The sequence below is a fragment of the Pantoea sp. PvP021 genome (assembly GCF_054056055.1).
This window is the reverse complement of record NZ_JBSRXX010000001.1, coordinates 57672-115342: the sequence shown is the minus strand read 5'-3', so window position 1 is coordinate 115342 and position 57671 is coordinate 57672. Positions and strand designations below refer to the sequence as shown.

Below are 57671 nucleotides of genomic sequence, written 5' to 3'. Positions count from 1 at the left end.
CTGCTGTGCGCCCTCTCCGGCACCCTCGATCAACTGGTGCTGTCGCGGGTGGTTCAGGGGATTGGCGGGGCAATGATGGTGCCGGTGGGTCGTCTGACGGTGATGAAAATCGTGCCGCGCGAGCAGTATATGTCCGCCATGACGTTTGTCACTCTGCCCGGCCAGATCGGTCCGCTGCTGGGTCCGGCGCTGGGCGGTGTGCTGGTGGAGTACGCCAGCTGGCACTGGATCTTTCTGATCAATATCCCGGTCGGCATTGCAGGCGCTATTGCCACCCTGATGCTGATGCCCAACTACAGCATGCAGACGCGGCGCTTTGATTTCGGCGGTTTTATCCTGCTGGCCGCCGGAATGGCAACCCTGACGCTGGCACTGGATGGTCAGCGCAGCAGTGGCGGCTCTCCGCTGCTGCTGGGTGCCATGATCCTCATTGGTATGTTCTCTCTGCTGTTCTACCTGATGCATGTGCGCAGCAATGATAATGCGCTGTTCAGCCTGAAGCTGTTTGATAATCGCATCTACTCCATTGGCCTGCTCGGCAGTTTTACCGGCCGCATCGGCAGCGGCATGCTGCCCTTTATGACGCCTATCTTTCTGCAGCTCGGCATGGGTTACAGCCCGTTTCATGCTGGTCTGATGATGATTCCGATGGTGCTGGGGAATATGGGGATGAAACGCATTGTGGTGCGCATCGTCAATCTTTTTGGCTACCGCAACGTGCTGGTGATGTCGACCGTGGCGCTGGCGCTGGTGGTCCTGCTGTTCCCGCTGGTGGCAATTCTGGGCTGGGTCTGGCTGCTGCCACTGGTGCTGTTTCTGCAGGGCATGGTCAACGCCATCCGCTTCTCTTCAATGAATACCCTGACGCTGAAGGAGCTGCCCGATGAGCTGGCGTCCAGCGGCAACAGCCTGCTGTCGATGATTATGCAGCTGTCGATGAGTATCGGCGTTACCGTGGCCGGGCTGCTGCTGGGGGCATTTGCTCAGGAAAGCGCAGCGAACAGCACGGCGGAACATCAGATGTTTATTTATACCTACCTTTGCATGTCGCTGATTATCATCCTGCCCGCGCTGGTGTTCTGGCGCGTGCCGCCACAGGTGAGTACCAACGTTGATTTGCGACGCCGGAGAAAAAAATGAGAGATAACCTGCGCCTGGGCATCGGTGCCAAACTGTTTATGGCGATTTTCGCCACCTGCATGCTGGTTCTGATTACCATGCACTGGGGGGTTCGCCTCAGTTTCGAGCATGGCTTTGTCGACTACATTAAGCGCGGCAACGAGCAGCGGTTAAATCTGCTCAGCGATGCCCTGGCCGATCAGTATGAGCAGCACGGCAACTGGGATTTTTTGCGCCACAACGATCGGCTGGTGTTCACCATGCTGCGCTCGCTGGAGCAGAATCCCGACAGTAACAGTCAGCTGCCGCCGCACGGCTGGCGCACCCAGTTCTGGATCCTCGATCAGCAATATAAAGTGCTGGCCGGGCCAAAATCGCCGGTGCCGCCCGAAGGCACGCGACGCAATATCACCACCAGCAATAATAAAGTGGTCGGCTGGGTCATCGGCTCGCCGCCGGAGCGGCTGACGCGCAGCACCGACATTAACTTTGATCAGCAGCAGCGGCGCACCAGCTGGATTATCGTCGGGCTGTCCACGCTGCTGGCGGCGCTGGCAACCTGGCTGATGGGGCGCGGTCTGCTGGCTCCGGTCAAACGACTGGTTGACGGCACCCATCATCTGGCGGCCGGTAATTTTGCCACCCGCGTTGAGGTCAGCAGCCGGGATGAGCTGGGCCAGCTGGCCAGGGACTTTAACCTCCTTGCCAGCTCGCTGGAGAAAAATGAGAGCATGCGCCGCGCCTTTATGGCCGATATCTCCCATGAATTACGCACACCACTGGCGATCCTGCGCGGTGAACTGGAAGCGATGCAGGATGGCGTGCGCAAACTGACGCCGGAAGCGATCGCCTCGCTACAAAGCGAAGTGGTGGTGCTGACCAAGCTGGTCGACGATCTGCATCAGCTGTCGCTGTCCGATGAGGGCGCCCTTGCCTACCGCAAACAGGCAACCGATCTGGTGCAGCTGCTGGAAGTGACGGCAGGCAGCTTTGCCGAACGCTATCGTGCACACGGGCTGACGCTGAAACTCAATCTGCCCGATAACGCCCCCTTCTTTGGCGATCCCGACCGCCTGATGCAGTTGTTCACTAATCTGCTGGAGAACAGCCTGCGCTACACCGACAGCGGGGGCCGGGTTGAAGTGACGCTGAACTATGAGGCACCCAACTGGCGCATCGAGTTTGATGACAGCGCGCCGGGCGTGGATGGGGAACATCAGGCGCAGATTTTTGAGCGCTTCTTCCGCACCGAAGGCTCGCGCAATCGCGCCAGCGGTGGCTCGGGCCTGGGCCTGGCCATCTGTAAAAATATCGCTGACGCGCATGGCGGCGATATTCATGCGGCGCACTCTGATTTAGGTGGACTGAAAATCGCGCTACACTTGCGCTATGTTCCCCTTGTGTAGACGCTTATGAGCCTGGAAAACCACGACCCGCTGATTCTGGTGGTCGAAGATGAGCCGAAACTGGCGCAGCTGATGATCGATTATCTGCATGCCTCGAACTACCGTACCCATCACATCGCCGACGGTAACGCGGTGCTGGAGTATGTGCGCCAGACGCCACCCGACCTGATGCTGCTGGATTTGATGCTGCCAGGCACCGACGGTTTAACGCTGTGCCGTGAAATCCGTCGTCATTCCGAACTGCCGATTATTATGGTCACCGCCCGTACCGAGGAGATCGATCGGCTGCTGGGGCTGGAGCTGGGCGCGGATGACTACATCTGTAAACCCTTCAGCCCGCGTGAAGTGGTGGCGCGAGTTAAAACGATTCTGCGCCGGGTAAAACGGTCGGCGGAAGAGCCGCAAAGCGCCTCATTACTCCGGGTCGATGAGAGCCGCTTCTTCGCCAGCTGGCGCGACAAGCCGCTGGATCTCACCCCGGCGGAGTTCCGTCTGCTGAAAACGCTGTCGCTGGAGCCGGGCAAGGTCTTTTCACGCGAACAGCTGCTCAACCATCTCTATGATGACTACCGCGTGGTCACGGACCGCACCATCGACAGCCATATCAAGAACCTGCGGCGCAAGCTGGAGACTCTCGACAGCGAGCAACCTTTTATCCGCGCCGTCTACGGCATGGGCTATCGCTGGGAAGCCGATGCCTGTCATTTGATCTAGTTTGATCCCGATCAATTTACTTCCCTTTTCTCACTGCCTACAATTCCGCACCTTTTGCAGGGCTTAACTGCCCTGCACCTGCCGCCTGAGGCGACATGCTGACCTGACATCAGTGAGAAAATCATGAAACCCGAACTGCTTTCCCCCGCTGGCACCCTGAAGAACATGCGTTACGCGTTTGCTTATGGTGCCGATGCCGTCTATGCCGGCCAGCCGCGCTACAGCCTGCGGGTGCGCAACAACGAATTCACCCACGAAAACCTCGCACTGGGCATCAGTGAAGCGCACGCGCTGGGTAAAAAATTCTACGTGGTGGTGAACATTGCGCCGCACAACGCCAAGCTGAAAACCTTTATTCGTGACTTAGCGCCGGTAGTGGCGATGCAGCCCGACGCGCTAATCATGTCCGATCCCGGCCTGATCATGCTGGTGCGCGACGCTTTCCCGACGATGCCGGTTCATCTGTCGGTGCAGGCCAATGCGGTCAACTGGGCCACGGTAAAGTTCTGGCAGCAGATGGGGCTGAGCCGGGTGATTCTGTCACGCGAGCTATCGCTGGAGGAGATCGCCGAGATCCGCCAGCAGGTCCCGGAGATGGAGCTGGAAGTCTTTGTCCATGGCGCACTCTGCATGGCCTACTCCGGTCGCTGCCTGCTCTCAGGCTATATGAACAAACGCGACCCGAATCAGGGAACCTGCACCAACGCCTGCCGCTGGGAGTATAAAGTGGCGGAGGGTCAGCAGGATGAGGTGGGGAATATCGTCGGTATCCACCAGCCTGTCGCCGTACAGGATGTGACGCCAACGCTGGGCGTTGGTCAGCCCACCGACAAGGTGTTTCTGCTGGAAGAGAAGATGAAGCCCGGCGAGGTGATGAGCGCGTTCGAAGATGAGCACGGCACCTACATCATGAACTCGCGGGATCTGCGCGCGGTTGCGCACGTGGAGCGGCTCAGCGAGATGGGCGTTCATTCGCTGAAGATTGAGGGACGCACCAAGTCCTACTACTACTGCGCCCGCACCGCTCAGGTTTATCGCCGGGCGATTGATGATGCCGCTGCCGGTAAGCCGTTTGATCCCTCACTGCTGTTAACCCTGGAAGGCCTGGCACATCGTGGCTATACCGAAGGCTTCCTGCGCCGCCACACTCACGACAGCTACCAGAATTATCAGCAGGGCTTTTCGGTGTCCGACCGCCAGCAGTTTGTCGGCGAATTCACCGGTGAACGCCGGGGCGAATGGGCTGAAGTGGCGGTGAAGAATAAGTTTATGCTGCACGACAGCGTGGAGATCATGACGCCTCAGGGGAACCTGAATTGCCAGCTGGACGCGCTGCAGAATGCGCGCGGCGAACCCACTGAAGTTGCGCCGGGCGATGGCCATCGCGTCTGGCTGCGGGTGCCAGAGGAGGTGGATCTGCGTTTTGCACTGCTGCTGCGCAACTTTGATCACGGTGAAGATACCCGGGACCCTCATAATCGTTTACCAACGGAAACATTTTGAGGAAATCAGAACAGGATCACAGACCCTTGCGCGGTGCTGCTTTATAGTCCCGCCTGCTGCTAACGAGTAACAACAAACGGCAGATTTACCAGGAACCACCTCATTTACCCGCCCGGCTCCCCCGTGCGGGTTTTCTTTTTTCTCTCTTTCGCCAATAATTTACTGCTGGCAGCTGTGTTATAAATCCCTTCTTACTCTGTAGATCTTCAAGGAACGCAAAATGGATAATAAACCGCTTACGCTGCTCATCCTGAATGGGAAAGGCGCGGGTAATGATGATCTGCGCGAAGCTATTACGACCCTGCGTGAAGAAGGCTTCGACATTGCGGTGCGTGTCACGTTTGAAAAAGGTGACGGCGATCGGTACGTCAAAGAGGCCATTGCACTGCAGGCCGCGACCGTGGTGGCGGGTGGCGGCGATGGCACCATCAATGAAATTGCGACAGCGCTGGCTTCTTCTGAAGCGGATCATCGCCCGGTGCTGGGCATCCTGCCGCTGGGTACCGCCAACGATTTTGCCACCAGCGTCGGCATCCCGGAAGAGATGGAACCGGCACTGCGACTGGCGATTCAGGGCAAAGCCAGTGCCATCGATCTGGCCAGGGTAAACCAGAGCCACTACTTCATCAATATGGCGACCGGCGGGTTTGGCACCCGTATCACGACTGAAACGCCGGAAAAGCTGAAGTCGGCGCTGGGCGGCGTCTCCTACTTTATTCACGGCCTGATGCGCATGGATACGCTGAAACCGGATACCTGCGAGATCAGCGGCCCCGATTTTGCCTGGCAGGGTGATGCGCTGGTGATCGGTATCGGTAATGGTCGTCAGGCGGGCGGCGGTCAGCGGTTATGCCCTTCTGCCCTGATCAACGATGGCCGACTTGACGTCAGTGTTGTCACCGCGCAGGAGTTGCTGCCTACCCTGCTGCACTCGCTGACCGGCGACGATGACAATCCCGGCATCGTCACCACGCAACTGGAGTCACTGACGATCCGTTCTCCGCATGAGATGACCTTTAACCTCGATGGCGAGCCGCTTTCCGGGCGCGAATTCGTGATTGAGGTGATGGCGGGCGCGCTGAGCTGCCGCCTGCCGCCGCAGTGCGCGCTGCTTGCCTGAACCGACATCAGGGGCGAAAGCCCCTTTTTTATTGCTGCTAATCCCATCTTTTTATGGGGTTCTACGCCGGAACTGCCGAAATTACCGTTACCCCAGTATTAGCCCGGCAACAAGCTTATTCAGATTAGTAATTTCATTGCTGTTCTGGTAGGTATAATGCCCGTTCAACATAAATCAGGGAGGCCATATAGCGCTTCCTGTTCGGCATCGTATAAAACCTTCAGTCGTTCACCTGGGCCTGGCGCTTTACCACGCGTTGTCATCGTGGCCCTGAAAAATCATGCAGGTAAGAGAATGGTTGAACGAACCATAAAATAACTGTCTGTACCTGCCATAAATCACTGCTGAAGTTGTCTCATAAAGAATCAATATTAATGATCAAACGAACCCGATGGGGAAAATGTTTTTCAATATTCTGCCCACCCTGCCCACCTTCGCAGAAATTGTATAGAATGTATGGAACCGGGCAGCACTCGAACAGCGATCTGGCTGAGTTATTTTCAGTTTCACCGCCAACAGTCTATCGAACGCTTTCCCGGGTGAAAAAAGATTAACAATCCGAATAATCAACAGATAAACATCTGCTATAAAGGCCAGGAATAGCTCGCTAAAGGAGTCCTTTCTGGGCAAAAGTAACACGGGTCGCTTCATTTAAATCCAGGCTTTTCATAGCTTCAGATGACACCCAGATAATCTCCTGAAATTCCTCGTTAAATTTAATTTTCCGGTTTGTACTAACACAGTCAAATATAAGATAAATCATGTAAATTTCTTCGGTAGTGCCATCCGGATACGTTTTAGTCCGGATATCGTCCCGAAATGCCCACGGCTTAACTTCAGTGATACGCAGTTCCTCCCCTAATTCTTCCATGATTTCTCGCCTTAGAGCGGTTTCCATCGTCTCCCCAGGTTCCATTCCACCGCCTGGGAGGGCCCATTGTCCCGGGAAAACCCCACGATCGGAGGCCATTTTACAAAGCAAAAACTCACCGTCATTTTGTATCACAGGACACACTATTACTCTCTGGCGCATTTTATCTCCTTAACATCATTGCTTTCTGAATTACACTGTTTGAAAAAGTGTCAATTTCATCTGGATGGTTACAGATCATCACCCGCTGACGAAGATGTTCCGGAAGATTATCTGTGAATTTTTGGTATTCTGCGTGCCATCCTTTAATCCATTTAACCTTCATCTCCTTATCGGTAAATTCTTCCGGTCGGATACCATGAGTTTCATCATCACGGATATGAGAGAGTGAATGTTCAACCGAATAATCAATAAAAGCGATAATATCCGGTTCAGTGAGCAATTCATTAATACTTTCCCATAGGCTAATATAAGAATCATAATGTACCTTATTGATATAATTAGCTTTAAACATAAACCTGATAAATATATAATCCTCAAGATGGGAGCGTTCCATTACAAGATTAAATCCTTTATCCAGCCAGGATTTAATAATCAATGCACGCTGCACCATAAAATTGAGTTGGATAAGATAACCATAGTTTCTTGTATCATCAAACAGGTAAGGAAGGAGTGGATGGTGGACACTTTTTTCGTCTATAGCGATAGTATACGGATCATACTGAAATAAAGACATAGACAGTCGTCTCAGAAGGGTACTTTTCCCTACCCCGGAATTGCCTGACAGGCATATATAGAGGGGTTTCCTGTCCTGATTTTTTTCTTTTTTATCAGCTGACCAGGGATCCATATGAAGATAGTTATACCTCATGCAATGAACTCCCTTTCATCCAGCCAGAAACGATTGTTTTCACATTTCCTCATGATTTCATTATTCCCAAAAATAGCATTGATAATTTTATCTGGTGAATCTGTTAGCATATTACCCAGCAGGGTATAGTTTTCACCGTCGGGAATAATAATGTCAAAATTTGGTTCCATAACAACATTGGCTTTATCCCTCTCATCGAAGGTGGCCCAGCTAATGGGTATACCTGGATGTTGTTTTTTTAGTATTTCCATTTTATCTGTAAATACATCTGTATTGATTTCCAGTTTATCTCTTTTTTCTTTCCCGACGCCTAAGGGGCAGAACTGGTAAAATCGCCAGGCCTGGATCTTATAGGGAAGTGCCTCCACCCAGCTGACAATATCACTTAGCAGATTGACATTTGACTGAGAAACCACAGTAGTAAGTTTTATATTAATCCGGTTATTATTCGGAAGCCATGTTAATATATTTTTTATAACTCTATGCTGGTTACTCATTTTATCACTGCGAATATCGGAATTGACACGCTTATCAATCCCGTCAATTGGCATACCCACCCAGTACAGAACCGGATTTAACCGCTCATGATCCATCAGGAAACGATGTCCGACTGTGGAGAGATAGGTCATAAAACCCATCTGTTTTGCGTATTCAATCAGATTAATGAAGTCCGCTCTGGATGTCGGTTCACCACCAGTAAAACCGATACGACGGAAACCCATTTTATACATGCGTTCAATAACATTAAGAGCACTGGATAGAGATGAGTCCTGAATGCCGGGGTTGCGGAAACATAGATCACATCCGAGATCGCAGTGTGAGGTTATTCTAAAATCCAAAAGCAGGCTGCTAATATCCATTACGCGTCCTCTGACCTTTGATAAGAAACCCAATAACCTTACAAATACCAAGGTTATTGGTACAACATACTCTCGGATTGAACGAATTTAAAGCATAGGCATACATAAAGTAGGGTTTTAATTCAGACCTCTGGTCGGTTTAGCTTGCTCAACGAAAAATTTCGACAGGCTCCGGCTTACTACTCTAAGAGAGTTCATGCTTCTGCCTGCAAATCTCCTTCTACAAAGGATGGCGTTACTGGCTGATGGAATCATTTAGGTTCCAATAAATCACAGGTCGGAAATTTTGGCGGTTCCAGCTTAGCCCCCTTTATTGCCACTACTCAGATTTATAAACACCCAATGCTTCTGCTCACTACGCCTTTTTGTCCCTGAAAACTCTCTGTGATTCTGTTCACAACTCTGCAACTCCATCTTGTATGGTAGTATTAAAGAGCGTACTTTTTCATCATTGAACGCTGACTTAAGGCAACCAGGATGAAAATTGTTAAGGCAGAAGTATTTGTAACCTGCGCAGGCAGAAACTTTGTCACCGTAAAGATCACCACCGATCAGGGTCTGACCGGCATTGGCGACGCAACGCTGAATGGCCGTGAATTACCGGTCGCCTCCTACCTGAAAGATCACGTCTGCCCGCAGCTGATTGGCCGCGATGCGCATCAGATCGAAGACATCTGGCAATATTTCTACAAGGGCGCTTACTGGCGTCGTGGCCCGGTCACCATGTCCGCTATCTCGGCCGTCGATATGGCACTGTGGGATATCAAAGGCAAAGCCGCCAATATGCCGGTGTATCAGCTGCTGGGTGGCGCATCACGCACCGGCGTGATGGTCTATTGCCACACCACCGGCCACTCCATTGATGAAGTGATGGATGACTACGCGAAGCACAAAGAGCTGGGCTTCAAAGCGATTCGCGCGCAGTGCGGCGTTCCGGGCATGAAAACCACTTACGGCATGGCGAAAGGCAAAGGTCTGGCCTATGAGCCTGCAACCAAAGGCAACTGGCCGGAAGAGCAGCTCTGGTCAACCGAGAAATACCTCGATTTCACCCCGAAACTGTTCGCCGCCATCCGTGACAAGTTTGGTTTCGACGAGCACTTGCTGCATGACATGCACCATCGCCTGACGCCAATTGAAGCGGCGCGTTTTGGCAAGAGCGTGGAAGATTATCGCCTGTTCTGGATGGAAGATCCGACGCCTGCTGAGAATCAGGAGTGCTTCCGCCTGATCCGCCAGCATACCGTTACGCCGATTGCCGTGGGTGAGGTATTCAACAGCATCTGGGATTGTAAGCAGCTGATTGAAGAACAGCTGATCGACTACATCCGCACCACCATTACGCATGCGGGCGGCATTACCGGTATGCGGCGTATCGCTGATTTTGCCTCGCTCTATCAGGTGCGCACCGGCTCGCACGGTCCTTCTGATCTCTCCCCTGTCTGCATGGCGGCTGCACTGCACTTTGACCTCTGGGTGCCGAACTTCGGTGTGCAGGAGTACATGGGCTTCTCCGAACAGATGATGGAGCTGTTTGATGCTAACTGGACCTTTGACCAGGGCTACATGCATCCAGGCGACAAACCCGGTCTCGGCATTGAATTCAACGAGAAACTGGCGTCGAAATATCCCTATGAACCTGCCTATCTCCCGGTCGCCCGTCTTGAAGACGGCACCCTGTGGAACTGGTAAGGAGAAGCTGATGAAAAGCGTTGTTATTGAACAGCCGGGTGAACTGGTGGTGGCTGAACGTCTGCTGCCACAACCTGCGGCGGGCGAAGTCCGGGTCAAAGTGGCTTATGCCAGTATCTGCGGCTCTGATGTGCATATCTGGCACGGTCATAACCCGTTCGCGAAATATCCACGGGTAATTGGTCACGAATTTTTCGGCGTCATTGACGCGGTGGGTGACGGTGTTGATCCGGCCCGGCTGGGCGACCGCGTGGCGGTGGATCCGGTGGTGAGCTGCGGCAGCTGCTATCCCTGCTCGGTAGGCCGTCCCAATGTCTGCACCACACTGCAGGTGATTGGCGTGCATCGTGATGGCGGCTTCAGCGACTATGCGCTGGCCCCGGCAAAAAATGCCTTTTGTCTGCCGGACAGCATCCCAGATCGGCTCGCCAGTCTGGTTGAGCCTTTCACTATCGCCGCCAATATCACCGCTTTTCTCAAGCCGCAGCCAGACGATGTGGCGCTGATTTACGGTGCCGGTCCGATGGGGCTCACTGCGATTCAGGTGCTGAAGGGCGTCTATAAGGTTAAAAAGGTGATGGTGGTGGATCGCCTGCCGGAAAGGCTGGCACTTGCAGAGCAGAGCGGTGCGGATCAACTGTTTGATAACAATGAAATCCCGCTGGCGGCACAGCTTGAGGGCGTGCAGCCTACGCTCATTATCGACGCGGCCTGCCATCCCACCATTCTGGCTGAAGCAGCTGCCCTCGCCTCACCGGCCGCGCGCATTGGCCTGCTGGGTTTCTCCGGCGAGCCGTGCAGCATTACTCAGCAGAGCCTGACCAGCAAGGAGCTGTCGCTGTTTACCTCACGTCTTAACAGCAATCGTTTCCCCCAGGTGATCGAATGGATGGAAAAAGGGTTAATCCAGCCAGAGAAACTGGTCACGCACTACTTCCCGCTGCAGGAGATTGAGCGTGCGATGACCCTGTTTGAAAAAGATCCGCGCACCTGCTGCAAAGTCATACTTCAGATGGGTTAATTATCCGCTGAACACCAGGTCTCCTCAGCCGGTGCGTACCCGCTGGCATGACTATAAAGATAAAACAGATCACGGAGTTTGTATGTTCAAGAATCTGCGCTGGACCCTCGTTTTGCTGCTGTTCCTGGTTTACATGATTAACTACCTCGATCGTGTCGCCCTGTCGCTGACGGTGCCGCTGGTGGAAAAAGATCTGGCGATCAATGCTGAGCAGTTTGGCATGATCTTCGGCAGCTTTTTCTTTGGCTATGCCCTGTTTAACTTCCTTGGCGGCCTTGCCACTGACCGCTATGGCCCTAAAATCGTGCTGACCGTGGCGGTAGGTGCCTGGTCCATTTTCTGCGGCATGACCGCACTGGCCACCGGCTTCTGGTCACTGCTGATCCTGCGTGTGCTGTTCGGCATGGCTGAAGGCCCGATCTGCTCCTCGGCCAACAAAGCGATTAACGGCTGGTTCCCGAAAAAACAGGCCGCGACGGCCATGGGCTTACTGAGTGCCGGATCACCTTTAGGTGGTGCGGTCGCTGGCCCGATCATTGGTTATCTGGCGCTCGCCTATGGCTGGCGTCCGGCGTTCGTGATTGTCTGCTGCATCGGTCTGGTGTGGATGGCGTTCTGGCTCTTCTTCGCCGCTGACAATCCGGCGAAGAGCAAGCGCGTCAGCGAAGAGGAACGTCTGCTGATTGATCGCCTGAAAGCAACGAACCCGAATGATGAAGTTGATTTGTCGGAAACGTCACATCCGTTTGGCTACTACCTGCGCCAGCCGATTATCCTGGTCACCGCTTTTGCCTTCTTCTGCTACAACTACATTCTGTTCTTCTTCCTGAGCTGGTTCCCGGCCTACCTGGTGCAGGCGCACGGCCTGGATATCAAATCGATGAGCATCACCACCATGATCCCGTGGATCGTCGGTTTCGTTGGCCTGGCGCTGGGTGGCTGGATCTCCGATAAGATCTTTAACATCACCGGCAAGCTGTTGTTGTCCCGCAAAATTGTGCTGGTGGTCTCACTGCTGGCCGCCGCAATTTGTGTGGCGCTGGCGGGTACGATAAAAGATGTGGTGCCTGCGGTAATTATGATGTCGGTGTCGATTTTCTTTCTCTATATCACCGGCGCAATCTACTGGGCGATTATTCAGGATGTGGTGCACAAGAGCCGTATCGGCAGCATCAGCGGCTTTATCCATCTGGTGGGTAGCCTCTCCGGCATCATCGGGCCCATCGTCACCGGGTTTATTGTTCATCACACCGGTAAATTCGATAGCGCCTTTATCCTGGCGGGCTGTGTCGCCGCGCTGGGTGCCTTCCTGGTGTTATTTGTGATTCGCAGTCCGAAAACCCAGGATAAACCGGTTTCGGTCTGAGTGTTGTTTCGTTAACAGATGTATGATTTCGGGGCGCTTTGCGCCCCGTGTGCCATAAGGATGGACTATGTTACAGATTGATCGCCTGCCCGCGGAGGTCAAGCGCCCCGCTTACGACCGCAGCCAGTTAAAAACCCGCATGGTACATATCGGTTTTGGTGCATTTCACCGCGCCCATCAGGCGCTCTGCAGCGATAAGCTGGCTGAACAGGGCAGCGACTGGGGTTATTGTGAAGTGAACCTCAACAGCGGCGCGTTGATTGAGGCCCTGCGAGAGCAGCAGCTGCTTTATACTCTCACCGAGATGGCCGATGATTCATTGCATACCCGGGTGATTGGCGTCATTACTCAGGCACTGCACGGCAAAAGTGACGGTATTGAGGCGGTGATCAATGCCATGAGCCAGCCTGAGGTAGCCATTGTCTCCATGACCGTCACCGAGAAAGGCTATTGCCACCAGCCTGCCAGTGGCAATTTAAATCCCGATCACCCTGACATCGTGCATGACCTGCAGAATCCGCATTCGCCGCGTTCGCTGCCCGGTCTGATTCTGGCCGCGATTCGCCGCCGACGGGATCAGGGCTTACCCGCCTTTAGCGTGATGTCCTGTGACAACATGCCGGAAAATGGTCACGTGACCCGCAACGTTGTTGTGCAACTGGCACAGCATCAGGATCCGGCCCTGGCAGACTATATTCAGCAACACATTACCTTCCCCTCCACCATGGTGGATCGTATCGTTCCGGCCATGACCGATGCAGCGTTTGCGGCACTAGGCGCGCGTCTGGGTTCCGATGACCCGGTTGCGGTTGAAGCGGAGCCCTTCTTTCAGTGGGTGATTGAAGATAACTTCGTCAATGGCCGTCCGGCGTGGGAAAAAGCGGGCGCAGAACTGGTCAGTGACGTTCTGCCCTATGAAGAGATGAAACTGCGCATGCTGAATGGCAGCCACTCTTTCCTGGCCTATCTCGGCTTTCTGGCCGGTTATGAGTACATCAGTGACTGCGTGGCCGATCCCCATTTCCGCGCCGCCGCCCGTTCACTGATGATTGATGAGCAGGCGCCGACGCTGCGTACCCAGGGCGTGGATCTCAACGCCTATGCCGATTCGCTGATCGCCCGTTACGAAAACCGTGCCATTAAACATCGCACATATCAAATCGCCACTGACGGATCGCAAAAATTGCCACAACGCATGCTCGACAGTCTGCGCTGGCATCTGCAGCGCGGTAGCCGCTGCGACCTGCTGCTGCTGGGCGTGGCGGGCTGGATGCGCTATGTCGGCGGCGTCGATGAACAGGGTCAACCGATTGAGATCCGCGATCCGCTGAAAGCCACGCTGGCAGAGACGGTTGCCGGTAGCGAAGAAGGCGAAGCGCGTGTCCGTGCGCTATTGGGTCTGCGCGACATCTTTGGCGAAGATTTAGCGCAGAACGCCGATCTGGTGGCCCGACTGACGACGTATTACCAGCAACTGACGACTCAGGGCGCGCGGGCGACGGTGCAGCAGTGTATCAGCCAGGCATAACAGCCGGTGACAAAGCGCTGGCGCAGACGCAGCGCGCTGATTAGACTGACACTTTCCCATCGCGCTGGCCCCTGCCAGCCGTAATATGGATATTGCTGCATGTCGATCGCCTATACCATTACTACCAGCGAACCGGTAAATCAGCAGATTTACCGGTATCTGCGCAAAGATATCGTCACCTGCGCAATTCAGCCGGGCTCGCTGCTCTCGGAAAAAGAGGTATCCGCGCGCTTCAACGTCTCACGCCAGCCGGTGCGCGAAGCGTTCATCAAGCTGGCCGAAGCCGGACTGGTACAGGTATTGCCGCAGCGTGGCACTTTCGTGCGCAAAATCTCCGCTAAGCGGGTGGCGGATGGCCGCTTTATCCGGGAGGCCGTTGAGGTGTCGGTGGTTCGCCGTGCGGCACTGGAGATTGATGATCCGGCTCTGATGGCGCTGGAGCATAACCTGCAGCTGCAGCGCATGGCCGCTGAGCGGCATGACAGCCAGGCTTTTCTCACTCTGGACGATGAGTTTCATCGCCTGATTGCTGAAAGCATTGACTGTAAGCTGGCCTGGGAAACGGTGGAGAACATCAAAGCGGCCATGGACCGGGTGCGGTTTCTGACGCTGAGTGAAGTCTCTCCACCGGACAAGCTGATTGAGCAGCATGAAGAGATTTTTGCGGCGCTGAAGCGTCATGACGCCGATGCAGCCGAAGCGGCAATGCGTCGTCATCTGCAGGAGATGATCTTCTCTATCACCCCGATTGCCGAGCGTAACAGCGCCTGGTTTGAAGCACCCTGAACCTGAAACCGCCCGCACCACCTGATTACCAGGTCGATGCGGGCCTTCGTCATTACCACCATTGATGAAAATGGTGAACCGGCCCGATACCCTTCCCGACCTCCAGCGAATCCGCCTGCAGCAGCGCCTGCTGTAACCAGTTTTTGGCTTCCCCAATCGTCTCTGCCCAGTCAGCATGACGTGGTCGCAACGCGGCTAAGGCTGCCGACAGCGTACAGCCTGTGCCGTGCGTATGACGGGTATTCACGCGCGGCGTACTGAATCGCTGCTCTGCTGAGTGCGTGATCAGCCAGTCCGGGCTCTCCGCCGCCGCAAGGTGACCGCCCTTCATCAGCACGGCCTGACAGCCCAGTGCCAGCAATGCCCGTCCCTGCTCGCGCATCTCCTCTTCATCTGCCGCAATGGCGCAGTCCAGCAACGCCGCCGCTTCCGGCAGATTAGGCGTGATCAGCGAGACCTGCGGCAATAACAGCTCTCGTACACTGGCTACGGCGTCTGGCGAGAGCAGCGCATCACCACTTTTCGCAACCATGACCGTGTCCAGCACGATAAACGGGATTGCCGCATTGCTCAGCCGGGCCGCAACCTGCTCCACGATAGCCGTTTCTGACAGCATGCCAATTTTTGCGCTGTCGATGCGCACATCACTGAGCACCGAATCGAGCTGGGCGGCCACAAAGTCAGGCGTAATGCGATAAACCGACTGCACGCCGCAGGTGTTCTGTGCCACCAGCGCGGTGATGACGCTGGTGCCATAGGCTCCCAGAGCGGAGAAGGTCTTGAGATCGGCCTGAATCCCTGCGCCGCCGCTGGGATCGGTACCCGCAATCGTCAGAGCGTTAATACGCTTCATGATTACCCTCCAGCGTCCAGAGTGCATCAATAAACGCCGTGGCAAAGCTGCCGGGGCCGGCAGCCTGCGCCGCTGCCTTTTCACCCGCCAGCGCCATCACCTGACAGGCGGCCGCGACATTCATCAGCCGATCGCCAGGCAGAGAGCTGAAACCCGCCACCACTGCCGAGAGGGCGCAGCCGGTCCCGACTACCCGTGTCATTAAGGGGTTTCCACCGTGTACAGCAAGGAGTCGCTGACCATCGGTGGCGTAGTCCACTTCACCGGTGACGACCACCAGCGTGCTCCAGGTTTCCGCGAGCTGTTGGGCCGCATCGAGTGCTGCATCCGCCTGATGCAGCGTGTCGACACCGCGCCCGCCGCTGGCCTGTTGTGCCAGCGCCAGAATCTCTGACGCATTCCCCCGAATCACCGCCGGTTGCTGGTTTAACAACTGCTGGCAGAAGTCACTGCGCAGCGTCAGCGCGCCGACGGCAACCGGATCGAGTGTCCAGGGCGTGCCCGCCTGATTAGCCGCGGTGACGGCAGCCTGCATCGCCTGCTGGCGCTCACGGGTTAAGGTGCCCACGTTAATCAGCAGTGCATCGGCCATGCTACTGAACTGGGCGGCCTCAGCGGCATCGATCACCATCGCCGGTGAGGCATGGAGAGCCAGCAACACGTTGGCGGTGAAGTTCTGGACCACGTCATTGGTCATACAGTGCACCAGCGGTGACTGGCGGCGGAAAGCGTGCAGAATGGGCGCGAAGTGCGCGGCAGAAAGGTGTTGAGATTGATGTGTCATCGTAGCTCCCAACCGGCGAACAAGAAGGCGAATGCGGTCAGGCATCAGACTTCCCTACGCTGGCATTATCCAGTTCAGGTCAGCGGGTTTTTCTCAGCCCTTTCCGTGTGGAAAGCGGCACCCCGAGTCGTATTACGGCTTGCAGCATAGGCAAGCCGCGCAGCGAAAGCAAGCGACTCCCGCCTGGGAAATAATCAGAGCTGAAACAATTCACATGATCCCGATCAACGCCTGAGGGTGCAAAAAAAGGCTTAATGCTGCGGGTTAACGAGATACCTCTTTATAGGTAGCCCCGCTTATTACCCGGATAGGTAATATTTCCCGCAGTGACTCTGGTTATCCCATAATAATTAACCTGCTTGCAGCATCATCGTAAAAAACACTTTATTTCATGGAGTCAGAAAACTCCTGAAGCGGAACTTCATACTATTCAGGATGTATGATGCGATTTTTAGCGCTTATTCCACACCGCCATCGATGGCAGGATATTAATATTGAACGCAGGGGTGCCGTGGCACCCAATGGCAGACAGTACCTCTCCACCTATATCTCCGCCCGTTGCACAGGCTGTGGCGAAATTATTCACCGGATCTATTATCGCGACATCAGCGATCGGCAGGCGCGCCGCTGGTTAGGTTAGCGTCCCGGCAACGGTCATTCCGGACACAGTTCAGGTTAACAGTTAGTTAGCAATTTGTTAGTCTGGTAACTAATCATCGTCTGACCAGACTCTCTCTATGCCACTGCTGTTTGAAAGCTTAAGCCATCAAATTTACCTGTCAGCCCCGCTGTTTATCCTGATCCTGCTGGGGTACTGCCTGACGCGCCTCGGGAAATGGCCCGCCAGCATCAGTGAAGGGATGAACCGCTTTGTGTTTAACGTTGCTCTGCCCTGCATGCTGTTTCGGGTGATGAGCACCTTCTCGCAAAGTCCGCCGGTGGATGCGCGCCTGTTGCTGGCCTTTTTCGGCAGTTGCCTGCTGGTGTTTATCGTGGGACGACTGCTGGCAACAAGGCTGTTTAATCTGGATGGCGTAGCGGCGTCGGTTTTTGCGCTGGGCGGCATCTTTTCCAATAACGTGATGCTGGGGATCCCGGTGGCCACGGTGCTGCTGGGGCCAGAAGCCCTGCCCCCGGTGGCGCTGGTGCTGGTGTTTAACAGCCTGATCCTCTGGACCTTACTGACCGTTTCGGTCGAGTGGGCAAAACAGGGCAGCTTCTCGCTGGAAGGACTCTGGCGCACCCTGCTCGGCGTGCTGAAGAATCCGCTGATCATCGGTATTCTCAGCGGTACAGCCTGGAGCTTTCTGCAACGTCCCTTGCCGCTGCTGGCCGCTGAACCGCTAAAGATGCTGGCCTCACTGGCTGCACCCTTGTCGCTGGTGACGCTGGGCATGAGCCTGGCACACTATCGGGTGCGGGATGGCTTAAAAGAGAGCTATACCATCTGCCTGCTGAAGCTGGTGCTGCAACCGATGACGGTATGGGCTATCGCGTGGCTGACCGATCTGCCGCCGCTGGAGAGTAAAGTGGTGGTGCTGCTGGGATCGATGGCAGTCGGGGTTAACGTCTATCTGATGTCGCAGAAGTTCAATGTCATTACCGGCCCGGCGGCGGCGAGCATGCTCTTTTCTACCGTGTTTGCGGCGGTGACGACGCCAATCTGGATGATGCTGATGACGCTGGCGGGCTATTAACAGGCTAAAAAAAAGCCCCTCAGCAGGCGTGCTGAAGGGCTATTGTCTGGCTAACTAAATGTTACTCAGCCGATTTGGTACGAATCAGATAGTCAAAAGCACTCAGTGAGGCTTTAGCACCTTCGCCGCTGGCGATAATGATCTGCTTGTACGGTACGGTGGTGCAGTCGCCCGCGGCGAACACGCCTTTCAGGCTGGTTTCGCATTTACCATCGATGATGATCTCACCCATTTTGTTGCGCTCAACCGCACCTTCCAGCCATGGGGTATTCGGCAGCAGACCGATCTGAACGAAGATACCGGAGAGCGGCAGCTCATGAGTGGTCTGCGTCGTACGGTCGATATAGTGCAGGCCGGTAACTTTGGTGCCGTCGCCTTTCACTTCGGTGGTCTGGGCGTTCAGAATCACATCCACGTTCTTCAGGCTGCGCAGCTTATCCTGCAGCACCTGATCAGCGCGCATCTCACCGGCAAACTCCAGCAGCGTAACGTGTTCAACGATACCGGCCAGGTCAATAGCGGCTTCCACGCCGGAGTTACCGCCGCCGATCACCGCCGTGCGTTTGCCTTTAAACAGCGGGCCATCGCAGTGTGGGCAGTAGGTCACGCCTTTGGTGCGATACTCTTCTTCACCCGGCACACCCATGTTACGCCAGCGTGCGCCGGTCGCCAGGATGATGCTGCGTGATTTCAATACTGCGCCGGAGGCGGTTTCGATGGCGTGCATTCCGCCCTCTTTCGCTGCCGGGATCAGTTTGATGGCGCTCTGGCTTTCAATGACGTCCACGTTGTAATCATCCACGTGTGCGCGCAGTGAACCGGCCAGTTTTGCCCCTTCGGTTTTCGGTACGGAGATATAGTTTTCGATATCGACCGTGTCCAGCACCTGGCCGCCAAAACGCTCACCCAGCAGGCCGGTACGGATACCTTTACGTGCTGAGTAGATGGCTGCCGCTGCGCCCGCCGGGCCGCTGCCGATAATCAGGACTTCATACGCGTCACGCTTGTTCAGCTCTTCCGCTGCACGTTTGTCGGCATTGGTATCCACTTTGCTGACGATTTCCGCCAGGCTCATGCGACCCTGACCAAACTCTTTACCATTGAGGTAAACCGCTGGCACGCCCATCACGTTACGTTCCTGAATCTCGTTCTGGAACAGGCCACCGTCGATAGCGGTGTGGCTGATGCGCGGGTTAATCACCGCCATCAGGTTCAGCGCCTGTACGACGTCAGGGCAGTTATGGCATGAGAGTGAATAGTAGGTTTCGAAATGGAAGTCGCTGTCCAGCGCGGCAATCTGATCCAGCAGGCTTTGTGCTTCTTTCGACGGATGCCCACCGGTCTGTAACAGTGCCAGCACCAGTGAGGTAAATTCGTGACCCAGAGGTGAACCGGCAAAACGCGGGCCGCTGTTCGAACCTGGGTTGGTGATCAGAAATGAGGGCTTACGCACCTGACGATCGTTCTCTTCGCGGAAGCTGACTTTGTCAGACAAACCGGCGATATCAACCAACAGTTCACGGATCTCGGTTGATTTTGCACCTTCGTCCAGCGTGGCAATCAACTCAACAGGTTTGGTTAATTTCTCAAGGTAAGCCTTGAGCTGGGTTTTCAGATTTGTGTCGAGCATAGTGATATCCTGGTCAAAAAATCGGGTGCCGCAGCACCCGATTGGAGAATGGTCGAAAGGCCGAAGCGGAATTAGATTTTGCCAACCAGGTCCAGAGACGGAGCCAGTGTTGCATCACCTTCTTTCCATTTAGCCGGGCACACTTCACCTGGGTGAGAAGCCACGTACTGAGCCGCTTTCACTTTGCGCAGCAGGTCAGAGGCGTCACGGCCAATGCCTTCAGCAGTGATTTCGATTGCCTGGATAACGCCTTCCGGGTCAACGATAAAGGTACCACGGTCAGCCAGACCTTCGTCTTCGCGCATGATTTCGAAGTTACGGGTCAGCGCGCCAGTCGGGTCACCGATCATCGTGTACTGGATTTTCGCGATGGTGTCAGAAGAACCGTGCCAGGCTTTGTGGGTAAAGTGGGTATCGGTAGAAACGGAGTAGATATCTACGCCCAGTTTCTGGAACTCTTCGTAGTGATCAGCCACGTCGCCCAGCTCGGTCGGGCAGACGAAGGTGAAGTCAGCTGGATAGAAGAAGAACACACTCCATTTACCTTCAACGTCTTTCTCGGTTACGTCGATGAATTCGCCGTTTTTGAATGCTGCGTTTTTGAACGGCTTGATTTTGGTATTGATAATAGACATCTGGTGGCCTCCGTTAAAATATGTGATGCAGGTTACATAATTTCCGGGCCAACATCTAATATGCAGTCGTTATCAATTTGATTAACGAAAGCTATCAAACGCTAAGAGCCTGATGCTCTCTGGCCCGGCAGGCAGTGTACAGCGATTTACGTGACATTTAACCCGCTTTATCTTTTCCGGCCCTCTCCGCGAATCGCTGCTAGTTTTGTAAGACCGGATTAAAAGGGAGCTGACTTGTGGAGATTCGTCCGTTTACTGAAGCCGATCGTCCTTTTCTGCGTACGCTGTTTCTGGCGGCGCGTCGGCATAACTGGCGCTGGCTGGACGGCAGCGAGTGGCAGCTGGAAGATTTTGATGGGGTAATCCTGGGTGAAACCGTGCTGGTCGCGGAAGCTGATGGACAGCGGGTCGGATTTGCCGGCCTGCTGGAGAACGATAACTTCCTGCACAGCCTCTATGTCGATCCTGACTGGCAGGGGCGCGGCGTGGGCAGCGCTTTGCTTAAGGCGGCAGAGGCGCGCTTTACCTCAACCGGTGCGCTAAAGTGCCTGCAGAAGAATAAAGCGGCGCAGGCCTTTTACCTGAAACATGGCTGGAAGATGATTTCACAAGGCGAAGGCGAACATGGCGGCTACGTGCTAATGCACTACCCGCTGGCTTCGCAATATGCCAGCGGGTCGGGTCGTGCTTAGAGCGCGCGGAAGGCGATGTCGCCGGGGATGACTTCGCCCTGCCAGTAAAGCTGGGCAGCAACGCGTCCGGCCAGCTGGCGATAAAGCGCGGTAAACTCGCTATCGGGCCGGCGAATCACCGTCGGCTGTCCTTCATCGAGATCTTCGCGCAGGTCAATGTGCAGCGGCAGCTGAGCCAGCAGCTGCGTCTGGTAATCCTCTACCAGTTTCTGTGCGCCGCCGGTGCCGAAAATCGGCTCATGGAAGCCACACTGACTGCAGATATGCAGGCTCATGTTTTCCACCACACCAAGTACCGGCACATTAACCTTTTCAAACATCACCAGCCCTTTGCGGGCATCAATCAGGGCGATATCCTGCGGCGTAGTCACCACCAGCGCGCCGGTGACCGGTACGTTCTGCGCCAGCGTCAGCTGAATATCGCCGGTACCGGGTGGCATATCCAGCACCAGATAATCCAGCTCAGGCCACAGCGTCTCGTTCAGCAGCTGCATCAGCGCTTTGCTGGCCATCGGCCCGCGCCACACCATCGCATTGTCGTCCGTTACCAGATAACCAATAGAGTTGGTTGCCAGCCCGTGCGCCATGATCGGTGCCATGTGGGTGCCATCCGGCGAGGTAGGCCGCTGATCCTGGGTGCCAAGCATGTTCGGCACTGACGGGCCATAAATGTCGGCGTCAAGAATGCCGACCCGCGCCCCCTCTGCTGCCAGCGCCAGCGCCATGTTCACGGCGGTGCTGGATTTACCCACGCCGCCTTTGCCAGAGCTGACTGCAATAATATTTTTCACGCCGTTGACGCCCGGCTGGTTTTTCACCCGTTTCAGGGTGGCAATGTCATGGCTGAGTCGCCAGTCGATGGCACCCGCGCCGGTCTGACGCAGCAGTTCGGCGCTGACCTGCTCTTTCAGGACGTCGAACCCGCTGGCCCAGGCAAACGGCATCAGCAGCTCCACATGCAGCGTACCGTCAAGCTGTGCCACGTGATGTAACGCCTTCAGGGCGGTGAGATTCTGCTTAAGGGTCGGATGCTCAAAGCTTCTCAATACGCCAGCCACGATGGCGCGCAGGCCTTCTGGCGTCTGCGGTTCCCGGGATTGTGCTGTCATCCCCTACTCCTTATTTCTGCTGTGCTTACGCTGTGTTTCAGCGATGTATTGTCAATGATATCAGATGCCCGTGGATCTGCGGTGACCGCAGGGGGTGAATCCCTTGTGTTTACGCAGGAGAAGCCTTCAGTTACCATCTAAGCCCGTTTTTTCAATCAACAGAAAGCTACGCAAACTATGACTCAAGTCGCTAAAAAAATTCTGGTAACGTGCGCACTGCCTTACGCGAACGGATCAATCCATCTCGGCCACATGCTCGAGCATATCCAGGCCGACATTTGGGTGCGTTATCAGCGAATGCGTGGCAATCAGGTTTATTTCATCTGCGCCGATGATGCGCACGGCACGCCTATCATGCTGAAAGCTCAGCAGTTAGGGATTGCACCGGAGCAGATGATTGCAGAAATGAAAAGCGAGCATGAAGCCGACTTTGCCGGTTTCAACGTCAGCTATGACAACTATCACTCGACCCACGGCGACGAAAACCGTGAGCTTTCTGCGCTGATTTATGGCCGTCTGAAAGAGAACGGTTTTATTAAAAACCGCACCATCTCCCAGCTTTACGATCCGGAAAAAGGGATGTTCCTGCCGGACCGTTTTGTGAAAGGCACCTGCCCGAAATGTAAATCTGCCGATCAGTATGGCGATAACTGCGAAGTGTGTGGCGCGACCTACAGCCCGACCGAGCTGATCGAGCCAAAATCGGTGGTCTCTGGCGCGACACCGGTTCTGCGCGACTCTGAACACTTCTTCTTTGATCTGCCCTCGTTCAGCGCCATGCTGCAGGCCTGGACCCGCTCGGGTGCGCTGCAGGATCAGGTGGCGAACAAAATGCAGGAGTGGTTCGAATCGGGCCTGCAGCAGTGGGATATCTCCCGCGACGCGCCTTACTTCGGCTTTGAAATTCCGGACGCGCCAGGCAAATATTTTTATGTCTGGCTGGATGCGCCTATCGGCTACATGGGCTCGTTCAAGAACCTGTGCGACAAGCGCGGCGACATCGACTTCGATGAATTCTGGCGTAAAGACTCTACTACCGAGCTCTATCACTTCATCGGTAAAGATATCGTCTACTTCCACAGCCTGTTCTGGCCAGCGATGCTGGAAGGCAGCAACTTCCGCAAGCCGAACAACCTGTTTGTGCACGGCTATGTCACCGTCAACGGTGCCAAGATGTCGAAGTCGCGCGGCACCTTTATTAAAGCCAGCACCTGGCTGCAGCATCTTGATGCGGACAGCCTGCGTTACTACTACGCGGCGAAACTCTCTTCACGTATCGACGATATCGACCTGAATCTGGAAGATTTCGTCCAGCGCGTAAACGCCGACATCGTCAACAAAGTGGTTAACCTGGCGTCACGTAACGCGGGCTTTATCACTAAACGCTTTGACGGCAAACTGGCGGCTGAGCTGGCCGATCCGGCGCTCTATCAGACCTTTGTGGACGCGTCAGAGAAGATTGGTGAAGCCTGGGCCGGTCGTGAATACAGCCGGGCTATTCGTGAGATCATGGCGCTGGCCGACCTGGCGAACCGCTATGTCGATGAGCAGGCTCCGTGGGTGGTAGCGAAGCAGGAAGGCCGTGATGCCGATCTGCAGGCGATCTGCTCAATGGGCATCAACCTGTTCCGCATTCTGATGACCTGGCTGAAGCCGGTGCTGCCGTCACTGAGCGCCCGTGCAGAAGGCTTCCTGAACTGCGAACTGAGCTGGGATGCTATCGCGCAACCGCTGCTGGACCACCAGGTTGCGCCATTCAAAGCGCTTTACAGCCGCATTGAGATGGCAAAGGTTGAAGGACTGATTGAGGCCTCGAAAGAGGATGCCGCGGCCGCCAGTGCACCGGCCGCAAGCGGCCCGCTGGCAGATTCGCCGGTAGGTGACACCATCACCATCGACGATTTCGCCAAAGTTGATATGCGCGTGGCGCTGATTGAGCAGGCGGAACTGGTTGAGGGTTCGGACAAGCTGCTGCGCCTGCAGCTCGACATTGGCGGTGAAAAGCGTCAGATCTTCTCGGGTATCCGCGCCGCCTATCCCGATCCCTCTGTGCTGGTCGGTAAAATGACCATTATCGTGGCCAACCTCGCGCCGCGTAAAATGCGCTTTGGTATTTCTGAAGGCATGGTGCTGTCAGCGGGTCCTGGCGGCAAAGATCTGTTTGTGCTGTCCGTCGACAGCGGTGCTGTACCGGGAATGCCCGTTAAGTAACACTCTGCATTCTGCGGCTTTAACCGCTTAGCGCAGTGTCGTTCTCAAACCCTTCGTGCCTCATCACGGGCGCGAAGGGTTATCACTCCTCGCTCTGAATGTGCACCGCTTCCATTCCACTCCCGCCCCTGAAAATCTGTATCTGCTACGGCCACACCGCTGCATAAATGTGATCGCTAGCACGCTAAGCGGTTAATGCGTATGATGAAGCTCAGTGAAAACAGGAGCCTGCCATGCTCACCGTGCTGTCTGTCTGCGGGCGCTATCTTCGCGCCTTTATCATCATTTATCTCTGCTTATACGCCGGAATCGGCATCGCCTCGCTGCTGCCCATCAAACTGCCTGGCAGCATCCTTGGGATGTTAATTCTGTTTGCCCTGCTCGCCTCGCAGATCCTGCCGGTCAGCTGGGTTAAACCGGGCTGCCATCTGCTGATTCGCTATATGGCGCTGCTGTTTGTGCCGATCAGCGTCGGGGTGATGAGCTACACCGATATTCTGACCGCGCAGTTTGGCCCTATCGTGATCTCCTGCGTCGTCAGCACTTTCCTGGTTCTCTCTATTGTCGGCGTAAGCGCCCACCAGCTTCATAGTCGCCGTCCGGCCGGGGAGTCAGGCGATGAGTGAAATATGGTGGTCACTGCCACTGACGCTGGCGGCATTTTTTCTGGCGCGCAAACTGGCGATACGGCTGAAAATCTCGCTGCTTAATCCGCTGCTGGTCGCGATGGCGATTATTATCCCGATTCTGCTGCTGTTGCAGCTGCCCTATTCGCGCTATTTCGCGGGCAGTCAGATTCTTAATCAGCTGCTGCAACCGGCAGTTGTCGCGCTGGCACTGCCGCTGTATGAGCAGATGCACCAGATCCGAGCCCGCTGGAAATCGATTATTGGCGTCTGCTTTATCGGCAGTGTGACCGCCATGACCTCTGGCACCGCTATTGCTCTGTGGATGGGTGCCACGCCTGAAATCGCCGCTACCATTGTTCCTAAATCCGTTACCACGCCCATTGCGATGGCCGTCTCCGGTTCGCTGCACGGTATTCCCGCCATCAGCGCCATCTGCGTGCTGATTGCCGGGGTACTGGGGGCGGTGTTCGGACATACCGTGCTGAATCTGCTTGGCGTGAAATCTAAAGCAGCGCGCGGACTGGCGATAGGTAACGCGTCGCACGCCCTCGGCACAGCGCGCGCCGCTGAACTCGACTATCAGGAAGGGGCATTCAGCTCACTGGCGCTGGTGATCTGCGGCATCATCACCTCACTGCTGGCGCCGTTTATTTTTCCGCTGCTGCTGCACTGGTTTGGCTGAAAGTTTGCGAGAGATCTCGCAAAGTTGAAACATGCAACACAGGTTACATTGTCAGAGCGATGTGGATCACATATAAACCGGTGACTGGCACATCGCCCTGCTGAATCTAATGAGGCTCACATGCAATCCCGTTTCCTCTCTGCCTTTGAGGCATTGCCGTCAACGCTGCAAACCGCACTCGCTCCGCTGCTGGACGATCCTGGCTTTCAGGCGGTGCTGAGCGCCGACCAGGTCGCCTCACTGCAGCAACAGACGCAGATGGATGCCGATGCTCTGGCGCTGGCGCTGCTGCCCCTGGCGGCGGCCTGTGCCGTTGCTACCGTGTCGCATTTTAACGTCGGGGCTATCGCCCGTGGCGTCAGCGGCAACTGGTACTTCGGGGCCAACATGGAATTTATCGGTACGCCGTTGCAACAGACGGTTCACGCCGAGCAGAGCGCCATTACCCATGCGTGGCTGCGTGGCGAAAGTCAGCTTGAGACGATCACCGTTAACTACACACCGTGCGGTCACTGCCGTCAGTTTATGAACGAGCTGAACAGCGGTACGAACATTCGCATCAGCCTGCCACAACGCGCGATCAGCACCCTGGCCGATTATCTGCCGGATGCCTTTGGACCGCGCGATCTGGACATCACGACCTTCCTGATGGACAGCGTGGATCACGGCTATGTAGCCGAAGGCGATGAACTGGTGCAGGCCGCGGTTGCCGCTGCAAATGCCAGCCACGCGCCTTACAGCCAGTCACACGCCGGTGTTGCGCTGCTGACCGCAAACGGCGCGATTGTCACCGGGCGCTATGCGGAAAATGCCGCCTTTAACCCGAGTTTCCCGCCCCTTCAGGCGGCGCTGGTCCTGCTCAACATGCAGGGTGGCGATGTTCGTCAGATAAAAAAAGCGGTATTAGCCGAAGTGGAAAATGCCACGCTAAGCCAGTTCGCCGCCACACAGGCGACACTAGAGACATTTGGTTGCGGTGAGCTGCTGCAGGTGACGCTGAACAAAGCATAACCCGCTGTCAGAGAGGCCACAGTTTTGTGAGCTTTTATTAACAAACGCTGTACTTCTGCGGGAAATTTCATAGGATCTGGCGCCAGAATTCACGTCATTACAAATTACTCTGAATAATTCAGGTTGCAGGATGGCAGCACGGTCGTGAATGTTTCTGCAGCGGTTACCCTGCCGCTGCCAGGCCTGCAGTCTGAGCTATAACGGGTAAGAAAACTGGCGCTACCTTTCCGGCGTGACGCCAGACAACACTGCAACCGGAGCATTACCGCATGGAACTCGACTACGAAAGTAAACGCCCGCTGTATATCCCTTATGCTGGCCCGATTTTGCTGGAATTTCCCCTGCTGAACAAAGGCAGCGCCTTTAGTATCGAAGAACGTAACGAATTCAACCTCAACGGTCTGCTGCCAGAAGCAGTGGAATCGATTGAAGAGCAGGCGCAGCGTGCCTGGCGTCAGTTCCAGGACTTCAAAAACAATAACGATAAGCATGTCTACCTGCGTAACATTCAGGACACCAACGAAACGCTGTTCTACCGCCTGCTGGATAACCATCTCGAAGAGATGATGCCCATCATCTACACCCCGACCGTCGGCGCAGCCTGCGAACACTTCTCTGAAATCTACCGTCGTGCGCGTGGCGTGTTCATCTCCTACCCTAACCGCGACCATATCGAAGATATGCTGCAAAACGCCACCAAGCAGAATGTGAAGGTGATCGTGGTGACTGATGGCGAGCGTATTCTGGGCCTCGGCGATCAGGGCATCGGTGGTATGGGTATCCCGATTGGTAAGCTTTCACTCTATACCGCCTGTGGCGGCATCAGTCCGGCTTACACCCTGCCGGTGGTGCTGGATGTTGGTACCAACAACCAGCAGTTGCTGAACGATCCGCTCTATATGGGCTGGCGTCATCCGCGCATCACCGGTGAAGAGTATGATGCGTTCGTGAACGATTTTATTCAGGCCGTTAAACGCCGCTGGCCGAAAGTGCTGTTGCAGTTTGAAGATTTCGCCCAGAAGAATGCCATGCCGCTGCTGAACCGCTATCGCGATGAAGTCTGCTGCTTTAATGATGATATTCAGGGCACTGCCGCCGTAACCGTGGGTACGCTGATTGCCGCCAGCCGCGCCGCCGGCAGCCGCCTGTGCGAGCAGAAAGTGGTGTTCCTGGGCGCCGGTTCCGCGGGTTGTGGTATCGCTGAACAGATCATCGCACAGATGAAATCCGAAGGTCTGAGTGACGAGGAAGCGCGTGGCCGGGTAATGATGGTGGATCGCTTTGGTCTGCTCACTGACAAGCTGCCTAACCTGCTCGATTTCCAGAGTAAGCTGGTGCAGAAGAGTGAAAACCTGCAGCAGTGGGATGTTACCAATGATTCCATCTCGCTGCTGGACGTGGTGCGCAATGCCAGGCCCGATATTCTGATTGGTGTATCTGGCCAGCCGGGCCTGTTCACCGAAGAGATCATCCGCGAGATGCACAAGCACTGTAAGCGCCCTATTGTGATGCCACTGTCGAACCCGACATCACGCGTGGAAGCGACGCCAGCCGATATCATCGCCTGGACTGACGGTGCCGCGCTGGTCGCAACCGGCAGTCCGTTCTCGCCAGTGAGCTGGAACGGTAAAACCTATCCGATTGCGCAGTGCAACAACTCCTACATCTTCCCGGGCATTGGTCTGGGTGTGATTGCTTCGGGTGCCAGCCGCGTTACTGATACCATGCTGATGACCGCCAGCCGCGCGCTCGCTGACTGCTCTCCGCTGGTGAATGAAGGTGAAGGCCCGGTGCTGCCTGAGATTAAAGATATCCAGGGTGTATCGAAAATCATTGCGATGGAAGTCGGTAAAGCTGCTCAGCTGGCGGGTGTCGCCGTGGTGACCTCTGAAGATGTGTTGTCACAGGCTATCGCCAACAACTTCTGGCTGCCGCAGTACCGTCATTATCGTCGTACCTCGATTTAATCTTCAGACTGCCGGATTGCATCCGATCCGGCAGTGTTCAAAAAGAGCACAGCCAGCCGGCAGTAACTTGCTTCACAGTGACAGCTCAAGTAGCCTTGTCCCATCTCACTATTCTGACATCGAGTCTCCAGGCGCATGCTGAAACGCGTTTTCATTGGTCTGCTTTTCATCATCTTACTGATGATGGCAACGGCGCTCGGCCTTGATCGCTGGATCAGCTGGAAAACTGCGCCCTTTATCTACGAAAATGTCGCCTCTTTGCCACATCGTCAGGTCGGTGTGGTACTGGGTACGGCGAAATATTATCGCACCGGCGTCATCAATCAGTATTACCTCTATCGTATGCAGGGCGCGCTGAATGCCTATAACAGCGGCAAGGTCAATTATCTGCTGTTAAGCGGTGATAACGCGCTGCAAAGCTATAACGAGCCGATGACGATGCGCCGCGATCTCATCAAAGCCGGTGTCGATCCGGCTGATATCGTGCTGGACTATGCCGGTTTCCGCACGCTGGATTCGATTGTGCGCACCCGCAAAGTGTTTGATACCAACGACTTCATTATTATCACGCAGCGTTTCCATTGTGAGCGTGCCCTGTTTATCGCCTTACAACTGGGTATTCAGGCGCAGTGTTATGCGGTGCCCTCACCGAAGAACATGCTTAGCGTACGCTTCCGTGAGGTAGGTGCCCGGCTGGGCGCGCTGGTGGATCTCTTCCTGCTAAAGCGCGAACCCCGCTTCCTGGGCCCACTGGTGCCGATCCCCGCCGTACGCGATGTCCCTGAAGATGCGCAGAGTTACCCGGCAGTGACGCCGGAGCAGCTGCTGGAGCTGGAACAGAAGCTGCGGAAATAACGCACACACTGGGTTACTGCTTTACTGAGGTCTGGCAGTGACGTCCTGGGCTCAGGGAGCATACGCCTTCCGTAAAGACGCAAAAGACGCCATCACTGGCGGGGCTCAGCGCAGGCGATTACGCACCTCATCCCTGAGGTGCGCCCATAGACGGGCCAATGCATTCCGTTGTTCAAAAACGCTCCCGGCGTTTTGTCCATAGTCTGCGATGCTTTACTACGGGCATATGCTCCCATCGTTTTAAGTGGGTTAGCCGTCTGTTTGTATTTTCCTGGGCTTAGATGAATCTCACAGCAATAAATAAGCTCAACGCGCAGGGAACACGGTCAGAAGAGGAAAGCGTCCCACGCCAGGGATGGCGTGGGCCGAGCGTGTCATGGATGACGGCTTTTGCGACTTTCCGATCTGACCGTGTTCCCTACGCATACTCGATCTCACAGCAACGATTCCAGCACTCTCCGCTATAAAAAGCGTTCTGCGGAGGAATGACACAGGCAGATCATTTACTGGCCTTAGCGTCTTTCCGATCTGACCGTGTTCCCTTCGCATACTCGATCTCACAGCAACACCCACCACTTCCACATAATAAAAAAGCGACCCGAAGGTCGCTTTGTGAGCACTGAAGAAGACTTACTTCTTACGTGAATATTTCAGGGAATCCAGCGCCACGGCGAAGATGATGATGCCGCCTTTAATGATGTACTGCCAGTAAGGGTTGACGCCGATATAGGTCAGACCGTAGTTGATAACGGTGAAGATCAACACACCGGTCACTACGCCCGCCACGCTACCCACACCACCGGCGAAGGAGACACCGCCGACCACGCAGGCCGCAATCGCATCCAGCTCATACATAAAGCCAAGGTTGTTGGTGGCCGAACCGATACGACCCGCTTCCAGCATCCCGCCGAAGGCGTAGAACACACCTGACAGGGCATAAATCATAATCAGGTTCAGGTTGACGTTAACGCCTGAGACTTTCGCCGCTTCCGGGTTACCGCCGATAGCAAAAATGTTCTTGCCGAAACGGGTTTTATTCCACAGCACCCAGACGAAAATAATGGCAATCACGGCGTAGAAGGTGATGAACGAGAGCTTGAAATCACCAAAGCGTAAGAAGCCCTGGGTAAATTTCGAGAACCCTGTATCAAAACCGGCAATCGGTGATGCGCCAACAAAGTCGTAATAGAGTGAGTTGATACCGTAAACGATGATCATGGTGCCCAGCGTGGTGATAAATGGCGTTACCTTGAGGTAAGCAATAATCACACCGTTGACCAGACCAATCACGCCGCCGATGATGCACACGGTCAGGATTACCAGTGGAATCGGCACCGTATCCAGCGTCGGGAAGACCTTATTCGCGTTATCCATCGCCTGCAGCAGCGTCGCGGCGACCACCGCCGCCAGACCGACCTGACGTCCGGCTGACAGGTCAGTACCCTGCGTCACAATCAGACCCGCCACACCCAGTGCAATAATAATGCGCACCGAAGATTGGGTCAGAATATTACTCAGGTTCATTAAACTTAAAAATGAGGGGTCCTGGAAAATAATAATAGCCAGCAATACCAGCAGCACGACATAAATGCCGCCCTCTTTTAACCAGGTTAGCGCATTCTTTTTTGTAGTCGCTTTCATGTTAACAGCCCTTGCTTCATTAAAGGTGTAATGACGCTAAACGCAATATTTCGTTCTGCGTGGTCGTTTTGGTATCAACTATGCCTGCTACCAGACCATTACTCATTACCAGAATACGATCGGTAATGCCTAACAGCTCCGGCATTTCGGATGAGATAATAATGATGCCCTTTTCTCTTTTCGCCAGCTCAGCAATTAACTGGTAAATTTCGAATTTTGCACCAACATCAATACCGCGAGTGGGTTCATCAAGCATCAGGATTTCAGGCTGGGTCAATAACCAGCGGCCAATAATCACTTTTTGCTGGTTACCGCCCGAAAGCGAACCAATCTGAGTATGGTGGCCTGGCGTTTTTACACGCATAGAATCGATCACCCATTGGGTATCACTCTTCATGCGTTTATTATCCAGCAGTCCCATACTGTTTTTATATTTTTTGATATTGGAAATAAGCGAGTTAAAACCAATGTCGAGGAAAGCATAAATACCGGTTGAGCGACGCTCTTCAGTCACCAGCGCAAAACCGTGGTTAATGGCTTCATTGGCGCTGTGATTATTAATCGGTTTGCCATGCAGTTTAATGGTGCCGCCCGATTTTTCGCGAATGCCAAACAGCGTTTCGACGATATCGGTACGTTTGGCGCCCACCAGCCCGGCAATGCCGAGTATCTCCCCTTTACGCAAATCAAATGAGATGTCGCGAATCGATGGCTGACGCAGTGACGTCAGATGACGCACCTCAAGAATCGTCTCGCCTGGCACGTTGGTACGGTCAGGGAAACGCTGGTTCAGTGAACGGCCAACCATCATGGAGATGATCTTATCCATATCCAGCCCTTCCAGCGGCTGAGAGGTGATCCACTGACCATCACGCAGGATAGTGATCTCATCACACAGCTGGAAAATCTCTTCCATTTTGTGCGAAATATAAACAATGCCACAGCCGCGATCTTTCAGCTTACGAATAATCGTGAACAGGTGATTAACCTCTTTCTCGGTTAACGAGGAGGTCGGCTCATCCATAATCACAATTTTCGCGTCGTAGGAAAACGCTTTAGCAATTTCAATCATCTGCATCTGCGATACAGAAAGATTGGCAACTTTGTCGCGCGGATCGATATCAATATCCAGCTCGTCAAAAATCGCTTTGGTATCCCGGTACATTTTATCCTGATCGACAAAGAAGCCTTTGCGCGGATAACGCCCAAGCCACATGTTGTCCATCACGGTACGCTGCAGGACCAGGTTTAATTCCTGATGCACCATCGACACGCCATTTTCCAGCGCCTCTTTGGAACTTTTATAGTCGATCTCTTTACCCTGAAACAGGATACTGCCGGTATCTTTTTTATAAATACCAAACAGGCATTTTAATAAGGTGGATTTCCCGGCACCGTTCTCGCCCATTAATGCATGAACAGAGTGAGGCCGCACTTTTAAATTCACATTATCTAACGCTTTAACGCCGGGAAATGATTTTGAGACATTCGTCATTTCCAGCAGATATTCTCGCTGCGCGGTCGTATTATCACTGGCCATATTTTACCTGGCTAAAAAACGGTGGTGACATAAAAAAGGCGCGACAGCGGTCGCGCCCGTAATCGATCTTATTTCACGAACTGAGACAGATTTTCTTTATCAACCGGCACGTAAGGAACGCGGACGATCTTATCAACCATCTTGAAGTTTGTTCCGTCGGTGGCGGCTTTGCCGTTAGCCAGATTGTTGGCAATATCCAGCGTTGCTTTCGCCTGGTTTTCCGCATCGTTCAGCACGGTACCGGCCAGCGCACCGGATTTCACCAGCGCCAGCGCTTCTGGCAGTGCATCGACGCCGAAGACCGGGATTGAGGTCATGTTGTGCGCTTTCAGCGCTTCAACCGCACCCATCGCCATCGCATCGTTGTTGGCAATCACGACTTCGATTTTTTTGGCATTCGGGCCTGACAGCCACGCATCCATCTTATCTTTGGCCTGAGCGGTATCCCACATTGCAGTATCCATCGCTAACTGCTGGGTTTTCAGACCATCTTTGTTCAGGGTATCGATCACATATTTGGTACGGGCTTCTGCATCAGGATGGCCCGGCTCGCCTTTCAGCAGTACGAACTGAATCTGACCATCTTTGTTCAGATCCCACGCGGGTGTCGCTTTCCAGTGCTTCTCAATCAGCTGCCCCTGAATGATGCCTGACTCTTTAGAGTCGGTACCGACATAGTAAGCTTTGTCATAACCGGCCAGCACTTTGGCGTTAGGTTCTTTGTTGAAGAAGACCACCGGCACGTCGTTGGCACGCGCTTTGTCTACTACAACCGCAGCCGCAGCCGGGTCAACCAGGTTAATCGCCAGCGCTTTCACGCCTTTTGCCATCAGCACGTCAATCTGATCGTTCTGTTTGGACTGGTCATTCTGTGAATCATTCATCAGCAACTGCACGCCACCGATCGCTTTCGCTTCTTTCTCGATGTCTTTGCGCACCATTGACATGAAGTTGTCATCATATTTGTAAATGGTCACGCCGATACGGGTGTCAGCTGCGTGAGCGGTTGCACCAAACATCATGCTGGCAACCAGTGCTGTAAGCGTGAAAACCTTCTTATTCATGGTATCTCCGGTTTTATTATGCAGGGTCTTTTTAGCGCTACCGCCCCATAAAGGCGGGAGAGCAATCGGTAAAACAGATCGGCGCGTCGGTTAACGTAATGAGGATGTTAAGCCATTGAACACCGTCTAAAACCTGACTTCCCTGTGACTGAATGCTTCCATGAAGAGGGTATGAACCCTTTAACCGGCTACTGAGACCACAACTGATGCCGTTACACTGGCGTTACATAATGTTTCAGTCCGGTAAGACGCTGCCATCATAGTGAGAGCAATGTTAATTAACTGTGAATGTAATCACAGATTGAAAACGGTTACATGGCTGAATCGCCTGAATTAGTGACAGACTCCACATTTTGCCGCTGCGCCACCGAATGACGCCGCACCAGCGTTGGCATAAAGATGTGCGTTGCCGTGTCATCCAGCAGTCCGGCTGCGCCCTGCAGCGCCAGTTCAGTGGCGATTTTTGCCATAGATACAATGGGATAGCGCACAGTGGTTAGCTGTGGGTCGGTGTAACGGGAAATGGGGATGTCATCAAAGCCAATGACAGAAAAATGCTGTGGCACCTGGATGCCGTTGTCTTTCAGCGCAGTGAGTGCACCAGCCGCCATGCCGTCGTTATAGGCAAACACCGCACTGAGGTTGAGATTGCGTCCCAGCAGCTCCACCATCGCCGCTTCGCCGCCTTGCATATCGGGCTCTGCGCTGGCTATCCAGCTCTCCTGGGGCCGGATGCCCTGCTCTGCCATCGCCTGAATCCACCCTTCACGGCGCTGCGCCACATCTTCGATGGGATGGCTGGAACAAAGGTATCCAATGCGGCTATGCCCCTGTTGTAGCAGGGTTCGTGAGGCCATCAACGCACCCGTGACGTTATCCAGACTGACACTGCGGTGTTCAAATCCGGGCACGATGCGGTTAATCACCACCATGCCCGGAACGTGGCGCATAAAATCCGCCAGCTCAGCGTCAGGCAGTGTTTTCGCGTGTACCACCAGGGCGCTGCAGCGCTGACGAATCAGCACTTCAATGGCATGACGCTCTTTCTCTTCCTGATGCCAGGAGTTGCTGATTAACACATGTTTGTGCACGCGCTGCGCCACGGTATCCACCGCTTTAACCAGTGCACCGAAGAAGGGATCCGAAACATCCATCACCACCACGCCAATGGTGTCACTGACCTGCGTCGCCAGCGCCTGCGCATTGGCGTTGGGGCGATAGCCCAGCGCTTCCACCGCCTGTAACACGGCGTCGCGGGTGTCAGAGGTGACGGCGCTGCTCTGATTGAGGACGCGCGACACGGTCGCCACCGACACGCCAGCCTGACGGGCAACATCACGAATTGTTATCATGCAGCAGTTCCACAAAGGAAAAATAAGGCATCACGCCGGGTTGAACACCGGCGCTATTTTGTCAGGGGCAGGAGGCGTACAGCGTGAATTGCGTCACATCAATGAAAACGGTTACATACAATTCTGTAACCTTTGTGATGGCGGTCATTATCTGGCGTTGTCAGTGATGCGCGATTTACCGGCTGAGATCAGCGTGAGCCGCCGCCACAGCCACTCCAGCGGACCCTGTGCGAAGAAATGTAACCAGATGAGTGAAAAGAGGATATTGATAAGCCAGACCGCAGGCACCATCAGCACCAGCTCCAGCCGGGTGAAGTGCATATAGAAGCCGAAGCGATAGAACAGCGTGGTGCAGATCAGCGACTGCAGCAGATAGTTGGTCAGCGCCATGCGGCCCACGCACTGAATGGCATAGCTGATGCGCCAGCGCGCTATCTGCGGCCAGTAAGCCAGACAGAGCGCGGCATAGCCCAGGCTAATCAGCGGGCTGGCGAGATCGCGCGGGGCTTGCAGATAAAAAGCGGTCCAGCGGAATTCCCAATGTAACAGCCATTGCGCTGCCACACCGGCCACCGCAATTAACAACCCCATCGTCAGCAGCAGCGCCGCCGCCTGACGGTAATGTTGCGCTGAAAACTCGCCGATCAACCAGCCACTGCGCAGCAGTGCGCCACCGATCATCATCAGGCCCGCCAGTTGCCAGCCATACTGCGCCGCCAGCGCCATCAGTCCTGACGAGAGATGATCCAGCCGGTTCTGTATCGCTTCCCAGCCGCCGGTCAGTTTCCAGTACTGTTCATATTGCAGATCGGCAGCACCTGGCAGCCAGGATCGGGTCGGTTCAGGATCGGAGATTGACCCAAACACCAGCAGAACGCCACAGCCCACCAGATAGAGCAGAATGCCGGTATTCATCAGGCTGCGGGTGGAAGGGACATCGCGCACTACCCGCCAGACCACCAGTCCGATAATGCCGTAGTCCAGCAGGATATCGCCCTCCCAGAGAAAGACGCCGTGCAGAAAACCGATCAGCACCAGCAGTGAGAGCCGGGCAGTCAGCCAGCGACTGCCGCGTGGCAGCTGCATTTGCAGACCTGCGCCAAACAGCAGCGCAAACAGGGTGAGGAATTTGAGCTGGGCAAAGGCGTCAGAGATCGCCCATGTCCAGACATCGGACAGGCTGACGCTGCCCTGCCATGCCGGATTAAGGTAGGCGGCAGAAGGCAGGCCGAAGCCGACAATATTGAGCAGCAGAATGCCGAGAATGGCACATCCACGAATGAAATCCAGCGCGTGATAGCGTTGCATGCGGCACCTGCACCATTGAGGCGGGCAACGTTATGCGCCCGCCGTAGACTCAACTATGGCGCACCGCGCGCAAAAATTCCTGGCGGGTATTCTGGCTGGACTTGAACAGGCCGCCCAGAGAGGTCGTCGTGGTGGCACTGGTGGCATCTTTTACGCCACGCGCTTTCACGCAGTAATGCACCGCATCAATAGAAACAGCCACATTGTTGGTGCCCAGCAGCGTCTGCAGTGCGACCAGAACCTGCTGCGTCAGACGCTCCTGCACCTGCGGGCGCTGGGCGAAGAACTGCACGATACGGTTGATTTTCGACAGGCCAATCACCTTTTCTTTGGGAATGTAGGCGACGGTCGCTTTGCCATCGATGATCACAAAGTGGTGTTCACAGGTGCTGGTCAGCGTGATATCACGCACGGTCACCATCTCATCAACCTTCATTTTATTCTCAATGACGGTGATTTTCGGGAAGTTGGCGTAGTCGAGACCGGAAAAGACTTCATCCACATACATTTTGGCGATGCGATGCGGCGTTTCCATCAGGCTGTCATCTTCAAGATCCAGATTCAGCAGCTGCATAATCTCGGTCATGTGCCCGGCAATCAGACTTTTACGTGTGTTGTCATCTATATCGCGCGTCGGTGCACGTAACGGCGTTTCCAGTCCACGCGCCAGCAGCGCTTCGTGAACCAGGGCAGCTTCCTGACTTAGGGTGCTCATCTTACTCTTCTCCGGCTGGTGTTGCGCCCGCCAGCTTTTGCCAGCGGGCCCTGTAATCAGGCGCGTATTGTGAAACTTTCTTTGCGGGGAATCCAGCAATCAATCAGATTGGTGATGAAAGCTTTTCACCCGGTTCGCCGCCAGACCAGCAGGCCGGCCCAGACCAGGCTAACCCCGGCAACCCACAGGGCAGGCTCCAGCCGATGTAACAGGGCTGTGGAGAGAAAAGAGAGCAGCGGGCCGACCAGCTGCCCGATAGCATAGCCGGTGGTCAGCAGGCCAGCCATGTAGCGAAGATGATTGGGTGCCAGCTCACGGGCGCAGAGCAGCGACAGCTGCACCACGCTGAGGAAACCGCCCCCCACCAGCAGCGCACCGGCCAGCAGACCGCTAAAGCCTGGCAGCAGCGCCGCGGCAAATACGCCCAGCGCCTGCGCCCACAGCACCAGAGCCAGGCGGACGTGGCTGTGCCCCCAGCGCCGCGTCAGGATCCCCAGCAGGATGCCGATCATCGCCGCGCCGCCAAAAATCGGCCAGACAAACTGCGCGAAGATGCCGTCAGGAAACCGCGTGGCGGCCATCTGCGACAAAAAGGTGGCGGGCAGAATGTAGCCAAAGCCTGCCAGACTGTAACTCAGTACCAGCCGTTTAAGGTTGCGATCCAGCACCAGCGGCTCGGGTGCCTGATCCGGGCGATGCAGTTCGCCCCGACGCGGCAGATTACGGGTAATCAGCGCAATCAGCAGCAGCGCCAGCGCACCGTAAGCGGCCCAGGCCAGACCGGCAGAAACCTGCAATGTGTGCAGCGCTACCCCCAGCAGACCGCTGACAAAAATGCCGCAGCCTGGCCCGGCAAAAACGGCCGCCGACAGCCCTGCCCGGCCATGGCGATGCAGCTGTTCATTGCTCCAGGCCGCCACCAGCACCATCGCCCAGCCGCTGGCCCAGCCAATCAGAAAGCGGATTGCGCCGTGCAGCCACGGTCCGCTGGCCAATGCTGAGAGCAGGGTCAGGATCACCGCGCCCCATACGCCCGCCTGCAATCGCAGCTCAACCCGCCGGTGTGCGCGCATGGCATCAAATGAGCCACACAGATAGCCAAGATAGTTAAGTGCCGCGACCAGGCTGGCACTGGTGAGTGTCAGCTGGTGTGCCTGAATCATCAGCGGCACCTGGGGCGTAAAGGCAAACCGGCCAATGCCCATCGCGACAAATAAGGTTAAAAACGCGCTGAGCGCGACGCGTAACGCCATTGCTGAACTCCTGTTGTTCTGCCCTGAGATCTCTTCTGACTTGCTAACAGCATGCAGGATGATTAAACTCACGGAAAGTGAATAATTTTAACCAACTTGCTTACAGGAAGAGAAGATATGGATTTAGTTCAGCTGCGTATGTTCTGTTCCGTCGCCGAAACGGGTTCACTGGCGCGCGCAGCAGAACAGCTGCATCGCGTCCCCTCTAATCTCACCACGCGGCTGCGCCAGCTGGAAGAAGAATTAGGTGTGGATCTCTTTATTCGTGAGAAACAGCGCATTCGCCTGTCACCAATGGGCCATAATTTTCTGAATTATGCGCAGCGTATCCTGGCATTAAGTGAAGAAGCGATGAGCATGACCCGCACCGGTGAACCGGCGGGCAACTTTGCGCTGGGCTCAATGGAGAGCACCGCGGCGACGCGTCTGCCCGGCCTGCTCGCCGCCTATCACCAGCGCTTCCCCAAAGTGGCGCTGTCGCTGATTACCGGCACCTCGGGCGAAATCATCGATCGGGTGCGTGAAGGCACCCTGGCGGCCGCGCTGGTGGATGGCCCGGTCTCCCATGACGATCTCAATGGCTGCATCGCCTTTCGCGAAGAGATGATACTGATCACCGGCCTCGATCATGCGCCAATCGCCACCGCGCGCGACGTGCAGGACGATACCCTGTTTGCCTTTCGCAACAGCTGCTCTTACCGGGTGAAGCTGGAAAGCTGGTATCGCGACAGCCAGGCCGCGCCCAACAGTGTGATGGAGATTCAGTCCTATCACGCCATGCTGGCCTGCGTGGCAGGCGGTGCGGGCGTAGCGATGATCCCGGCCTCGGTGCTGAAACAGATGGCGGATCGGTCACGGGTGCAGGCGCATACGTTACCTCCCGCTTATCGCGACACCGCCACCTGGCTGATGTGGCGACGCGACGCCTTTACGCCGAATGTTGAAGCACTGAAGTACCTGATTATTGAACAATTTGACGATCGTCCGCTCAACGAGGAGCTGATTTACCCATTACAGGCGGCGGAATAAGCGTTCCACGCTATGTTTAAGAGCCTGACCCACCAGGCTTTGAATCATCACGACCACCCGGCGCCACTGCGCGTCACAATCTGACTGGAAGAGGGATTGCATGAATATGATCAAAACCCGTGCCGCTGTTGCCTGGGCTGCTGGCGAACCGCTGAAAATCGAAGAAGTTGATTTAATGCCACCGCAGAAAGGTGAAGTGCTGGTGCGTATCGTTGCGACCGGCGTCTGTCATACCGACGCCTACACCCTGTCCGGCACCGACCCGGAAGGCGTTTTCCCGGCGATTCTTGGCCATGAAGGCGGCGGCATCGTCGAAGCCGTGGGCGAAGGCGTGACCAGCGTTGAAGTGGGTGACCACGTCATTCCACTCTACACGCCGGAGTGTGGCAAATGTAAATATTGTCTTTCAGGCAAAACTAACCTCTGCCAGGCGATCCGCACCACGCAGGGTAAAGGCCTGATGCCGGATGGCACCACCCGTTTCTTTAAAGATGGCAAACCCATTTTCCACTATATGGGCACCTCAACCTTCTCTGAGTACACGGTAATCCCGGAGATCTCGCTGGCGAAAATCAGTAAAGAAGCGCCGCTGGAAGAGGTTTGTCTGCTGGGCTGTGGCGTGACCACTGGCATGGGCGCGGTGATGAACACCGCCAAAGTGAAAGAAGGCGACACCGTGGCGATTTTCGGTCTCGGCGGCATTGGCCTCTCTGCGGTCATCGGCGCGAAGATGGCGAAAGCGGGCCGCATCATTGCCATCGACCTTAACACCAGCAAATTCGATCTGGCACGCAAACTGGGTGCCACCGATCTGATCAACCCGAAAGATTACGACAAGCCGATTCAGGATGTGATTGTCGAGCTGACCGACGGCGGCGTGGATTTCTCGTTTGAATGTATTGGTAACGTCAACGTGATGCGTTCCGCGCTGGAGTGCTGCCACAAAGGCTGGGGCGAGTCCGTGATTATCGGCGTCGCCGGTGCCGGTGAAGAGATCTCCACTCGTCCGTTCCAGCTGGTGACCGGTCGCGTCTGGCGCGGTTCCGCGTTTGGCGGCGTCAAAGGCCGTTCGCAGCTGCCTGGCATTGTGCAGGATTACCTCGACGGTAAATTTGCGCTGAACGACTTCATCACCCACACCATGCCGCTGGAAGAGATCAACGACGCCTTTGATTTGATGCACGAAGGAAAATCGATTCGCTCGGTCGTGCACTTTAACAAGTAATCAGGAGGCGTTATGGCATCCACTCTGGAGCTACTGGAAGAACACCGTATTTTTGGCGGCTGGCAGCAGCGCTGGCGTCATCAGTCTTTGCTGCTGAACTGCCCGATGACCTTCAGCATCTATCTGCCTGGGCCGCACGGTGATGCGCCGCCGCCGGTGGTCTGGTTTCTGGCCGGGCTGACCTGTAACGATGAGAACTTCACCAGCAAAGCCGGCGCACAGCGGGTTGCAGCGGAACTGGGTCTGGTGCTGATTATGCCGGACACCAGCCCGCGCGGCGAAGGGGTTGCGAATGATGAAGGATACGATCTGGGTCAGGGCGCGGGATTTTATCTCAATGCCACCCAACAGCCCTGGGCCAGCCATTTCCGCATGTTCGATTATCTGAGCAGCGAGTTACCCGCCCTGATTGCGGATAACTTCAAGGTCAGTGAACGTCAGTCGATTATGGGTCACTCCATGGGCGGACACGGCGCGCTGATGCTGGCGCTGCGTCTGGGTAACCGCTTTGCCTCGGCTTCCGCTTTTGCACCGATTGTGAATCCGATGCAGGTCCCCTGGGGCGAGAAAGCGTTTCAGGCCTATCTGGGCGACGATCGTGCAACATGGCGGGAATATGACAGCTGCCAGCTGATGGCGGAGGTGTCGCATCGGCTGCCAATGCTGATCGATCAGGGTGACAGCGATCAGTTCCTGGCCGATCAGCTGCAACCGGAGCGGTTACAAGAGGTCGCGAATGAGGTGGGTTTCCCGCTGACGCTGCGCATTCAGCCGGGTTATGACCATAGCTACTTCTTTATAGCCAGCTTTGTGGAAGATCATCTGCGCTTCCATGCGCAGCATCTGCTGGCGTAAACAATCAGGGCCGCAATCGCGGCCCTGAACTTTTATGCCTGCTCTGCTGGCTAACGCTCTGTCACAGAGCCAGCGTCCTGCCAGCCTGCCCTGTAAAAATTCCTTTCTCAGAACAGTGATGCTCAGCGCCCTACCGGACGCCTCCTCAATATCAGACCAGTGCCGGGCCGGTCAGCCCGTCGATCATCACCTGCGGGATACCACGCGAGCAGTGTTCGATACGACCATCGACGCCATACACCTTTGCCAGAGTGGCAGGCGTGATCACCTTATCCGGCTGCCCTTCCGCCACCAGCGCGCCCTGCTTCAGCATCAGCGCATGTTGCGCATGACGCAGTGCAATATTGATGTCATGCACCACTACCACCGTCACGATGTTACGCTGAGCGGTTTCGCGCCGCACCAGATCCATCACGTGAAACTGGTAGTTGAGATCCAGCGCACTCAGCGGTTCATCCAGCAGCAGCAGCTTAGGGCGACGGATCAGTGACTGCGCCAGCCCGACCAGCTGTTTCTGTCCGCCGGAGAGCTGATCGAGATATCGCATCGCCAGATGGGCAATGCCCAGTTGTTCCAGCAGATGCATGATTTCCGCTTCGCTGCTGGCGCTGTGCAGACCACCGGAGGCACGCTGCGCCACGATGATCGACTCCAGCACATGCAGATGTACGCCCGCAGGCAGCGACTGCGGCAGATAAACCACGTTCTTCGCACGCCGGGCAAACGGCTGGGTCATGAGATCCTCACCGTTGAGCCACATCTCGCCCTGGCCTTTATTCAGACCGGCCAGTGCACGCAGCAGCGTCGATTTACCACAGCCATTCGGCCCCAGCAGCACGGTGATCTCGCCGCGCGGCAGCGGCGCGATATTAAGATTATCAATGACTTTATTTTTTGGGTACCCGGCACTGAAGCCGCGTAACGTCAGACCCTGTTCCATCATACCGTCCCCCGATGACGCAGAATAATACTCAGGAAGAACGGCACGCCAATCAGTGAGGTGACAATGCCAACCGGGATGATTACACCGGGGAGCAGGTTTTTCGAGGCGACCGACGCCAGCGACAGCACCAGCGCACCGACCAGCGCACTGGCAGGCAGATAGAAACGGTGATCTTCACCAAACATCATGCGGGCGATATGGGGAGCGACCAGCCCAATGAAACCGATCGGGCCGACAAACGCGACCGCCAGGGCAGAGAGGATACTGATGCGCAGTAACGTAGTCAGGCGCAGACGACGCACATCAATGCCAAAGCTTACCGCGCGGTCTTCGCCCAGACGCAGCGCCGTCAGCTTCCAGCTGCTCATCATTGAAAACGGTACCAGAATGGCCAGCGCCACGCTCAGCACGCCCAGCTTTTCCCAGGAGGCGCGCGCCAGGCTGCCCATGGTCCAGAACACCAGGCCCTGCAGGGTATCTTCGCTGGCGATGAACTGCATCATGGATACCAGGGCGTTAAAGGTGAAGACCAGCGCGATACCGAACAGCACCACGCCCGCCGAAGAGACCTGAGTCCAGCGGGTTACGGCATCCAGCATCAGCGCGGCAAACAGAGCAAAGACAAAGGCGTTGGCAGAAATTAACCACTGATCGGGAATGCCGGGAATACCCACGCCGAGGATGATGGCCAGCGCGGCGCCAAACGCCGCCGCCGATGAGACACCGAGGGTAAACGGACTGGCCAGCGGGTTATTCAGGATGGTCTGCATTTCTGCGCCCGCCAGACCCAGCGACAGGCCCACTACCAGCGCCATCAGCGCATAGGGCAGACGAATGTCCCAGACAATGACGCGCGTGCCGGCATCCACGCTCTCGGGGCTGAGCAGCGTATTCCACAGCGTTTCAAGTGAGAGTCCCGCCGGACCCAGCGTGAAGTCGAGGATCAGCGAGGCGAGTATCGCCAGCAGCAGCACGCCAATCCAGATTAAGCGGCGGCGCAGCACCTGATGATAGTTCTGCATGGTGTGGTGAAGCGTCTCTTCCCCCGCCAGCAGCGAAGTTTCGGTAGTCATGTTTGAACCCTGTGTGGCTATCACGTCAGAAAACGCAGCCACAATAGTGCAGGTGATAATAATTATCAATTCGAGAACATAAGCGAGACGTGAAAAAACAGTAAAAAACGGTGTTGCAGGCAGGAGAATGGCTCAGGGAGCCTGCGCCTTTCGCAATGACGCAGAACCCGCCATCCCTGGCGGGCTCAGCGTGGGCGATGACGCAGAGTTACTCTTTGTGAACCGGGAACTCCATCTCGCTGTACTTCACGAAACGGCTACCGCGCGTCAGCTTGTAGCCGAACCAGATAATCAGGAACAGCGGAATGCCGATGTAGGTTGCCGCCACGCCATACCAGTCGATGCTGTCGTTGAGGAATGCCTGGTAGTTCTGACCCAGCGTGATGATCAGGCAGAGCACAAAGGCGAAAATCGGACCCAGCGGGAAGAAGCCGGAACGGTAAGGCAGATCGTTCAGGTCACGTCCCTGGGCGACATAGCCCCGACGAAAGCGATAGTGACTGATGGCAATACCCAGCCAGGCGATAAACCCGGTCATGCCTGAGGTATTAAGCAGCCACAGATAGACTTCCTGATTACCAAATTTTGAGGTCAGGAAGCACAGTCCGGCCACCACGGTGGTGGCCCAAAGGGCATTACGCGGAACGCCGCCTTTAGAGAGCTTCGCGAAAATCCGTGGCGCTTTACCTTCGCTGGCAAGGTTGTAAAGCATACGCGTTGACGCATACATCCCGGAGTTACCCGCTGACAGCACAGCCGTCAGGATCACCGCATTCATGACGGCGGCGGCAGAGAGCAGACCGGCATTCTGGAACACCAGGGTGAACGGGCTGACGCTGATATCGTCGATATCATTGTGCAGCAACTGCGGATCGGTGTATGGCAGGATCAGGCTGATAATCAGGATAGCGAACACATAGAACAGCAGGATACGCCAGAAAATCTGCCGCACAGCGCGCGGAATATTCTTCGCCGGATCTTCAGATTCGCCCGCCGCGATACCGATCAGTTCGGTGCCCTGGAAGGAGAATCCCACAATCATCGCCACCCCAATCATCGCCGCAAAGCCGCCCGCAAACGGCGCGTCGCCCACCTGCCAGTTCTGCCAGCCCGCATGTTCAGCACCGCGCATAATGCCGGTGATCATCAGCACGCCAACGATGATAAAGATAATCACGGTGGCCACTTTAATCAGCGAGAACCAGTATTCCGCCTCGCCAAAGCCTTTGACCGAAATGTAGTTGAGCAGGAACATCAGCCCCAGGAACAGCGCGCTCCAGATCCAGCCAGGCGTGTCGGGGAACCAGTAGTTCATCACCAACTGGGACGCTACCAGGTCAACCGCGATGGTAACCGCCCAGTTGTACCAGTAGTTCCAGCCGAGTGCGAAACCAAAGCCCTCTTCGACATATTTTGCGCCGTAGGTGGCGAAGGAACCCGATACCGGCATGAACGCAGCCAGTTCGCCGAGGCTGGTCATCAGGAAGTAGACCATCAGGCCGATGAGGATATAGGAGAGCAGTGCTCCGCCGGGGCCAGCCTGAGCGATGGTGGCACCGGAGGCGACAAACAGGCCGGTACCAATGGAGCCGCCGATGGCGATCATCGTCAGGTGACGGGCTTTTAACGCACGTCGTAATGCAGGTTGTTGTGTTGTATTTGAGTCATTATGCATGTGTTAACGCTACGCTGGGTAAAAATGAGGCGCGATTGTAGCAGCCAGATCGCCTCTGTATAGCGAATGCCAACCTGTTATTAGTTAACTTCATGATCGCGCCGGAATTATTAGTAATTACTCGCGACAATAGGAAAAAAACCGCGTCAGTGCTTTGGAAATATGCTTCTGCCGGTGATGGATGCGATAGAGCGTGCGGATAAGACGCGGCAGCGGAATCGTCAGTTCAACCAGCGTGCCCGCCTCCAGCAGATCGGCAATCACCCGGCGCGAAAGACAGCTGATGCCCATGCCGTGCCGCACCGCATGTTTAATCGCCTCGGAATTGCCCAGCTCCATGCCCAGCTGAAAACTCGGCAGATGCGACAGCAGCAGATAATCGACAATTTCACGGGTGCCGGAGCCGCGTTCGCGCAGGATCCACGGGGCGTCAGCCAGGGTTTGCAGCGTCACCGGCTGTTGCAGAATCGCCGCATCTGGCGCGGCAAACACCACCAGCTCATCTTCGAGCCAGGGTTCACTGACCAGCTCGGTCATATGGCACGGCCCTTCAATCAATCCGACATCGACGCGGAAATCGGAAACCGCCTGAATCACATCCTGACTATTGCCGACACTCAGCTCCAGCGGCAGGCGGGGAAAATCGCGACGATAAGCGGCCATCATGCCTGGCAGCAGATAGTTGCCGATGGTGCTACTGGCAAAAATGCGGATCGCGCCGTTATCCTCTTTAAACAGCTGCTCGATTTCGCCCGCCTGCTCCAGCAGCCCTACTGCACGGGGATAGAGCAGCCGTCCATGCTCATTCAGCACCAGCCGTTTGCCAACCCGGTCAAACAGTTGCACGCCGAGCTGACTCTCCAGATCGGCCAGCGCTGCACTCACTGCGGACTGCGACAGTGCCAGCAGTTGCGAAGCCTGAGTGGTGGAACCGCTCTTAAGCACTTCGGTGAAAACTTCAATTTGTCGCAGCGTAATGTGCATCGTTGCCTCTTAACTCAGTGACTGCCTGACCAGGTAAATGATTAATGCCAGCCAGATCAGCCCTATCGCCACCAGCCAGCCTGCAATCTTTTTGCCACGCGAACGTTGAGACTGCGCCCGCTCGCTGCTGCTGATGCGCACCTCTTGCGGCAGTAAACGCAGCAGCACCATGACGCCCGTCGGGATAATCACCGCGTCATCCAGCAGACCGACAAAGGGGATCACATCAGGAATGATATCGATCGGGCTGATGCCATAGGCGACCAGCCCCAGCATCCCCAGCTTGTTCCACCAGGGTGTGCGGGTATCGCGGAAGGCAAACCACAGCACAAACACATCTCTTTTGATCAGCGTCGCCCAGCGGCGCAGACGCGAAACTATCATGATTGCTGCCTTATCGTTTATTCTGGTTAATTATAAATATATTATCAATTTCACTTTTAAGCCAGTCGCCGTCATGATCGGGTCTCAACCAGGAGGAGTGACCACCATGACTGAACTGAGCATCGCTAAACCGCATCATCCCGTTCCGCTCTGGATCCCGGGTCTGCTGCTGACCGCCGTGATTGCCGGGGCAGCCAGCTGGCTGGCGCAGCAACCGATGATTGCCGCGCTGGGGCTGGGTTCACTGACTCTGGCGATTATGCTGGGCATCCTGGTCGGTAACAGCATCTATTCGCCGCTGGCGTCACGCTGCGACAACGGCGTGCTGCTGGCTAAGCAGAAACTGCTGCGGCTGGGGATCATCCTGTTTGGCTTTCGCATTACTTTACAACAAATTGCTGACGTCGGTTTCAGCGGCATCCTGATTGATGCGCTGACCCTGACCAGTACCTTCCTGATAACCTGCCTGCTGGGCATGCGGCTGCTGAAGCTGGATCGCGATACCGTCTGGCTGATAGGTGCGGGCAGCAGTATCTGCGGTGCTGCGGCTGTACTGGCGACCGAGCCGGTAGTGAAAGCCGCGCCGTCGAAAGTTGCGGTGGCTATCGCGACCGTGGTGCTGTTCGGCACGCTGGCGATCTTTATCTATCCGCTGCTGTGGCCGCTGGCGCATGAGCTGTTCCCGGGACTGAGTGCATCGCAGTTCGGGGTTTTTACCGGCTCAACCATCCATGAAGTGGCGCAGGTGGTGGCCGCCGGACACAGCATCAGCCCGGAAGCCGAGAACAGCGCGGTCATTGCCAAAATGCTGCGGGTAATGATGCTGGCTCCCTTTTTGCTCTGCCTGAGCGCCGTGATACGCGGCAAACGTCAAGGAAGCAACGCGCGTCAGGCTGTGACATTTCCCTGGTTCGCCCTGCTGTTTATCGGTGTTGCACTGTTTAACTCGCTGCAGCTGCTGCCTGCCATGGTGGTGGCGACGCTGAATCAGCTGGCGGGTCTGCTGCTGGCGATGGCGATGGCGGCGCTGGGATTGACCACCCGTTTCGGGGCATTGCGTGAGGCAGGCGTTAAACCGCTGCTGCTGGGTGCGATGGTGTTTGCCTGGTTAATCGCCGGCGGCGGTGCAATCAATCTGCTGGTGCAACATTTCATGGGCTAGCGGCATCGGGTATCATGCCGTCTCATCCGTGCACAGCCCCAGGAGAAAGGCATGAAATATATTGGCGCACACGTGAGTGCGGCAGGTGGCGTGGATCAGGCAGTGATCCGCGCCCATGAAATAGAAGCCACCGCCTTCGCGCTCTTTACTAAAAATCAACGTCAGTGGAAGGCCGCCCCGCTCTCGACTGAGGTGATTGATGCTTTTCGTGCCGCCTGCGAGACGTACAAATTCGGTCCGCAGCAAATCCTGCCGCACGACAGTTTCCTGATAAACCTGGGTCATCCGGTTGAAGAGGCGCTGGAGAAATCCCGCGCGGCTTTTATTGATGAGCTGCGACGTGCCGACCAGCTCGGCCTGACTTTGCTGAACTTCCATCCGGGCAGCCATCTGCATCAGATTGATGAGGAGGCCTGTCTGAAGCGGATTGCGGAGTCGATCAACATCGCTCTCGACCAGAGCCAGAATGTCACCGCCGTCATTGAGAATACCGCCGGTCAGGGCAGTAATCTGGGTTTCCGCTTCGAGCATCTCGCCACCATTATTGAGCATGTTGAAGATAAATCGCGTGTCGGCGTCTGTATTGATACCTGCCATGCGTTTGCCGGTGGCTATGATCTGCGTACCGAAGCGGATTGCGAAGCGACCTTCGCCGAGTTTGAGCGCATTGTCGGCTTTAACTATCTGCGCGGCATGCACCTTAACGATGCCAAAAGCGCCTTCGACAGTCGCGTTGACCGCCATCACAGCCTGGGTGAAGGCAATATCGGCAAAACAGCGTTTAGCTGGCTGATGAAAGATCCGCGGTTTGATGGCATCCCGTTGATTCTGGAAACCATTAATCCCGATATCTGGAAAGATGAGATTGCCTGGCTGAAAGCCGAACAGCAGGGATAGAAAAGGGAGCCAGCTGGCTTAATGCTGGTCAGTTAAGATTAGATTTGTAAAGGCTGTCACGGTCAAACGTGGCAGCTTTTTTGTCAGTGCGAGCGAGCCGCAGTGCGGGCCAGTGCACCTCTGCTGCTGCCGGGCCGTCCTCGCGCCGCTCACGCGGTACCTTCGGCTTTGACGTCGTGCCGACGAACCGTTCGGGGATCGGCCCTCCCTGGCCGGCCCCGAACTGTCCACGCTTCCCGGCGTGGACTTCTGGCCCACCGTCACGCCTCAGCGCTGCGGATAGCCCTTTCAGCAGCAGAGGCGCTCAGGCCTCCACTCTCGTGCCCTTTTTAACAATACACACTGAAGTTTCAGAGCAGGCCGGTGGCGATCAGGAGCAGGCAATCCGCAGCGCTGAACAGAATGAGTCTGCCAGGAGAGCCCGCAGGACGCGGGCGAAAGGCGGGGCGGCACAGGATGTGCCATCCCCGGCGGTCCGTCAGGCAGAGGAATGACGTGAAGGAACCGCGCAGCGGCGCGAGGACCGCCAGCCCCTGATCGGCACCAGACTGCGTTATCACCTGTCGCTTAACTGGCTGGCATGCTCCCTTTTCGTTTAGAGAGAACGCTGGCTCAGGGAGCATACGCCTTCCGTAAAGACGCAAAAAAACGCCATCCCTGGCAGGCGCAGCGCGGGCGATTACGCACCTCATCCCTAAGGTGCGCCCGCAGCCGGGCCAACGCTTTGCGTTGTTCAAAAACGCTCCCGGCTTTTTGTCCATGGCCCGCGATGCTTTACTCCAGTCGTATGCTCCCGTCGCTTTGACTTCGGGAACCGTCTGTAAAAGCAAACAGGGAGCCATCCGGCTCCCTGTTATTTTCACTTCAGCAGATTATGCACTTCTGCAAATCAGGCTTTCGCCAGCTGCTCTTCCGGACGTTTCAGTACCGCATAGCTCAGACCCGCAATCGCGGTGCCGATGATAATCGCCATCAGATAGCCGATAACCGGGGTAATCGCGCCAGGGATCAGCAGCACGAACAGTCCACCGTGCGGAGCCATCAGTTTTGCGCCAATCGCCATGGAGATCGCGCCGGTGGTTGCACCGCCAACGATACAGCAAGGCAGAACGCGCATCGGGTCACGGGCGGCAAACGGAATCGCGCCTTCAGAGATAAAGCAGAGACCCAGAACCAGTGCTGCTTTACCACCTTCCTGCTGACCTTTATTGAATTTACGACGGGCAACCAGCGTCGCCAGCCCCATCGCCAGCGGTGGCACCATACCGGCTGCCATAATGGCTGCCATTGGCGCATAGGTCTGCGAACTCAGTAACCCGACGCCAAACGCGTAAGCCACTTTGTTTACCGGACCGCCCATATCGGTACACATCATGCCGCCCAGAATGGCACCCAGCAGGACCGCATTCGCCGTTCCCATGTTGGCCAGCCAGTGCGTCAGGCCGTTCATGATGCCAGCAACCGGTTTACCCACTACGTAGATCATCAGCAGACCGGTGATCAGACTGGCGAACAGGGGAATAATCAGTATCGGTTTCAGCGCTTCCATACTCTGCGGCAGTTTAACTTTGCCGCTGATCAGCTTCGCCGCATAACCGGCAATAAAGCCCGCGATAATTCCGCCTAAGAAACCTGCGTTAATACTGGTGGCGATCATACCGCCAATCAGACCCGGCGTCAGACCCGGACGATCAGCGATGGAGAAGGCGATAAAGCCCGCCAGCACCGGCACCATCAGGGCAAAGGCGCTGCCACCACCAATTTGCATCAGCGCCGCAGCCAGCGTGCCCTGCTCTTTAAACGCCGTGATACCAAAGGCAAACGACAGCGCGATGCTCAGACCACCTGCGACCACCATCGGCAGCATATAAGAAACACCGGTCAGCAGGTGACGATAAGCCCCTGCTCCGCCTTTCTTCTCTTCTTCACTGCTATTGTTCTGTCCGCCAGCCGCCGCTTTATACGGCTTCGCTTCTGCTACCGCTTTATCCAGCTCCTGCGCGGTTTTCTTCAGCGCCAGACCGGTTGAGGTACGGTACATCGGCTTACCGGCAAATTTCGCCAGGTCGACTTCGATATCAGCTGCGACGATCACCAGATCGGCGGCAGCGACTTCTTCCGGAGTGATCGCATTACCGGCTCCCACTGAACCACGGGTTTCAACTTTCACCCACCAGCCGCGACGGGTCGCTTCAGCCTGAATGGCCTCGGCAGCCATAAAGGTATGCGCCACGCCGGTCGGACAGGCGGTCACCGCGACGACGCGTTTCTGTGCACCAGCCTGAGCCGGTGCAGCAGGTGCGCCTGCTGCAGGTGTTGCTACCGCAGCCGGTGCCTGCCAGGTTTTCGCTTCTGCTTTCGCGCGGTTCAGGAAGGTTTCTGGCTCACGTACTGCCAGCTGGATATCGCCCAGCCAGACCGCTTTGCCGTTCAGCGCCGCATCGTCCGGCACGTTTTTGCCCAGCACAATCGCCAGCTCAGCGTCGGCAGGATTATCAGTCAGGGTCAGGCCCGCCGCAGCGGCGGCAGCCGCCAGACGTTGTTGCGCCATATATGCGGAAGCCAGTCCCAGTGTAGGGTCTTTAATCAGCAGCGTTTTCATTATCGCTCTCCTGCTGTCAGTTAACGGGTTGTAAGTCGACGCGCGCCATCATTGCGGCCAACTGAGTACGATCGGAAACGCCAACATTGCTCTGGCTGACGGCCATCGCCGCCACGGCAGTCGCAAGACGCAGCGTGTGTTCGCTGGATTCGCGCATCAGCAGTCCATAAATCAGGCCGCCAACCATTGAGTCGCCTGCACCCACGGTGCTGACCACTTCGCACACCGGCGGTTTAGCGATCCATTCACCAGAAGCGTTGACCCACAGAGCGCCTTCTGCGCCCAGCGAAATCACCACATGGGCGATACCCTGCTCGCGCAGTTCGTGCGCAGCGCCAATCACATCCTGCAGGGTTGGCAGTTTGCGACCGGCCCAGATTTCCAGCTCACGTCGGTTAGGTTTAACCAGCCACGGTGCCGCCTTCAGTCCTGCCACCAGCGCCTCGCGGCTGCTGTCAAAGATGATGCATGGGCAGTGGGTGCGAAGTTCGGTCATCCAGCGGGTAAAGGCATCGTGGTCGACGCCCTCAGGCAGGCTACCGCTGACGCAGACCATATCGAACTGGCCCAGCCAGGTCAGGGAATCGGTAGTAAAACGATCCCAGTCCTGCGCCGTCACCTGAAAACCGGAGAAATTCAGATCGGTGACGTCACCGGTCTGTTCAGTGAGTTTGACGTTGATACGGGTACGGCCTGGCACGACATGGAAACGGTTGGCTATGCCCAGCTCACTGAACAACTGCTGGAAACCGTCCTGATTCTCTTTCCCCATGAAGCCACCGACGGTGACGTCGATACCCAGATCTTTAAGTACTTTGGCTACGTTGATGCCCTTGCCCGCAGCATGCAGCCCGGTGGTTTTCACCAGGTTAACTTCGCCACGTTCAATTTCAGGGGTATATCCCACCAGGTCATACGCCGGATTCAGCGTAATGGTGGCGACGCGTCTGCTCATGATGCCCCCTCACCCAGACCACTGGTGATCGCTTCTTCAATTGCGTTCAGCGCCTGCTGTGCATCTTCACCGCTGGCGGTAAAGCGCAGGCGATGACCTTTCTTCACGCCCAGCGCAACCACTTTCATCAGGCTGCGGCCATTAGCGGGTTTGCCGCTGCCGTCGAGATTGGTCACGGTGATGTCGCTGTTGAACTGCTTGATCACGCTGACCAGCGCCGTGCCCGGACGGGCATGCAGGCCGTGTTCGTTGCGAATGGTAAATTCAGCCGTCAGCACGTCAGCCTGCTCATCGACTTCGCTGGTGAGCAGTGCGTAAACGCCTGCAGCATCCGCTTTCAACAGACGATCCGCTTTGCCCTGCTGCAGCAAGGCGCTGAGGTAACCCAGCACTTCCAGCGGACGTTCATCGGTCGCCGAAACGCTGATTAACATCGCAGCCGATTCGCCCTGATGGTCGAAGGCATGTTCAGCGCGGCTGATAGCCACGCCGCTGCGCAGGTTGCCGAGGCTGCTGTCGCTGAGCCAGATGCCCTGACCCAGATTCAGCGGAGGCGTTGAAACCACGTCTGCGACGTAGCTGGCATCCACCACACCAGCGGACTGCAGCCGACCGGCGTTCATCGCCTGTAAGGTGATCAGATCGCTGGCAGCTACGTTGAGCGTGATTAATGAGGTGTCGAAGCTGAATTCAGCGGCTTGTTTCTCGCCCATCAGCAACGCGCGAAGATCTTCAGCAGAGGCGGTTTTTAGCTGTTCTGCAATGGTGTCATCGCTCAGCACATGGGTCAGCTGACGCAGCAGCGCCAGATGTTCATCCGACTTAGCGGCAATCCCGATGGCAACATAGGCTGTCTGATCGTCACCCCAGGCAATGCCCTGCGGAAACTGGAAAACCTGAACGCCGGTTTTCAGCACCAGATCGCGGGTATCGGTGGTGCCATGAGGGATTGCGATGCCGTTGCCAAGAAAGGTTGAGGTCTGCTGTTCGCGCGCCAGCATGCCGTTGACGTACCCTTCGGTCACATTGCCCGCCGCGGTTAACGCGGCAGCAACCTGACGAATGGCCTCTTCTTTATTCTGGGCGCTGGCTCCGGTATGGATGGCCTGCAATTCGAGCTGGAACATAATTCTCCTCGCTTGCTGAGATTGAATCGTTTCAGCTAGTGTGAAAGTTTTTACGCCATGCTGAGGAAAACAGGTGGCGCAGTCACCGCTGAAACGTTTCAGGGATTGTGGTACAGCCGCTTTCACCAGGCAAGAAAATGCGCAAACGGCGTAGCAGATTTTTGACGTTACGCACATTTCGGGCAGGTTTAGCGGATTAGCGGACGAACAGGCTGACGCTGCTGCTGTAAAGTGAGAATGGGTGGACCGAAAAACTTCAGCAGCGTCAGCGCCTGATGGCGCGGTATCCGCTTCGGTTTACAGCAGATACGTTTGCAATTGGTAGATGCATTCTGCGCACGTCTTGATGCTGTGCTTTCATGGGATCGCGCAGCGGTAGATGCAACTACTGAAATCAAAGCGGCGCTGGCTGCTGCCGGAACGCCCATTGGTCCCAACGACACCGCGATTGCCGGGCATGCCATTGCGGCCAGGGCTATTCTGGTGACCAATAACACACGCGAGTTTGAACGGGTACCCGGATTGCAGCTGGAAGAGTAGGTCAGCTAACCGCTGACGCTGGGCTGAATCTAAGCGGTGGGAGGGTTCTCAGGCACGTGTGCTGGCTTCAAGCTCAATCAGGTAGGTCATGGCTGAAGTACGGTCTGTAAGACACATATCAACTGAAGGTTGCAGACTTCCGCATACTTTCGGCCTTAAAGCTGAACCGAAAATCATGCACAAATTTTCATCCGATAACTGAATGCATCGGACATTCGCGGGTTTACCCTGCGGCATTCCGGGGATGGGGCTGGAGATTGACGGCGCAATGCAGCAGGCTCCACAATCAATACGACACTGCATTAACACCTCTCACGCGACCTTCAGGATACAACAGACAGTAACAGAACCTCAGAGGGAGCGACACCACACCCTTCAGCTCTTAACTTCCTGCTTAAATCGTTCACTGTCACCCATGCCAGAAATCGGTGAAGAGATAGAGGGCGCTGTACAACAGGCACCGCCCTGGCTACGGCATTGCATGCTGTGCTCAGGCAGAGAAAGTCGCGGCGACAATAGCAGTCCGGGGCGGCAATTGCCATGAAAGCCGCGGCCTGAGACAAAATTTCACGCCGGTGATATTGCCAGTTTTCATCGGCGCGAGTAACGTTGCGCGCACTTCACTCTCAAGATAGCGAGAACAGCAATGCCAAAAGCCAATGAAATCAAAAAAGGGATGGCCGTCACGCACAACGGTAAACTGCTGCTGGTTAAAGATATTGATGTCCAGAGCCCCAGCGCACGCGGTGCCGCCACCCTGTATAAAATGCGCTTTACCGATGTTCGCACCGGTTTAAAAGTGGAAGAGCGCTTTAAGGGCGACGAGATTATTGATGCGATTTCGCTCAGCCGTCGCAGCGTGACCTTCTCTTATATAGATGGTGACGAATATATTTTTATGGATGATGAGGATTACACCCCCTACTCCTTTAAACAGGAGCAGATTGAAGAAGAGCTGCTGTTTATCCCCGAAGGCGGTATCCCTGGCATTCACGTGCTGACGATGGAAGGTCAGGTGCTGGCGCTGGAACTGCCACAAACCGTGGATATGGAGATTGTGGATACTTCACCAGGCATTAAAGGTGCTTCTGCCAGCGCTCGCACCAAACCCGCCGGTATGAGTACAGGCCTCTCGATTCAGGTACCGGAATACCTCAGCAACGGTGACCGCATCCGCATCCACATTGCTGAACGCCGCTATATGGGCCGTGCAGACTAAATCAGAAGCCTGCTGCCGATCGTGATAGTGTTATATTATTACATTATCACGTTATTCCCCGGCAGGAGTCACTCCCATGACACGCGTTAATCTGATTACCGGTTTTTTGGGCAGCGGCAAAACCACGCTGCTCTGCCATCTGCTGGCTGCCAGGCCGTCCGGGGAAAACTGGGCGGTGCTGGTTAATGAATTTGGCGAGATCGGGATCGACGGCGCCCTGCTGGCCGATCGCGGTGCCACGCTGAAAGAGATCCCCGGCGGCTGCCTGTGCTGTGTGAATGGCCTGCCGATGCAGGTCGGGCTGAATATGCTGCTGAAGAGTAAACCCGATCGGCTGCTGATCGAGCCAACCGGCCTGGGCCATCCTCGTCAGGTGCTGGAGATGTTGAGTGCGCCCGTCTATCAGTCGTGGCTGCAACTGAATGCCACACTGACGCTGCTGGATGCGCGTCAGCTGGCCAATCCTCGTATCGTTGCCAATGAAAACTTCCGCGATCAGCTGGCTGCCGCCGACCTTATTATCGCTAATAAGCGCGACTGCTGGGATCAGGCGGATCGTCAGCGCCTGGCTGGCTGGCAGCAGCAGATGCAGCCTGCGCGCCCTCTGATAGAGACAGAATTTGGTCAGATCCCCCTTTCTCTGCTGGATACCCCCCGGCAGCCGCGCGAGCTTCCCGTGCCGCAGCATCATCATTCGTCGGGTCCCACCAGCGGTCTGGCGGCGTTGCGACTGAATGGCGAGGCGCGCTGGCGTCGGGCGCTGAACCACGGACAGGGCTATAGCGCCTGCGGCTGGCTGTTTGATGGTGATACGCTGTTCGACAGCGGCACGCTGCTGGAATGGGTTCGGCAGGCGCCGGTAGATCGCGTTAAAGGAGTGATGCGCACGAAAGAAGGCGCTCTGCGCATCAATCGCCAGGCAAATGAGCTGCAGAGTGAAACACTCCCCTCACCGCCATCCGATAGCCGCATTGAGATCATTCATTCTCAACAGGCTGACTGGAATCGACTACAATCGGCATTGTTGAAGTGCCGTTTACGCTGACAGAGGTATTGTCGGCGGTTATTTTTAATAATAATGAGTTTAACTATGCGCGTAACTCGCCTTATTACTATCCTGCTGCTTAATGCACTGGGCGTGGTGCTATTTCTGTCATGGTATCTGCCCCCGGAACATGGCTTCTGGTTCGGCGTCGATAAATCTATTTTCTTTGGCTTCAATAGCCAGATGGTGACCCATCCGCTGTTCGCGCTGATCGTCGCTATCACGAATTACCGTGGTTTTGATGCGGTGTCATTGCTGGCGATGGGTCTGCTTTACCTGTCGATCTGGCGGCGCAAAACGCCACAGGCGCAGCGCCGGATGCTGGCAATCGGCATCACCATGCTGCTGACCGCCGTCGTCCTCAATCAGCTGGGCCATTTATTGCCGGTTAAACACTCCAGTCCGACACTGTTCTTCGAGAACGTGCATCGCGTCAGTGAACTGACCGGTATTCCCGCTAAAGATGCTTCAAAAGATAGCTTCCCCGGCGACCACGGTATGATGCTGATCATTTTCGCCTGCTTTATCTGGCGTTATTTTGGTTTCAGCCGCTTTTTAATTGCCACGGCTATTGTGGTGATATTTTCACTGCCACGCATCATGGCCGGTGCGCACTGGTTTACCGATGTTGCCGTCGGTTCAATGTCGGTGGTATTAGTGGGTCTGAGCTGGTGGCTATTAACGCCAGCCAGTGACGTATTGGTTAACTGGTTTTATCGCAAATTGCCGGGTAAATATAAGCCCGTGACGTAAATGTTAAGCGCGGGCGATTTAAACCCCTGGTTTGAACCGCCCGTGCTTATAAAAAACACCCCATCACTATTAGCCTGCTAATTAAATTCACGAAAAGAAAAGGTTATGACCCAGCTGGCAGGTTAAATAGTCGCCAATATCCTCTGTCAATAAAGAAAACTCTAAAAATAGCGGCTATGCCCCGAATTAGCCCCCCTTTAACTCCCTGTTCTCACCATCATTTGACCACAATTGTAGCTAAAGTAGTCAGTGTGTTACGGTTTGATTTCACATCAAAAAAACCTATATGAAATTGATTAAAAGCACTCGCCACGGCGTCTGTAATCAGTTAACCTCAGTCGCAGTGAGGCAAAAGCGGCAGAAAATTCGGATTTTTTACCGTTAAAATGTGTCCATTAACACATTTTAGTAATTAAGGATTTGTCTTAGTCTGTTTCGCTTATTAATCTCCCTGTTTTGTCATCTGGCTGGCGACAATCTTGTCGTAAGGAAATCGAAGGAAAACCCGAATAATGGTCAAGTCTCAACCAATACTGAGATATATCTTGCGGATCGTGCCCGCAGTGGCGCTGGCAACACTCCTCTCAGCTTGTAGCAGTACCCATAGCAGTCAAAACGCGAATAACGAGAATCATGAAGTTAACAACCACAATGGTTTTTTACTTCAGGCGTCTCAGGATGAGTTTGAAGAAATGGTGCGTAATGTCGACGTTAAGTC

General features: G+C 55.5%; 52 protein-coding genes, 2 pseudogenes and 1 riboswitch (2 of these 55 cut by a window edge). Of the genes and pseudogenes, 30 read left to right on the top strand and 24 right to left on the bottom strand.

Annotated features, from left to right (window positions below; translation table 11 throughout):
• The 6 genes and pseudogenes from mdtD to ACVKSX_RS00400 form a co-directional block, all read left to right on the top strand.
• Positions 1–1140 carry the 3' portion of an MFS transporter gene (gene mdtD / locus ACVKSX_RS00425; protein ID WP_354438170.1) on the top strand. 267 nt of this gene lie to the left of the window's left edge, so the window shows 1140 of its 1407 coding nt (coding positions 268–1407); its start codon lies off the left edge, out of view; its stop codon occupies positions 1138–1140.
• A complete protein-coding gene (gene baeS / locus ACVKSX_RS00420; protein WP_033758415.1) occupies positions 1137–2525 on the top strand; it encodes an envelope stress sensor histidine kinase BaeS in 1389 nt (462 codons plus the stop codon). The genes mdtD and baeS overlap by 4 nt, the downstream gene beginning before the upstream one ends.
• A gap of 6 nt (positions 2526–2531) precedes the next feature.
• A complete protein-coding gene (gene baeR, locus ACVKSX_RS00415) occupies positions 2532–3239 on the top strand; it encodes an envelope stress response regulator BaeR (RefSeq protein WP_010248188.1) in 708 nt (235 codons plus the stop codon).
• Between the two features lie 120 nt (positions 3240–3359).
• Positions 3360–4742 carry a prephenate-dependent tRNA uridine(34) hydroxylase TrhP gene (gene trhP / locus ACVKSX_RS00410; protein WP_033772224.1) on the top strand — a complete coding sequence of 461 codons (1383 nt, stop codon included), beginning with the start codon at positions 3360–3362 and terminating at the stop codon, positions 4740–4742.
• Between the two features lie 220 nt (positions 4743–4962).
• Positions 4963–5862, top strand: coding sequence for a lipid kinase YegS (yegS, locus tag ACVKSX_RS00405; RefSeq protein ID WP_033772226.1), 900 nt, complete (start codon positions 4963–4965; stop codon positions 5860–5862).
• Positions 5863–6229: 367 nt separating this feature from the next.
• Positions 6230–6416: pseudogene (locus ACVKSX_RS00400) on the top strand (helix-turn-helix domain-containing protein); the annotation flags it as partial.
• Positions 6417–6469: 53 nt separating this feature from the next.
• Here the strand turns inward: ACVKSX_RS00400 and nudI are convergent.
• Genes nudI through ACVKSX_RS00385 form a run of 3 tightly spaced genes read right to left on the bottom strand, consistent with a single transcriptional unit; the run spans position 6470 to position 8464 of the window.
• Positions 6470–6895 (bottom strand): nucleoside triphosphatase NudI, encoded by a 426-nt coding sequence (gene nudI / locus ACVKSX_RS00395; RefSeq protein WP_301248892.1) that lies wholly within the window; start codon positions 6893–6895, stop codon positions 6470–6472.
• Position 6896: 1 nt separating this feature from the next.
• Positions 6897–7604 carry a deoxynucleoside kinase gene (locus ACVKSX_RS00390; protein WP_307379226.1) on the bottom strand — a complete coding sequence of 236 codons (708 nt, stop codon included), beginning with the start codon at positions 7602–7604 and terminating at the stop codon, positions 6897–6899.
• Positions 7601–8464: a radical SAM protein gene (locus ACVKSX_RS00385; protein ID WP_354438168.1), complete on the bottom strand. Its 864-nt coding sequence runs from the start codon at positions 8462–8464 to the stop codon at positions 7601–7603. The genes ACVKSX_RS00390 and ACVKSX_RS00385 overlap by 4 nt, the downstream gene beginning before the upstream one ends.
• 477 nt (positions 8465–8941) lie before the next feature.
• On the opposite strand from ACVKSX_RS00385, the gene manD reads away from it, so the two are divergent.
• The 5 genes from manD (at position 8942) to ACVKSX_RS00360 (ending at position 14857) form a co-directional block, all read left to right on the top strand.
• The gene (gene manD, locus ACVKSX_RS00380; protein ID WP_010670990.1) at positions 8942–10156 is read left to right on the top strand and encodes a D-mannonate dehydratase ManD; all 1215 of its coding nucleotides are present in this window, start codon (positions 8942–8944) and stop codon (positions 10154–10156) included.
• Positions 10157–10166: 10 nt separating this feature from the next.
• The gene (locus tag ACVKSX_RS00375; protein ID WP_354438167.1) at positions 10167–11177 is read left to right on the top strand and encodes a Zn-dependent oxidoreductase; all 1011 of its coding nucleotides are present in this window, start codon (positions 10167–10169) and stop codon (positions 11175–11177) included.
• Between the two features lie 82 nt (positions 11178–11259).
• Complete coding sequence (locus tag ACVKSX_RS00370) at positions 11260–12543, top strand: MFS transporter (protein WP_354438166.1); 1284 nt, start codon at positions 11260–11262, stop codon at positions 12541–12543.
• 67 nt (positions 12544–12610) lie between these two features.
• On the top strand, positions 12611–14071 hold the full coding sequence (locus ACVKSX_RS00365) for a mannitol dehydrogenase family protein (RefSeq protein ID WP_354438165.1): 1461 nt from the start codon (positions 12611–12613) through the stop codon (positions 14069–14071).
• A gap of 99 nt (positions 14072–14170) precedes the next feature.
• Positions 14171–14857 carry a GntR family transcriptional regulator gene (locus ACVKSX_RS00360; RefSeq protein WP_010248206.1) on the top strand — a complete coding sequence of 229 codons (687 nt, stop codon included), beginning with the start codon at positions 14171–14173 and terminating at the stop codon, positions 14855–14857.
• 52 nt (positions 14858–14909) lie between these two features.
• Here ACVKSX_RS00360 and thiD read toward each other — a convergent pair whose 3' ends face one another.
• Complete coding sequence (thiD, locus tag ACVKSX_RS00355) at positions 14910–15710, bottom strand: bifunctional hydroxymethylpyrimidine kinase/phosphomethylpyrimidine kinase (RefSeq protein ID WP_010248209.1); 801 nt, start codon at positions 15708–15710, stop codon at positions 14910–14912.
• Positions 15697–16494: a hydroxyethylthiazole kinase gene (gene thiM, locus ACVKSX_RS00350; RefSeq protein WP_187495749.1), complete on the bottom strand. Its 798-nt coding sequence runs from the start codon at positions 16492–16494 to the stop codon at positions 15697–15699. Before thiM ends, thiD begins: the two co-directional genes overlap by 14 nt.
• A 34-nt stretch (positions 16495–16528) precedes the next feature.
• Positions 16529–16629: riboswitch (TPP riboswitch) on the bottom strand.
• A gap of 307 nt (positions 16630–16936) precedes the next feature.
• Here thiM and ACVKSX_RS00345 point away from each other — a divergent pair.
• A complete protein-coding gene (locus ACVKSX_RS00345; RefSeq protein ID WP_323170611.1) occupies positions 16937–17134 on the top strand; it encodes a hypothetical protein in 198 nt (65 codons plus the stop codon).
• 97 nt (positions 17135–17231) lie between these two features.
• Positions 17232–18191, top strand: a complete 960-nt coding sequence (locus ACVKSX_RS00340; RefSeq protein ID WP_022625034.1) for an AEC family transporter — start codon at positions 17232–17234, stop codon at positions 18189–18191.
• A gap of 61 nt (positions 18192–18252) precedes the next feature.
• On the opposite strand, the gene ahpF is transcribed toward ACVKSX_RS00340, so the two are convergent.
• Both ahpF and ahpC read right to left on the bottom strand, forming a co-directional pair.
• Positions 18253–19821, bottom strand: a complete 1569-nt coding sequence (ahpF, locus tag ACVKSX_RS00335; protein WP_010248223.1) for an alkyl hydroperoxide reductase subunit F — start codon at positions 19819–19821, stop codon at positions 18253–18255.
• A gap of 71 nt (positions 19822–19892) precedes the next feature.
• A complete protein-coding gene (gene ahpC, locus ACVKSX_RS00330) occupies positions 19893–20456 on the bottom strand; it encodes an alkyl hydroperoxide reductase subunit C (protein WP_010248225.1) in 564 nt (187 codons plus the stop codon).
• A 236-nt stretch (positions 20457–20692) separates the two neighbouring features.
• Here ahpC and ACVKSX_RS00325 point away from each other — a divergent pair, with 236 nt between their 5' ends.
• Entirely contained in the window at positions 20693–21148 is a 456-nt protein-coding gene (locus tag ACVKSX_RS00325; RefSeq protein ID WP_010670997.1) for a GNAT family N-acetyltransferase, read from the top strand.
• On the opposite strand, the gene apbC is transcribed toward ACVKSX_RS00325, so the two are convergent.
• The gene (apbC, locus tag ACVKSX_RS00320) at positions 21145–22257 is read right to left on the bottom strand and encodes an iron-sulfur cluster carrier protein ApbC (RefSeq protein ID WP_033772237.1); all 1113 of its coding nucleotides are present in this window, start codon (positions 22255–22257) and stop codon (positions 21145–21147) included. The genes ACVKSX_RS00325 and apbC overlap by 4 nt on opposite strands.
• 177 nt (positions 22258–22434) lie before the next feature.
• Between apbC and metG the strand changes: the two genes are divergently transcribed.
• The 6 genes from metG (at position 22435) to sanA (ending at position 29612) form a co-directional block, all read left to right on the top strand.
• On the top strand, positions 22435–24468 hold the full coding sequence (gene metG / locus ACVKSX_RS00315; protein WP_191921439.1) for a methionine--tRNA ligase: 2034 nt from the start codon (positions 22435–22437) through the stop codon (positions 24466–24468).
• A gap of 233 nt (positions 24469–24701) precedes the next feature.
• Entirely contained in the window at positions 24702–25094 is a 393-nt protein-coding gene (locus tag ACVKSX_RS00310; RefSeq protein ID WP_010248237.1) for a CidA/LrgA family protein, read from the top strand.
• Positions 25087–25779: a CidB/LrgB family autolysis modulator gene (locus tag ACVKSX_RS00305; RefSeq protein ID WP_010248240.1), complete on the top strand. Its 693-nt coding sequence runs from the start codon at positions 25087–25089 to the stop codon at positions 25777–25779. Before ACVKSX_RS00310 ends, ACVKSX_RS00305 begins: the two co-directional genes overlap by 8 nt.
• Positions 25780–25899: 120 nt before the next feature.
• Complete coding sequence (gene cdd, locus ACVKSX_RS00300) at positions 25900–26790, top strand: cytidine deaminase (RefSeq protein WP_064690231.1); 891 nt, start codon at positions 25900–25902, stop codon at positions 26788–26790.
• Between the two features lie 269 nt (positions 26791–27059).
• Positions 27060–28757, top strand: coding sequence for an NAD-dependent malic enzyme (locus ACVKSX_RS00295; protein WP_031592077.1), 1698 nt, complete (start codon positions 27060–27062; stop codon positions 28755–28757).
• A 135-nt stretch (positions 28758–28892) separates the two neighbouring features.
• On the top strand, positions 28893–29612 hold the full coding sequence (gene sanA, locus ACVKSX_RS00290; protein WP_010248246.1) for an outer membrane permeability protein SanA: 720 nt from the start codon (positions 28893–28895) through the stop codon (positions 29610–29612).
• A gap of 630 nt (positions 29613–30242) precedes the next feature.
• Here sanA and mglC read toward each other — a convergent pair.
• The 7 genes from mglC to ACVKSX_RS00255 all read right to left on the bottom strand — a co-directional run bounded on the left by mglC (position 30243) and on the right by ACVKSX_RS00255 (position 38485).
• Positions 30243–31253, bottom strand: a complete 1011-nt coding sequence (gene mglC / locus ACVKSX_RS00285) for a galactose/methyl galactoside ABC transporter permease MglC (protein WP_010248248.1) — start codon at positions 31251–31253, stop codon at positions 30243–30245.
• A 19-nt stretch (positions 31254–31272) separates the two neighbouring features.
• The gene (mglA, locus tag ACVKSX_RS00280) at positions 31273–32793 is read right to left on the bottom strand and encodes a galactose/methyl galactoside ABC transporter ATP-binding protein MglA (protein ID WP_134160815.1); all 1521 of its coding nucleotides are present in this window, start codon (positions 32791–32793) and stop codon (positions 31273–31275) included.
• A 68-nt stretch (positions 32794–32861) separates the two neighbouring features.
• The gene (gene mglB / locus ACVKSX_RS00275; RefSeq protein ID WP_010248252.1) at positions 32862–33857 is read right to left on the bottom strand and encodes a galactose/glucose ABC transporter substrate-binding protein MglB; all 996 of its coding nucleotides are present in this window, start codon (positions 33855–33857) and stop codon (positions 32862–32864) included.
• Between the two features lie 311 nt (positions 33858–34168).
• Positions 34169–35209, bottom strand: a complete 1041-nt coding sequence (gene galS / locus ACVKSX_RS00270) for an HTH-type transcriptional regulator GalS (RefSeq protein WP_022625039.1) — start codon at positions 35207–35209, stop codon at positions 34169–34171.
• Between the two features lie 147 nt (positions 35210–35356).
• Positions 35357–36517 (bottom strand): DUF418 domain-containing protein YeiB, encoded by a 1161-nt coding sequence (gene yeiB / locus ACVKSX_RS00265; protein ID WP_010248256.1) that lies wholly within the window; start codon positions 36515–36517, stop codon positions 35357–35359.
• Between the two features lie 49 nt (positions 36518–36566).
• Positions 36567–37232 carry a GTP cyclohydrolase I FolE gene (gene folE, locus ACVKSX_RS00260; protein ID WP_010248259.1) on the bottom strand — a complete coding sequence of 222 codons (666 nt, stop codon included), beginning with the start codon at positions 37230–37232 and terminating at the stop codon, positions 36567–36569.
• Positions 37233–37357: 125 nt separating this feature from the next.
• On the bottom strand, positions 37358–38485 hold the full coding sequence (locus ACVKSX_RS00255; protein ID WP_129063010.1) for a YbfB/YjiJ family MFS transporter: 1128 nt from the start codon (positions 38483–38485) through the stop codon (positions 37358–37360).
• A 117-nt stretch (positions 38486–38602) separates the two neighbouring features.
• Here ACVKSX_RS00255 and ptrR point away from each other — a divergent pair, with 117 nt between their 5' ends.
• The 3 genes from ptrR (at position 38603) to fghA (ending at position 41594) form a co-directional block, all read left to right on the top strand.
• Positions 38603–39514 carry a putrescine utilization regulator PtrR gene (gene ptrR, locus ACVKSX_RS00250; protein ID WP_354438161.1) on the top strand — a complete coding sequence of 304 codons (912 nt, stop codon included), beginning with the start codon at positions 38603–38605 and terminating at the stop codon, positions 39512–39514.
• A 100-nt stretch (positions 39515–39614) separates the two neighbouring features.
• On the top strand, positions 39615–40739 hold the full coding sequence (locus ACVKSX_RS00245; protein ID WP_010248270.1) for an S-(hydroxymethyl)glutathione dehydrogenase/class III alcohol dehydrogenase: 1125 nt from the start codon (positions 39615–39617) through the stop codon (positions 40737–40739).
• Between the two features lie 12 nt (positions 40740–40751).
• The gene (fghA, locus tag ACVKSX_RS00240) at positions 40752–41594 is read left to right on the top strand and encodes an S-formylglutathione hydrolase (RefSeq protein ID WP_354438160.1); all 843 of its coding nucleotides are present in this window, start codon (positions 40752–40754) and stop codon (positions 41592–41594) included.
• 151 nt (positions 41595–41745) lie between these two features.
• Here fghA and ACVKSX_RS00235 read toward each other — a convergent pair whose 3' ends face one another.
• The 5 genes from ACVKSX_RS00235 to ACVKSX_RS00215 form a co-directional block, all read right to left on the bottom strand.
• Positions 41746–42534, bottom strand: coding sequence for an ABC transporter ATP-binding protein (locus ACVKSX_RS00235; protein WP_010248276.1), 789 nt, complete (start codon positions 42532–42534; stop codon positions 41746–41748).
• The gene (locus tag ACVKSX_RS00230) at positions 42534–43610 is read right to left on the bottom strand and encodes a FecCD family ABC transporter permease (protein ID WP_010248280.1); all 1077 of its coding nucleotides are present in this window, start codon (positions 43608–43610) and stop codon (positions 42534–42536) included. The genes ACVKSX_RS00235 and ACVKSX_RS00230 overlap by 1 nt, the downstream gene beginning before the upstream one ends.
• Before the next feature lie 208 nt (positions 43611–43818).
• Positions 43819–45285 carry an amino acid permease gene (locus ACVKSX_RS00225; RefSeq protein ID WP_010248283.1) on the bottom strand — a complete coding sequence of 489 codons (1467 nt, stop codon included), beginning with the start codon at positions 45283–45285 and terminating at the stop codon, positions 43819–43821.
• Positions 45286–45402: 117 nt separating this feature from the next.
• Positions 45403–46269: a DNA-binding transcriptional regulator YeiE gene (yieE, locus tag ACVKSX_RS00220; RefSeq protein ID WP_010248285.1), complete on the bottom strand. Its 867-nt coding sequence runs from the start codon at positions 46267–46269 to the stop codon at positions 45403–45405.
• Between the two features lie 9 nt (positions 46270–46278).
• Positions 46279–46653 carry a YkvA family protein gene (locus ACVKSX_RS00215; RefSeq protein ID WP_354438157.1) on the bottom strand — a complete coding sequence of 125 codons (375 nt, stop codon included), beginning with the start codon at positions 46651–46653 and terminating at the stop codon, positions 46279–46281.
• Between the two features lie 106 nt (positions 46654–46759).
• Here ACVKSX_RS00215 and ACVKSX_RS00210 point away from each other — a divergent pair, with 106 nt between their 5' ends.
• Positions 46760–47815: a YeiH family putative sulfate export transporter gene (locus tag ACVKSX_RS00210; RefSeq protein ID WP_187495757.1), complete on the top strand. Its 1056-nt coding sequence runs from the start codon at positions 46760–46762 to the stop codon at positions 47813–47815.
• 51 nt (positions 47816–47866) lie between these two features.
• Positions 47867–48712: a deoxyribonuclease IV gene (gene nfo, locus ACVKSX_RS00205; protein WP_010671008.1), complete on the top strand. Its 846-nt coding sequence runs from the start codon at positions 47867–47869 to the stop codon at positions 48710–48712.
• 889 nt (positions 48713–49601) lie between these two features.
• On the opposite strand, the gene fruA is transcribed toward nfo, so the two are convergent.
• From fruA to fruB, 3 genes are read right to left on the bottom strand one after another with little or no spacing between them, the layout of a single operon-like run.
• On the bottom strand, positions 49602–51314 hold the full coding sequence (gene fruA / locus ACVKSX_RS00200) for a PTS fructose transporter subunit IIBC (protein ID WP_045140638.1): 1713 nt from the start codon (positions 51312–51314) through the stop codon (positions 49602–49604).
• A 16-nt stretch (positions 51315–51330) separates the two neighbouring features.
• Positions 51331–52269, bottom strand: a complete 939-nt coding sequence (fruK, locus tag ACVKSX_RS00195; RefSeq protein WP_010248301.1) for a 1-phosphofructokinase — start codon at positions 52267–52269, stop codon at positions 51331–51333.
• Complete coding sequence (gene fruB / locus ACVKSX_RS00190) at positions 52266–53396, bottom strand: fused PTS fructose transporter subunit IIA/HPr protein (protein WP_010248303.1); 1131 nt, start codon at positions 53394–53396, stop codon at positions 52266–52268. Before fruB ends, fruK begins: the two co-directional genes overlap by 4 nt.
• 312 nt (positions 53397–53708) lie before the next feature.
• Between fruB and ACVKSX_RS00185 the strand changes: the two are divergent.
• Positions 53709–53936: pseudogene (locus tag ACVKSX_RS00185) on the top strand (type II toxin-antitoxin system VapC family toxin); the annotation flags it as partial.
• Positions 53937–53984: 48 nt separating this feature from the next.
• Here the strand turns inward: ACVKSX_RS00185 and ACVKSX_RS00180 are convergent.
• On the bottom strand, positions 53985–54239 hold the full coding sequence (locus ACVKSX_RS00180; RefSeq protein ID WP_010248308.1) for a YkgJ family cysteine cluster protein: 255 nt from the start codon (positions 54237–54239) through the stop codon (positions 53985–53987).
• 343 nt (positions 54240–54582) lie between these two features.
• Between ACVKSX_RS00180 and yeiP the strand changes: the two genes are divergently transcribed.
• The 4 genes from yeiP to mepS form a co-directional block, all read left to right on the top strand.
• On the top strand, positions 54583–55155 hold the full coding sequence (gene yeiP / locus ACVKSX_RS00175) for an elongation factor P-like protein YeiP (RefSeq protein ID WP_003854146.1): 573 nt from the start codon (positions 54583–54585) through the stop codon (positions 55153–55155).
• A gap of 76 nt (positions 55156–55231) precedes the next feature.
• Positions 55232–56200 (top strand): CobW family GTP-binding protein, encoded by a 969-nt coding sequence (locus tag ACVKSX_RS00170; RefSeq protein WP_061901264.1) that lies wholly within the window; start codon positions 55232–55234, stop codon positions 56198–56200.
• Between the two features lie 45 nt (positions 56201–56245).
• Complete coding sequence (locus ACVKSX_RS00165) at positions 56246–56953, top strand: phosphatase PAP2 family protein (RefSeq protein ID WP_064690235.1); 708 nt, start codon at positions 56246–56248, stop codon at positions 56951–56953.
• Positions 56954–57465: 512 nt separating this feature from the next.
• Positions 57466–57671 carry the 5' portion of a bifunctional murein DD-endopeptidase/murein LD-carboxypeptidase gene (gene mepS / locus ACVKSX_RS00160; RefSeq protein ID WP_010248316.1) on the top strand. It continues 370 nt past the right edge of the window, so only the first 206 of its 576 coding nucleotides appear in the window; its start codon is at positions 57466–57468; its stop codon lies off the right edge, out of view.

Coding starts and splice junctions, on each gene's coding strand:
- baeS (WP_033758415.1), top strand. CDS start 1,137: ATGAGAGATAACCTGCGCCTGGGCATCGGTGCCAAACTGTTTATGGCG.
- baeR (WP_010248188.1), top strand. CDS start 2,532: ATGAGCCTGGAAAACCACGACCCGCTGATTCTGGTGGTCGAAGATGAG.
- yegS (WP_033772226.1), top strand. CDS start 4,963: ATGGATAATAAACCGCTTACGCTGCTCATCCTGAATGGGAAAGGCGCG.
- nudI (WP_301248892.1), bottom strand. CDS start 6,895: ATGCGCCAGAGAGTAATAGTGTGTCCTGTGATACAAAATGACGGTGAG.
- ACVKSX_RS00390 (WP_307379226.1), bottom strand. CDS start 7,604: ATGAGGTATAACTATCTTCATATGGATCCCTGGTCAGCTGATAAAAAA.
- ACVKSX_RS00385 (WP_354438168.1), bottom strand. CDS start 8,464: ATGGATATTAGCAGCCTGCTTTTGGATTTTAGAATAACCTCACACTGC.
- manD (WP_010670990.1), top strand. CDS start 8,942: ATGAAAATTGTTAAGGCAGAAGTATTTGTAACCTGCGCAGGCAGAAAC.
- ACVKSX_RS00375 (WP_354438167.1), top strand. CDS start 10,167: ATGAAAAGCGTTGTTATTGAACAGCCGGGTGAACTGGTGGTGGCTGAA.
- ACVKSX_RS00370 (WP_354438166.1), top strand. CDS start 11,260: ATGTTCAAGAATCTGCGCTGGACCCTCGTTTTGCTGCTGTTCCTGGTT.
- ACVKSX_RS00365 (WP_354438165.1), top strand. CDS start 12,611: ATGTTACAGATTGATCGCCTGCCCGCGGAGGTCAAGCGCCCCGCTTAC.
- ACVKSX_RS00360 (WP_010248206.1), top strand. CDS start 14,171: ATGTCGATCGCCTATACCATTACTACCAGCGAACCGGTAAATCAGCAG.
- thiD (WP_010248209.1), bottom strand. CDS start 15,710: ATGAAGCGTATTAACGCTCTGACGATTGCGGGTACCGATCCCAGCGGC.
- thiM (WP_187495749.1), bottom strand. CDS start 16,494: ATGACACATCAATCTCAACACCTTTCTGCCGCGCACTTCGCGCCCATT.
- ACVKSX_RS00345 (WP_323170611.1), top strand. CDS start 16,937: ATGCGATTTTTAGCGCTTATTCCACACCGCCATCGATGGCAGGATATT.
- ACVKSX_RS00340 (WP_022625034.1), top strand. CDS start 17,232: ATGCCACTGCTGTTTGAAAGCTTAAGCCATCAAATTTACCTGTCAGCC.
- ahpF (WP_010248223.1), bottom strand. CDS start 19,821: ATGCTCGACACAAATCTGAAAACCCAGCTCAAGGCTTACCTTGAGAAA.
- ahpC (WP_010248225.1), bottom strand. CDS start 20,456: ATGTCTATTATCAATACCAAAATCAAGCCGTTCAAAAACGCAGCATTC.
- apbC (WP_033772237.1), bottom strand. CDS start 22,257: ATGACAGCACAATCCCGGGAACCGCAGACGCCAGAAGGCCTGCGCGCC.
- metG (WP_191921439.1), top strand. CDS start 22,435: ATGACTCAAGTCGCTAAAAAAATTCTGGTAACGTGCGCACTGCCTTAC.
- ACVKSX_RS00310 (WP_010248237.1), top strand. CDS start 24,702: ATGCTCACCGTGCTGTCTGTCTGCGGGCGCTATCTTCGCGCCTTTATC.
- ACVKSX_RS00305 (WP_010248240.1), top strand. CDS start 25,087: ATGAGTGAAATATGGTGGTCACTGCCACTGACGCTGGCGGCATTTTTT.
- cdd (WP_064690231.1), top strand. CDS start 25,900: ATGCAATCCCGTTTCCTCTCTGCCTTTGAGGCATTGCCGTCAACGCTG.
- ACVKSX_RS00295 (WP_031592077.1), top strand. CDS start 27,060: ATGGAACTCGACTACGAAAGTAAACGCCCGCTGTATATCCCTTATGCT.
- sanA (WP_010248246.1), top strand. CDS start 28,893: ATGCTGAAACGCGTTTTCATTGGTCTGCTTTTCATCATCTTACTGATG.
- mglC (WP_010248248.1), bottom strand. CDS start 31,253: ATGAAAGCGACTACAAAAAAGAATGCGCTAACCTGGTTAAAAGAGGGC.
- mglA (WP_134160815.1), bottom strand. CDS start 32,793: ATGGCCAGTGATAATACGACCGCGCAGCGAGAATATCTGCTGGAAATG.
- mglB (WP_010248252.1), bottom strand. CDS start 33,857: ATGAATAAGAAGGTTTTCACGCTTACAGCACTGGTTGCCAGCATGATG.
- galS (WP_022625039.1), bottom strand. CDS start 35,209: ATGATAACAATTCGTGATGTTGCCCGTCAGGCTGGCGTGTCGGTGGCG.
- yeiB (WP_010248256.1), bottom strand. CDS start 36,517: ATGCAACGCTATCACGCGCTGGATTTCATTCGTGGATGTGCCATTCTC.
- folE (WP_010248259.1), bottom strand. CDS start 37,232: ATGAGCACCCTAAGTCAGGAAGCTGCCCTGGTTCACGAAGCGCTGCTG.
- ACVKSX_RS00255 (WP_129063010.1), bottom strand. CDS start 38,485: ATGGCGTTACGCGTCGCGCTCAGCGCGTTTTTAACCTTATTTGTCGCG.
- ptrR (WP_354438161.1), top strand. CDS start 38,603: ATGGATTTAGTTCAGCTGCGTATGTTCTGTTCCGTCGCCGAAACGGGT.
- ACVKSX_RS00245 (WP_010248270.1), top strand. CDS start 39,615: ATGAATATGATCAAAACCCGTGCCGCTGTTGCCTGGGCTGCTGGCGAA.
- fghA (WP_354438160.1), top strand. CDS start 40,752: ATGGCATCCACTCTGGAGCTACTGGAAGAACACCGTATTTTTGGCGGC.
- ACVKSX_RS00235 (WP_010248276.1), bottom strand. CDS start 42,534: ATGGAACAGGGTCTGACGTTACGCGGCTTCAGTGCCGGGTACCCAAAA.
- ACVKSX_RS00230 (WP_010248280.1), bottom strand. CDS start 43,610: ATGACTACCGAAACTTCGCTGCTGGCGGGGGAAGAGACGCTTCACCAC.
- ACVKSX_RS00225 (WP_010248283.1), bottom strand. CDS start 45,285: ATGCATAATGACTCAAATACAACACAACAACCTGCATTACGACGTGCG.
- yieE (WP_010248285.1), bottom strand. CDS start 46,269: ATGCACATTACGCTGCGACAAATTGAAGTTTTCACCGAAGTGCTTAAG.
- ACVKSX_RS00215 (WP_354438157.1), bottom strand. CDS start 46,653: ATGATAGTTTCGCGTCTGCGCCGCTGGGCGACGCTGATCAAAAGAGAT.
- ACVKSX_RS00210 (WP_187495757.1), top strand. CDS start 46,760: ATGACTGAACTGAGCATCGCTAAACCGCATCATCCCGTTCCGCTCTGG.
- nfo (WP_010671008.1), top strand. CDS start 47,867: ATGAAATATATTGGCGCACACGTGAGTGCGGCAGGTGGCGTGGATCAG.
- fruA (WP_045140638.1), bottom strand. CDS start 51,314: ATGAAAACGCTGCTGATTAAAGACCCTACACTGGGACTGGCTTCCGCA.
- fruK (WP_010248301.1), bottom strand. CDS start 52,269: ATGAGCAGACGCGTCGCCACCATTACGCTGAATCCGGCGTATGACCTG.
- fruB (WP_010248303.1), bottom strand. CDS start 53,396: ATGTTCCAGCTCGAATTGCAGGCCATCCATACCGGAGCCAGCGCCCAG.
- ACVKSX_RS00180 (WP_010248308.1), bottom strand. CDS start 54,239: ATGCAGTGTCGTATTGATTGTGGAGCCTGCTGCATTGCGCCGTCAATC.
- yeiP (WP_003854146.1), top strand. CDS start 54,583: ATGCCAAAAGCCAATGAAATCAAAAAAGGGATGGCCGTCACGCACAAC.
- ACVKSX_RS00170 (WP_061901264.1), top strand. CDS start 55,232: ATGACACGCGTTAATCTGATTACCGGTTTTTTGGGCAGCGGCAAAACC.
- ACVKSX_RS00165 (WP_064690235.1), top strand. CDS start 56,246: ATGCGCGTAACTCGCCTTATTACTATCCTGCTGCTTAATGCACTGGGC.